The 57,230-nt window shown below is 45.0% G+C and carries 59 protein-coding genes and 4 pseudogenes (2 of these 63 cut by a window edge); 19 read left to right on the top strand and 44 right to left on the bottom strand.

Going from position 1 to position 57,230, the window contains the following annotated elements:
• From A3GW_RS0102040 to A3GW_RS0102025, 4 genes are all read right to left on the bottom strand, one after another.
• Positions 1-1,307, bottom strand: the 5' portion of a protein-coding gene (locus tag A3GW_RS0102040) for a DUF1846 domain-containing protein (RefSeq protein WP_018367659.1). The gene continues 178 nt to the left of window position 1, outside the view; the window shows 1,307 of its 1,485 coding nt (coding positions 1-1,307); it begins with the start codon at positions 1,305-1,307; the stop codon falls past the left edge of the window.
• A gap of 464 nt (positions 1,308-1,771) precedes the next feature.
• Positions 1,772-2,317, bottom strand: a complete 546-nt coding sequence (locus A3GW_RS0102035) for a YceD family protein (protein ID WP_018367658.1) — start codon at positions 2,315-2,317, stop codon at positions 1,772-1,774.
• A gap of 340 nt (positions 2,318-2,657) precedes the next feature.
• Positions 2,658-6,140, bottom strand: coding sequence for an FtsX-like permease family protein (locus tag A3GW_RS0102030; protein WP_018367657.1), 3,483 nt, complete (start codon positions 6,138-6,140; stop codon positions 2,658-2,660).
• 9 nt (positions 6,141-6,149) lie between these two features.
• Positions 6,150-6,851, bottom strand: coding sequence for an ABC transporter ATP-binding protein (locus tag A3GW_RS0102025; RefSeq protein ID WP_018367656.1), 702 nt, complete (start codon positions 6,849-6,851; stop codon positions 6,150-6,152).
• 134 nt (positions 6,852-6,985) lie between these two features.
• Here A3GW_RS0102025 and A3GW_RS0102020 point away from each other — a divergent pair, with 134 nt between their 5' ends.
• Positions 6,986-7,531 carry a TetR/AcrR family transcriptional regulator gene (locus A3GW_RS0102020; RefSeq protein ID WP_018367655.1) on the top strand — a complete coding sequence of 182 codons (546 nt, stop codon included), beginning with the start codon at positions 6,986-6,988 and terminating at the stop codon, positions 7,529-7,531.
• Between the two features lie 72 nt (positions 7,532-7,603).
• Here A3GW_RS0102020 and htpX read toward each other — a convergent pair whose 3' ends face one another.
• Positions 7,604-8,497 carry a zinc metalloprotease HtpX gene (gene htpX, locus A3GW_RS0102015; protein ID WP_018367654.1) on the bottom strand — a complete coding sequence of 298 codons (894 nt, stop codon included), beginning with the start codon at positions 8,495-8,497 and terminating at the stop codon, positions 7,604-7,606.
• Positions 8,498-8,759: 262 nt separating this feature from the next.
• Positions 8,760-9,311, bottom strand: a complete 552-nt coding sequence (locus tag A3GW_RS0102010) for a LemA family protein (protein ID WP_018367653.1) — start codon at positions 9,309-9,311, stop codon at positions 8,760-8,762.
• Positions 9,312-9,412: 101 nt separating this feature from the next.
• Between A3GW_RS0102010 and rsmG the strand changes: the two genes are divergently transcribed.
• From rsmG to A3GW_RS0101985, 5 genes and pseudogenes are all read left to right on the top strand, one after another.
• Positions 9,413-10,126, top strand: coding sequence for a 16S rRNA (guanine(527)-N(7))-methyltransferase RsmG (gene rsmG / locus A3GW_RS0102005; protein WP_018367652.1), 714 nt, complete (start codon positions 9,413-9,415; stop codon positions 10,124-10,126).
• Positions 10,123-11,496, top strand: a complete 1,374-nt coding sequence (locus tag A3GW_RS0102000) for a TrkH family potassium uptake protein (protein ID WP_018367651.1) — start codon at positions 10,123-10,125, stop codon at positions 11,494-11,496. Before rsmG ends, A3GW_RS0102000 begins: the two co-directional genes overlap by 4 nt.
• A gap of 11 nt (positions 11,497-11,507) precedes the next feature.
• Positions 11,508-12,179, top strand: coding sequence for a potassium channel family protein (locus tag A3GW_RS0101995; RefSeq protein WP_018367650.1), 672 nt, complete (start codon positions 11,508-11,510; stop codon positions 12,177-12,179).
• 449 nt (positions 12,180-12,628) lie between these two features.
• Positions 12,629-13,747, top strand: a complete 1,119-nt coding sequence (locus tag A3GW_RS0101990; protein WP_018367649.1) for a 5-methyltetrahydropteroyltriglutamate--homocysteine S-methyltransferase — start codon at positions 12,629-12,631, stop codon at positions 13,745-13,747.
• A gap of 279 nt (positions 13,748-14,026) precedes the next feature.
• Positions 14,027-14,587 (top strand): annotated as a pseudogene (locus A3GW_RS0101985) (IS982 family transposase); the annotation flags it as partial.
• A 54-nt stretch (positions 14,588-14,641) separates the two neighbouring features.
• Here the strand turns inward: A3GW_RS0101985 and A3GW_RS0101980 are convergent.
• Positions 14,642-14,974: a winged helix-turn-helix transcriptional regulator gene (locus A3GW_RS0101980; RefSeq protein WP_018367647.1), complete on the bottom strand. Its 333-nt coding sequence runs from the start codon at positions 14,972-14,974 to the stop codon at positions 14,642-14,644.
• A 232-nt stretch (positions 14,975-15,206) separates the two neighbouring features.
• Between A3GW_RS0101980 and A3GW_RS0101975 the strand changes: the two genes are divergently transcribed.
• The 5 genes and pseudogenes from A3GW_RS0101975 to A3GW_RS11340 form a co-directional block, all read left to right on the top strand.
• Positions 15,207-15,974 carry a nuclear transport factor 2 family protein gene (locus A3GW_RS0101975; RefSeq protein WP_018367646.1) on the top strand — a complete coding sequence of 256 codons (768 nt, stop codon included), beginning with the start codon at positions 15,207-15,209 and terminating at the stop codon, positions 15,972-15,974.
• A 57-nt stretch (positions 15,975-16,031) separates the two neighbouring features.
• Positions 16,032-16,475 carry a pyridoxamine 5'-phosphate oxidase family protein gene (locus A3GW_RS0101970; RefSeq protein ID WP_018367645.1) on the top strand — a complete coding sequence of 148 codons (444 nt, stop codon included), beginning with the start codon at positions 16,032-16,034 and terminating at the stop codon, positions 16,473-16,475.
• A gap of 1 nt (position 16,476) precedes the next feature.
• Positions 16,477-17,307, top strand: coding sequence for an SIR2 family NAD-dependent protein deacylase (locus tag A3GW_RS0101965; RefSeq protein WP_018367644.1), 831 nt, complete (start codon positions 16,477-16,479; stop codon positions 17,305-17,307).
• Positions 17,298-18,041: a protein-ADP-ribose hydrolase gene (locus A3GW_RS0101960; protein WP_018367643.1), complete on the top strand. Its 744-nt coding sequence runs from the start codon at positions 17,298-17,300 to the stop codon at positions 18,039-18,041. Before A3GW_RS0101965 ends, A3GW_RS0101960 begins: the two co-directional genes overlap by 10 nt.
• A 65-nt stretch (positions 18,042-18,106) precedes the next feature.
• Positions 18,107-18,274: pseudogene (locus A3GW_RS11340) on the top strand (IS982 family transposase); the annotation flags it as partial.
• A gap of 222 nt (positions 18,275-18,496) precedes the next feature.
• Here A3GW_RS11340 and tnpA read toward each other — a convergent pair.
• Positions 18,497-19,011: pseudogene (gene tnpA / locus A3GW_RS10640) on the bottom strand (IS200/IS605 family transposase).
• Positions 19,012-19,381: 370 nt separating this feature from the next.
• Between tnpA and A3GW_RS0101950 the strand changes: the two are divergent.
• The 4 genes from A3GW_RS0101950 (at position 19,382) to A3GW_RS11185 (ending at position 21,869) form a co-directional block, all read left to right on the top strand.
• Positions 19,382-19,579, top strand: coding sequence for a helix-turn-helix transcriptional regulator (locus A3GW_RS0101950; RefSeq protein ID WP_018367641.1), 198 nt, complete (start codon positions 19,382-19,384; stop codon positions 19,577-19,579).
• Between the two features lie 172 nt (positions 19,580-19,751).
• Positions 19,752-20,252 (top strand): DUF3278 domain-containing protein, encoded by a 501-nt coding sequence (locus A3GW_RS0101945; protein WP_211205389.1) that lies wholly within the window; start codon positions 19,752-19,754, stop codon positions 20,250-20,252.
• A 256-nt stretch (positions 20,253-20,508) separates the two neighbouring features.
• Positions 20,509-21,051 carry a DUF3278 domain-containing protein gene (locus A3GW_RS0101940; RefSeq protein ID WP_018367639.1) on the top strand — a complete coding sequence of 181 codons (543 nt, stop codon included), beginning with the start codon at positions 20,509-20,511 and terminating at the stop codon, positions 21,049-21,051.
• A gap of 308 nt (positions 21,052-21,359) precedes the next feature.
• Positions 21,360-21,869: a DUF6773 family protein gene (locus A3GW_RS11185; RefSeq protein ID WP_018367638.1), complete on the top strand. Its 510-nt coding sequence runs from the start codon at positions 21,360-21,362 to the stop codon at positions 21,867-21,869.
• Positions 21,870-21,939: 70 nt separating this feature from the next.
• Here the strand turns inward: A3GW_RS11185 and A3GW_RS0101930 are convergent, their stop codons facing one another.
• From A3GW_RS0101930 to tsaB, 9 genes are all read right to left on the bottom strand, one after another.
• Positions 21,940-22,857 (bottom strand): pseudouridine-5'-phosphate glycosidase, encoded by a 918-nt coding sequence (locus A3GW_RS0101930; protein WP_018367637.1) that lies wholly within the window; start codon positions 22,855-22,857, stop codon positions 21,940-21,942.
• A gap of 1 nt (position 22,858) precedes the next feature.
• On the bottom strand, positions 22,859-23,974 hold the full coding sequence (locus tag A3GW_RS0101925) for a carbohydrate kinase (protein ID WP_018367636.1): 1,116 nt from the start codon (positions 23,972-23,974) through the stop codon (positions 22,859-22,861).
• Between the two features lie 275 nt (positions 23,975-24,249).
• Positions 24,250-25,086 (bottom strand): energy-coupling factor transporter transmembrane component T family protein, encoded by an 837-nt coding sequence (locus A3GW_RS0101920; protein ID WP_018367635.1) that lies wholly within the window; start codon positions 25,084-25,086, stop codon positions 24,250-24,252.
• A complete protein-coding gene (locus tag A3GW_RS0101915) occupies positions 25,079-26,746 on the bottom strand; it encodes an ABC transporter ATP-binding protein (protein WP_018367634.1) in 1,668 nt (555 codons plus the stop codon). The genes A3GW_RS0101920 and A3GW_RS0101915 overlap by 8 nt, the downstream gene beginning before the upstream one ends.
• A 64-nt stretch (positions 26,747-26,810) precedes the next feature.
• Positions 26,811-27,131: an AzlD domain-containing protein gene (locus A3GW_RS0101910; RefSeq protein WP_018367633.1), complete on the bottom strand. Its 321-nt coding sequence runs from the start codon at positions 27,129-27,131 to the stop codon at positions 26,811-26,813.
• Positions 27,121-27,813: an AzlC family ABC transporter permease gene (locus A3GW_RS0101905; protein WP_018367632.1), complete on the bottom strand. Its 693-nt coding sequence runs from the start codon at positions 27,811-27,813 to the stop codon at positions 27,121-27,123. The genes A3GW_RS0101910 and A3GW_RS0101905 overlap by 11 nt, the downstream gene beginning before the upstream one ends.
• Positions 27,814-28,242: 429 nt before the next feature.
• Entirely contained in the window at positions 28,243-29,256 is a 1,014-nt protein-coding gene (tsaD, locus tag A3GW_RS0101900; protein WP_018367631.1) for a tRNA (adenosine(37)-N6)-threonylcarbamoyltransferase complex transferase subunit TsaD, read from the bottom strand.
• Between the two features lie 33 nt (positions 29,257-29,289).
• Entirely contained in the window at positions 29,290-29,691 is a 402-nt protein-coding gene (gene rimI, locus A3GW_RS0101895) for a ribosomal protein S18-alanine N-acetyltransferase (RefSeq protein ID WP_018367630.1), read from the bottom strand.
• Position 29,692: 1 nt separating this feature from the next.
• Positions 29,693-30,376 (bottom strand): tRNA (adenosine(37)-N6)-threonylcarbamoyltransferase complex dimerization subunit type 1 TsaB, encoded by a 684-nt coding sequence (gene tsaB / locus A3GW_RS0101890; protein ID WP_018367629.1) that lies wholly within the window; start codon positions 30,374-30,376, stop codon positions 29,693-29,695.
• 277 nt (positions 30,377-30,653) lie between these two features.
• Between tsaB and A3GW_RS0101885 the strand changes: the two genes are divergently transcribed.
• The 3 genes from A3GW_RS0101885 to A3GW_RS0101875 all read left to right on the top strand — a co-directional run bounded on the left by A3GW_RS0101885 (position 30,654) and on the right by A3GW_RS0101875 (position 34,090).
• Positions 30,654-30,884, top strand: coding sequence for a DNA-dependent RNA polymerase subunit epsilon (locus tag A3GW_RS0101885; protein WP_018367628.1), 231 nt, complete (start codon positions 30,654-30,656; stop codon positions 30,882-30,884).
• A 1-nt stretch (position 30,885) separates the two neighbouring features.
• Positions 30,886-32,565: a ribonuclease J1 gene (gene rnjA / locus A3GW_RS0101880; protein ID WP_018367627.1), complete on the top strand. Its 1,680-nt coding sequence runs from the start codon at positions 30,886-30,888 to the stop codon at positions 32,563-32,565.
• Positions 32,566-33,037: 472 nt separating this feature from the next.
• Positions 33,038-34,090, top strand: a complete 1,053-nt coding sequence (locus A3GW_RS0101875; protein ID WP_018367626.1) for a helix-turn-helix domain-containing protein — start codon at positions 33,038-33,040, stop codon at positions 34,088-34,090.
• A 136-nt stretch (positions 34,091-34,226) separates the two neighbouring features.
• On the opposite strand, the gene A3GW_RS12115 is transcribed toward A3GW_RS0101875, so the two are convergent.
• The 27 genes and pseudogenes from A3GW_RS12115 to rlmB all read right to left on the bottom strand — a co-directional run bounded on the left by A3GW_RS12115 (position 34,227) and on the right by rlmB (position 56,916).
• A complete protein-coding gene (locus tag A3GW_RS12115) occupies positions 34,227-34,892 on the bottom strand; it encodes a CHAP domain-containing protein (RefSeq protein WP_018367625.1) in 666 nt (221 codons plus the stop codon).
• A 180-nt stretch (positions 34,893-35,072) separates the two neighbouring features.
• Positions 35,073-35,696: a YtpR family tRNA-binding protein gene (gene ytpR, locus A3GW_RS0101860; protein ID WP_018367624.1), complete on the bottom strand. Its 624-nt coding sequence runs from the start codon at positions 35,694-35,696 to the stop codon at positions 35,073-35,075.
• A 9-nt stretch (positions 35,697-35,705) separates the two neighbouring features.
• Complete coding sequence (locus tag A3GW_RS0101855) at positions 35,706-36,020, bottom strand: thioredoxin family protein (protein WP_018367623.1); 315 nt, start codon at positions 36,018-36,020, stop codon at positions 35,706-35,708.
• A complete protein-coding gene (locus A3GW_RS0101850; RefSeq protein ID WP_018367622.1) occupies positions 36,007-36,312 on the bottom strand; it encodes a DUF4651 domain-containing protein in 306 nt (101 codons plus the stop codon). The genes A3GW_RS0101855 and A3GW_RS0101850 overlap by 14 nt, the downstream gene beginning before the upstream one ends.
• Before the next feature lie 32 nt (positions 36,313-36,344).
• Positions 36,345-37,445, bottom strand: coding sequence for a nucleotidyltransferase (locus A3GW_RS0101845; RefSeq protein WP_018367621.1), 1,101 nt, complete (start codon positions 37,443-37,445; stop codon positions 36,345-36,347).
• Positions 37,446-37,722: 277 nt separating this feature from the next.
• Positions 37,723-38,327 (bottom strand): annotated as a pseudogene (gene fic / locus A3GW_RS10630) (protein adenylyltransferase Fic).
• Between the two features lie 218 nt (positions 38,328-38,545).
• The gene (locus tag A3GW_RS0101835) at positions 38,546-40,405 is read right to left on the bottom strand and encodes a DUF4435 domain-containing protein (protein WP_018367619.1); all 1,860 of its coding nucleotides are present in this window, start codon (positions 40,403-40,405) and stop codon (positions 38,546-38,548) included.
• Positions 40,406-40,533: 128 nt separating this feature from the next.
• A complete protein-coding gene (locus tag A3GW_RS0101830; RefSeq protein WP_018367618.1) occupies positions 40,534-44,898 on the bottom strand; it encodes an Eco57I restriction-modification methylase domain-containing protein in 4,365 nt (1,454 codons plus the stop codon).
• Entirely contained in the window at positions 44,899-45,564 is a 666-nt protein-coding gene (locus tag A3GW_RS0101825; protein ID WP_018367617.1) for a DNA methyltransferase family protein, read from the bottom strand.
• Between the two features lie 199 nt (positions 45,565-45,763).
• Positions 45,764-46,504 carry a class I SAM-dependent DNA methyltransferase gene (locus A3GW_RS0101820; RefSeq protein WP_018367616.1) on the bottom strand — a complete coding sequence of 247 codons (741 nt, stop codon included), beginning with the start codon at positions 46,502-46,504 and terminating at the stop codon, positions 45,764-45,766.
• An 11-nt stretch (positions 46,505-46,515) separates the two neighbouring features.
• Positions 46,516-47,319 (bottom strand): hypothetical protein, encoded by an 804-nt coding sequence (locus A3GW_RS11925; RefSeq protein WP_018367615.1) that lies wholly within the window; start codon positions 47,317-47,319, stop codon positions 46,516-46,518.
• Positions 47,320-47,360: 41 nt separating this feature from the next.
• Complete coding sequence (gene rsfS / locus A3GW_RS0101810) at positions 47,361-47,714, bottom strand: ribosome silencing factor (protein WP_018367614.1); 354 nt, start codon at positions 47,712-47,714, stop codon at positions 47,361-47,363.
• Positions 47,701-48,225 (bottom strand): cysteine hydrolase family protein, encoded by a 525-nt coding sequence (locus tag A3GW_RS0101805; RefSeq protein WP_018367613.1) that lies wholly within the window; start codon positions 48,223-48,225, stop codon positions 47,701-47,703. Before A3GW_RS0101805 ends, rsfS begins: the two co-directional genes overlap by 14 nt.
• On the bottom strand, positions 48,222-48,818 hold the full coding sequence (yqeK, locus tag A3GW_RS0101800) for a bis(5'-nucleosyl)-tetraphosphatase (symmetrical) YqeK (RefSeq protein WP_018367612.1): 597 nt from the start codon (positions 48,816-48,818) through the stop codon (positions 48,222-48,224). The genes A3GW_RS0101805 and yqeK overlap by 4 nt, the downstream gene beginning before the upstream one ends.
• Entirely contained in the window at positions 48,815-49,447 is a 633-nt protein-coding gene (locus A3GW_RS0101795; RefSeq protein ID WP_018367611.1) for a nicotinate-nucleotide adenylyltransferase, read from the bottom strand. The genes yqeK and A3GW_RS0101795 overlap by 4 nt, the downstream gene beginning before the upstream one ends.
• An 11-nt stretch (positions 49,448-49,458) precedes the next feature.
• On the bottom strand, positions 49,459-49,770 hold the full coding sequence (gene yhbY, locus A3GW_RS0101790) for a ribosome assembly RNA-binding protein YhbY (RefSeq protein WP_018367610.1): 312 nt from the start codon (positions 49,768-49,770) through the stop codon (positions 49,459-49,461).
• 38 nt (positions 49,771-49,808) lie between these two features.
• Positions 49,809-50,228, bottom strand: coding sequence for a DUF5301 domain-containing protein (locus tag A3GW_RS0101785; RefSeq protein ID WP_018367609.1), 420 nt, complete (start codon positions 50,226-50,228; stop codon positions 49,809-49,811).
• Positions 50,228-51,337: a ribosome biogenesis GTPase YqeH gene (gene yqeH, locus A3GW_RS0101780; RefSeq protein ID WP_018367608.1), complete on the bottom strand. Its 1,110-nt coding sequence runs from the start codon at positions 51,335-51,337 to the stop codon at positions 50,228-50,230. Before yqeH ends, A3GW_RS0101785 begins: the two co-directional genes overlap by 1 nt.
• Positions 51,334-51,519: a hypothetical protein gene (locus A3GW_RS0101775; protein WP_018367607.1), complete on the bottom strand. Its 186-nt coding sequence runs from the start codon at positions 51,517-51,519 to the stop codon at positions 51,334-51,336. Before A3GW_RS0101775 ends, yqeH begins: the two co-directional genes overlap by 4 nt.
• Positions 51,491-52,057 (bottom strand): YqeG family HAD IIIA-type phosphatase, encoded by a 567-nt coding sequence (locus A3GW_RS10625; protein WP_051070789.1) that lies wholly within the window; start codon positions 52,055-52,057, stop codon positions 51,491-51,493. The genes A3GW_RS0101775 and A3GW_RS10625 overlap by 29 nt, the downstream gene beginning before the upstream one ends.
• A gap of 626 nt (positions 52,058-52,683) precedes the next feature.
• Positions 52,684-52,878, bottom strand: a complete 195-nt coding sequence (locus A3GW_RS0101765) for a helix-turn-helix transcriptional regulator (RefSeq protein WP_018367605.1) — start codon at positions 52,876-52,878, stop codon at positions 52,684-52,686.
• Between the two features lie 7 nt (positions 52,879-52,885).
• Entirely contained in the window at positions 52,886-53,113 is a 228-nt protein-coding gene (locus tag A3GW_RS0101760) for a hypothetical protein (RefSeq protein ID WP_018367604.1), read from the bottom strand.
• Complete coding sequence (locus A3GW_RS0101755) at positions 53,114-53,809, bottom strand: hypothetical protein (protein WP_018367603.1); 696 nt, start codon at positions 53,807-53,809, stop codon at positions 53,114-53,116.
• Between the two features lie 311 nt (positions 53,810-54,120).
• Entirely contained in the window at positions 54,121-54,501 is a 381-nt protein-coding gene (locus tag A3GW_RS0101750) for an HIT family protein (protein WP_018367602.1), read from the bottom strand.
• 19 nt (positions 54,502-54,520) lie between these two features.
• Positions 54,521-55,414 (bottom strand): DUF7916 family protein, encoded by an 894-nt coding sequence (locus tag A3GW_RS0101745; RefSeq protein ID WP_018367601.1) that lies wholly within the window; start codon positions 55,412-55,414, stop codon positions 54,521-54,523.
• A 66-nt stretch (positions 55,415-55,480) separates the two neighbouring features.
• The gene (locus tag A3GW_RS0101740; protein WP_018367600.1) at positions 55,481-56,185 is read right to left on the bottom strand and encodes an ion transporter; all 705 of its coding nucleotides are present in this window, start codon (positions 56,183-56,185) and stop codon (positions 55,481-55,483) included.
• Positions 56,185-56,916, bottom strand: coding sequence for a 23S rRNA (guanosine(2251)-2'-O)-methyltransferase RlmB (gene rlmB / locus A3GW_RS0101735; RefSeq protein ID WP_018367599.1), 732 nt, complete (start codon positions 56,914-56,916; stop codon positions 56,185-56,187). The genes A3GW_RS0101740 and rlmB overlap by 1 nt, the downstream gene beginning before the upstream one ends.
• 94 nt (positions 56,917-57,010) lie before the next feature.
• Here rlmB and A3GW_RS0101730 point away from each other — a divergent pair, with 94 nt between their 5' ends.
• Positions 57,011-57,230, top strand: the 5' end (the start) of a protein-coding gene (locus A3GW_RS0101730; RefSeq protein WP_018367598.1) for a mechanosensitive ion channel family protein. Its footprint extends 596 nt past the window's final position; only the first 220 of its 816 coding nucleotides appear in the window; the start codon lies at positions 57,011-57,013; the stop codon falls past the right edge of the window.

Here is a 57,230-nt window from a genome sequence, read left to right as displayed (position 1 = left end):
ATCGCTAGGGCAATCAATAATTCAGAAGAGTGCAGGCGGGGGTTTCGGTTGCCTAAGTGATTGATTTTTAAGCCTTGGATTGGCGTTACATAATCAGGTTCAATCAGGTGCGTTTGCTTGTCAATACCTGCTAAGGCTTTGATGGCATTTACCAAAACAGCAGCTGTTGGTCCGAACAAATCGGAGGTCTTACCAGTGACCGTCTGACCATTTGGCAATTCAAGCGCTAGGGCAGCATCGCCTGTCAGTTCCGCCTTTTCTCTGGCAACCAGGGTTACCTGGCGGTCTGCTGGCGTGATACCGAGGTCGTTCATCAAGAACTCAATCTTCTTGACAGCTACCTCGCTCACTCGTTCTGCCTTGAAGTCAACCAAGGTCTGGTAATAGCGACGGATAATCTCTTGTTTTGACGCCTCAACAGCAGCATCGTTATCAGTAATGGCAAAACCAACCATATTAACACCCATATCTGTCGGAGAGGCATACGGAGATTTGCCAAGAATCCGCTCTAACATGCGCTTGACCACTGGGAAAATCTCGATGTCACGGTTATAATTGACCGTTGTCTTCCCGTAAGTTTCCAAGTGAAAAGGATCAATCATGTTGACGTCATCAAGGTCAGCTGTTGCAGCTTCATAAGCCAAGTTTACTGGGTGATGAAGAGGCAAGTTCCAAACAGGGAAGGTTTCAAATTTGGCGTATCCTGAGCTAACACCATTGAGTTGGTCATGGTAAAGCTGGGAGATGCAGGTCGCCAATTTTCCTGAACCAGGACCCGGCGCCGTCACAACGATGAGGTTGCGACTGGTCTGAATGTAGTCGTTTTTTCCCATCCCTTCTGCTGACATAATGTGGTCAATGTCTGTCGGATAGCCCTTAATCGGGTAGTGAAGGTAAGATGATATGCCGTGTTTAGTCAGGCTATGGCGGAAAGCATCTGCTGCAGGCTGACCGGCATATTGAGTAATAACGACAGACCCAACAAAGAGGTCAAGGTCATTAAACTTGTCAATCAGACGAAAGACCTCTTGGTCATAAGAAATCCCCAAATCACCGCGTGCCTTGGAATGCTCGATATTGTTTGCATTGATGGCAATAACAATTTCTACCTGCTCACGCAGTTCGTGTAGGAGTTTGATTTTATTATCAGGTTCATAACCAGGCAAGACACGAGCCGCATGGAAGTCTTCCAGCATTTTACCACCAAACTCTAGGTAAAGTTTGCCTTCAAACTGACTGATTCGCTCCAAGATGTGGTCACGTTGCAAACTGAGGTATTTTTCCGAATCAAAAGCCTTGCGTATCATGTTCTTCCTCCTGTGTTATAAAAAAGTGATGGTCATAAAAAAGATATTCTAGCAAATATAAGCTGAGCTTGTCAAGCAAAAACCGATAATAACACCCAATCGGTCATTCGTGAGAACGTGATGCTGCCTTCCCACACCTCCACATGACGCTTACGTTTACAGTCAGTGAAGCGACTGTTAAAGGAGCAAACCGTGAAATAAGAACGTCAGATGACTGCTTAAGGTAACTGAGAAAACGAGTAAAACTCGCTATAGTTGTCAGGGCTATCATCATAAATAGAATCAAATTATCTTACCTATCAGGATTGTCAACCACCTAGGCTCGCACTACTAGTGGCTCATTTGCACTAAAGTGCCTAATGAGCTGTTCAGGGCTACTTTAACTCTCCGCCACTCCACCTTTATAATTGGTAATAATAAAACGGAGAGACTAGGACTGTCGTCCTGCTCTCAGTTTTTTGTCACTAATTTGTGTCATCTTCACTGAAGAGACCAGCTAAACCTGCAAAGGGGCTACTGGCTTCCTTTTCAGCCTGTTTTTGAGCATCGTATTGGCTCTCTGTTAAAACAGACCAGTTTTGCCCACTCGGTAAGTCTTCCTCTTGCTCTTCCTCTGGGGTCAAAACACGACTGGGCAGGTTGAGGAGAATGTTATCGACAACACTTTCTGTCAGGTCAATATGGTCTCCTTCGACAATCAAGACCAAATCGTCATCAACCAATTCCTGCTTTGCTGCGACATCCGAAGCAGCAATAAATACTTCCTGTAAAGCCTGGCTATTGTCCAAGAGAACAGGCTCTAAAGAGCGACTGGATGGCAGGGTCAGCTGATAGGTCATGGTATAGGTCAAGAGATAGAGCCCTTGGTCGTGACTGACTTGCCCCTGAACGGCGACCGGTCCCAAAGCTAAAATCTCTGGCTCTCTGGCTTTAAGCACCTCTTCGAGGTGTAATGTCTGCTGAAAAGTAATGCCGTCTGGCTGCTTTCGAATGTCTGTTAAACGAAACATCATCTTCTCCTTTGTCTTCACTGATTCTATTATAGCAAGATTTCGATGACTTGTCTTGACCAAGTTGAAAAATATAATAAGAGAATGTTGGCGCCTGAGACAAAAGTCCCTGCCTCTCACCTTGTTTTTGAATGGTTAAACAAGACGCAGTGGTTGAGTGGGCTCTAAGGCGCTGATGTTATCAGCTTTTGTAGCCCTACTCAACTTTTGGAGTGAGAGTAAAATAGTCCAGCAGGCTGGTTTAGTCCAAATCTTAAAATTAGGAAGAACAGGGAAAATTCCCGCTTTAGGTGATTAATTTTTGCCCCACTCTCTTTTTCTCGTTTGAAACTGCAATCGGCTACTCAAGAGATTTTAAGGCTTCAAGCATGTCGACCTGGCGCAAACGGCGGTTAATGAGTACACCCAATACAATCAAAATCACAGCGATGTCAAGCACTGGTGTCAAGTAAACACTCAGAGCCACCTGAGGCTGGAACATCAAACTAGGCGAGGCAATCATGTTTAGCAACAAGCGGTGGAGATAAACACCCCCTCCCAGCCCTAACATGATGCCAACGAGTGACAGCACAATGGTTTCACGGTAAATATAAAGGGTGACCTCCTTATGATGGAAACCGAGAACCTTGATGGTGGACAGTTCGCGAATGCGCTCTGCCACATTTATCGTCGTTAAGTTGTATAAAATGACAACTGCTAATAAAATGGAGAGGGCAATCAGTACCAACATAACGGCTGACAAGGAATCTGCCGTCTTTGCCAAAGCCATTTCAAGCGTGGTATTTTGAACGACACTTACGACCGCATGTTGCTTCAAGGCTTCTGCTGCTGTTTCTTTGATATGTTCAGGCGATTGGTCTTTAAGCTGAATCAGGTAACCATTGGGTGGACTGGGTTTAGGTTGGAGTTTTTCGTAATATGCCTCAGATAAGTAGATGTAATGACCAGCATATAGTTCACTGATGCCTGCAACCGTCAGGGTCACAGGACGGTCTTCCAGTGTCACAGTCAGCTGGTCACCAAGGCCAACACCGTATAGGGTTGCCAGCTTTTCAGTCACAATAGCGCCTGTGTCGCTCAAATTTAGCTGCTCTTTCGTCTGTCGTTGCCTGAGTTGAATAAAATCGTTCAGCTGAGGCTGATCTGCCACAAGTAGGGTGATGGTCTGGTCACCTGTTTGCTGAATAGTTTCTGAAGTGCTGAAAAAACGGACGGGGAGTTTCTGAGCAATAGTTGCCGCTTCTAAAAAACTGGTCAACTGGTCTTTATCATCTTGCGATGCTCTGCTATTTTCCACCAGAATCAAGTCATAGGTCAATAGCTCCCCAAACTGGCTCTTAGCCACCCCTGAAATTGAGGACTGGATACCTAAGCCCGCAAAGAGAAGGGCCACCGACCCTGCTACTCCAAAAATGGTCATCAACATCCGTTGCTTGTAGCGAAAAATGTTGCGAGCAGTTACCTTGTGCGTAAAGCTGAGACGTTTCCAGATAAAGGTCCAGCGTTCCAGCCAAATGGAAGAACCAGTAACTGGCGGTTTGGCTTGTAGTAATTGTGCAGGTTTTTCCCGGATTAAATCCCTGTGGGCAACGAGGTAGGTTGGCAAAACCGCTGAGATTAGGGCTAATAGCACAGCAACCAAGCTCCAGCCAGGATAGAAGCTATGACTTATCTGCCCTAAAACCAGTTTTTGGGTCAGAATATTACCAATCATGGAAGAGAGCACCGTATGTCCCAAGATAACCCCGACAAGTGTTCCAGCAAGACTGGCGGTCAAACCATACACGACAAATTTTGCCATGATGGCTCGATTAGTAAATCCTAAGGACTTAAAAATACCGATGGTATGACGTTCCTCATCAACAAAACGCGTCATCGTTGTCAAGGTGACTAGGGCCGCCACCAGATAAAGGACAACAGGAAAGATATTGCCGACAGCTGAAATGGCAGAGGCTCCTGTTTTAAAGGTATCATAGCCATGACCGCCTGGAAAGGTTTGACGCGTGTAAACCCTATAATCAGGCTCAGTCAACTGGTTGAGTTGGTCTGTCGCTTGAGTGAGTTCCTTATCTGCGCTCGCCATCTGTGCTTGGGCGTCAGCTTTCTGACGGTCAAAATCAGATTGAGAGCGCTCAAGCTCTGCTTTGGCCGAGTTGAGGCGGTCTTGCTCTTGTGAGATGACCAAACTTTCCTGATCTAGCCGAGCTTGATTGGCGACATAAGCACTTAAACCTGATTGATAGGTGGCTAAACCTGATTGGTAAGCGGCTAAGCCTGCATCATAATCCGCCTTACCCTGCTGATAGTTGGTTAGACCTTCTTCATAGGCCGCCTTACCTTGTTGATAGCTAGCCAGCTGTAGGTCATAGGCCTCTATGGCTGAGCGGTACTGGCTTTCTGCCGTCTGATAGGCTGACCGCTCCTTCTCATAGATGCTGAGGTTACTCTGATAAGTTGCCTGCCCTTGTTGGAGATTGTTTTCTAATTGGGTCAATCGCTGAGCAGTTTCTGCTAGTTGACTTTCTCGAGCAGCCAGACGAGAGGCGTTTTGAGGATCCTGTCCCTGCACAAGCCACTCCTGTTTGTCTGCCTCAAGACGTGACACCTCTGTTTGCCAAACCTGCTGTTCTAGGGCAAGGTTTGCCGCTAACTCATCCAACTGTTTTTTATCAGCAGCTAGGGACATCTGGCTTTGCTCCAATGCCTTACTTGCTTGTTCCAGCTGAGCCTTCGTCGTGTCAAGCGCTGTTTTACCCATTTGAAGCGCCAAATCTGCCTCTGCCAGTTCACGTGACGTTTTTGTTAAACGCGCTTCTGCTTGTTCAAGCTCCAACTTGCTGTCATCGAGCTGTTTTTTCGATTGAGCCAATTCGGCTTGACTAGTCGCCAGTTGATGTTGAGCCCGTGCAAGCTCGGCTTGACCTTGGTTGAGGAATTCTTGACCTTTTTCTAATTGGTTTTGCCCCTGAGAAAGAGCTCCCCTAGCCTCTGCCAGTTGCTCTTCACCATCTGCGATTTGCTCTTTAGTCTCTGAAAGTTGTTTGCGTCCGCGGTCAATCTCCGACTGTGCATCTGCTCTTAACACCTGCCAGCGTTGATGACCGTTATCAGCGAGGAGAGCTGTCAATTGCTGTTGATGCTCTGCTATTTTCCTATCGTAGGTCTCTGTGAAAAAGGGTTCCCCTCTCAACTCATCATAGGCTAAACGCGCAATCATGTAAACAGAGCTGTCAAAAGCCGCTTCTGTAGTCACCCCGTAAGCCTTTAAGTCGCCTGTTCCTGCCCTTGTCTGACCGAGCACTTCCTTATCCCAAAGTTCTGCGGACTGGACAAAACCAGTCACTGTAAAGGCATCTGTTGTCAGAGGACTGTCAGAAGATGGTGTGAAACGAATGGTATCTCCAATCTGATAAGACGGACTTAACTGCTCTGATAGAGCCACTTCATGAGCTGTTTCAGGCAACCGCCCTGAGCGCACCCGATAGGTAGACAAGGTCTTCGGAGAGGAAAAGAGCCGAACGGCTTCGTCCTGACCTGCGATGGTCACATCGGTTAAGTAGCCAAATTCTACAGTCGCTCCTTTAACTTGCTTTAGCTCTTCTTGGTCTTCTGCCGATAGGCCATAGTCTGCCATCACTGCTAAATCCATCAGATGGGTTTCTGTGATGTAGTCCTGAGCTGTCCTTTGCATATTTGGGGTCGTCACCTTGAGACCAACCAAAGCCAGAGAGCCAATCATCATCAGGCTAAAGATTGAAAAAAATCTCCCTTTTGAACCCAAGAAAGACTGGGACAATTCTTTAAGATAGACTGATTTTTTCATGACAGCACCCTAGTATTCTAGCCTTTCAATGTCCTGAGGTTGGGCGTTGGTGATAACGGATTTGACCGTGGCATCCCGCATATGAATCACACGGTCTGCAATCGGCGCTAAAGCAGCGTTATGGGTCACGATGATGACGGTCGCCCCTTGGTGCCTAGACATGTCCTGTAAGATTTTCAAGACCTGTTTGCCTGTTTGATAATCCAGAGCGCCTGTAGGCTCATCGCAGAGCAACAGTTTTGGTTTTTTAGCCACTGCTCGTGCAATCGATACCCGCTGCTGCTCACCTCCTGAAAGCTGGGCTGGGAAATGATTGAGACGCTGACTAAGCCCAACCTGTTTGAGTACCTCAGTTGGGTCTAAAGAATCCTTAACGATTTCGCAGGCAAGTTCGACATTTTCCTTAGCCGTGAGATTAGCGACCAGATTATAAAATTGAAAGACAAAGCCGACATCGTCACGGCGGTAGTTCGTCAGCTGATGGGCGTTGAACTGTGCGATGTCGACACCATCAATGATCACCTGCCCCTGATCACTAGTATCCATCCCGCCCAAAATGTTTAGCAAGGTCGATTTTCCAGCACCAGAAGACCCAAGGATAATCACCAACTCGCCTTGTTCAATCGCAAAAGTCACCTCGTGATTGGCCACAATGCGACTATCCCCACTGCCATAAGACTTAGAGACCTGTTTGACATCAATATAAGCCATGTTAAATCCTCTCCCTTCCTGATTAGTTCTACAAAATAGACAGATTGTTGATTTTAACTGCCATCTATGATAACATGAAGCGATAGCAATCACAAGAACAAAAAACGACAAACTGTCGATTTAAGGATAGAGCGATGAAACACCGACAAACCGAAACCAAAGCTTACTTGAAAAAAGCCTTGACGCTCCTGCTTCAGGACACTGAGATTGAACACTTGACCATCAGCCAAATCACTAAAAAAGCCGGCATCAACCGCAGCACCTTTTATCTCCATTATCAGGACAAATACGACCTTATCAATCACCTAAAAGATGATACTTGGCAAGAGATTGACATTCTGCTTGAACGGCATAAGCATCAGCCTAGAGCAGGGATTTTAGCGATTTTACAGTTTTTGAAAGGGGATTTTGATTTTATTTCAGCCATGGCTAACAGCCGCTTTTTGAATCTGTCTGAATCAATCAAGGACTTCACTCGCCATCTGCTGAGTGCCGACGAGCAAATTGCAGAAGCCTTAGTCGAGGCTTACCGCATCCCTTATCCCTATGCCCTAACCGTTTATTTATCTTCCATAGAAAGTATCATCAGTCTTTGGATTGAAACAGGTGGTCAAGAGAGTCCCGAGGAAATGACAGAGATTATTTTGACCGTTGCTGATTTGGGCAATCAGATTCGGTGAGCGGTTGAGGAAATGAGTACAAAAATAAAATAGCCCCTTCTGTCAGCCGTTGTGAACAGAAAGGGGCTTATCTTACATCTTTTCTAGCCGTGCAATACGGTCTGCAACGGGGGGATGGGTGTAAAAGAGGGATTTAAAGCCCTCTTTTTTCTTGGGGTCATTGATATATAAAGCTGCGCTGGCTGAATCAACAGGCTGCTGCATTGGGGCAGATTGATCCAGCTTTTGAAGCGCCCTAATCATCCCGTAGGGATTTCGGGTCAACTCAACAGCGCCAGCATCAGCAAGATACTCCCTCTGGCGGGAAATGGCTAGCTGAACAAGGGTGGCCGCCAGCGGTGCGAGAGCGATTGCCAACAAAGAAAAGACTAAAATCAGAACACTAGCTCCGTCGTTATCTCGGTTGTTGCGGCGTGAACGTCCGCCACCATACCACATCATGCGACCACCCAGCGAGGACAGGAGGGTCACTGCCGATGCGAGAGCGACAGCTATGGTCGAGATACGGATGTCATAGTTACGAATATGGCTGACTTCGTGCCCCATGACCGCTTCAAGTTCCTCTCGGTTCATTACTGCGAGAAGACCTGTCGTCGCAGCAACTGCTGCATTCTCGGGGCTTGACCCTGTAGCAAAGGCATTGAGGGCTGGGTCATCAATGATAAAGACACGTGGCATGGGGATTTGAGCGACCATGGCCATGTCTTCGACCACATGATAAAGGTCTGGCGCTTCGGCTGCCGTCACTTCACGCGCCTGATTCATGGACATGACCACATTGGTTGACTGAAAAATCATGATGGCAGCATAGATGAGCCCGATGATAAGGGCAAGCACAGCGCCGAACGCCAGTGAATCCGCCAGCACATAACCTAGCGCAGCTCCGAGAGCTGTCAAGAGGGCGAAAAAAATGAACAATAAAGCGATGGTTCGTCGCTTGTTAGACTTGATTTGTTCAAACAGCATAGGGTTTTCCTCCAGCTTGAAAAAAGAGTGTGTGGGCAACAATCGTTCATTCGTCAGAATCACATCTCCAAGACTACGTCACTCCGACCTTCAAGGCTCAAAAGTCTAAAAGTACTCAGCAGTGGGGACTAATGATCTGTGCATGGGCAACTCTAAAATCGGCAAAATCGATAAAAGTTACTCCAAACCACTACAACTCCCCTGATTAACGATAATAAAATGAAGAAACTAGGAATCTTTTCCCAGCCTCTTCCGTGAAAAATTAGAAGTCAAAATTAACTGTTGGCACAGCTTTTTCTTCTTCAGGAGTTTGTAAAAAGTCAGCTTTCTTGAAGCCAAACAGACCTGCAATGATATTGCTTGGGAAGGTTTCTAATTTGACGTTATAGTTGGAAACGGTGGTGTTATACAACTGACGAGAATAAGAAATCTTGTTCTCGGTGTTGGTCAATTCGTCTTGCAACTTGACAAAGCTGGCATTGGCTTTAAGGTCAGGATAGTTTTCTGCAACAGCAAGGATACCTGCAACTTGACGAGTCAAAGCATCAGAAGCCTGCATGGCTTCAGCTGGGCTGCTAGCCTTAGCAATCTGCGCTCTCAGCTCTGCAATTTTTTCCAAGGTCTGACCTTCGTATTTGGCGTAACCTTTAACTGTCTCAATCAAGTTAGGAATCAGGTCGTTACGACGCTTGAGTTGAACGTCAATCTGGCTCCAAGACTCTTGTGTTTGCACCCGACTCTTGACCAGGCTGTTATACACACCGACCACAAGTAAGGCAATAAGGGCAACAATAGCAATAATAATCCAAAACATAGAGAGTTCCTCCTTTTTTCTACAGAACCATTATACCATACTTTGGCAAAAAAAGGGAGTTTGTGGTAGAATGGAACCACTAAACACGATAAAGGATAACCATGACACCACAAGAATTTTACGACCACTTGGCAGCCGCTGGCTTTGTCCTTAACGACCAGCAAAAAGCGCAATTCAACCGTTACTTTGAGCTCTTGGTTGAATGGAATGAAAAGATTAACCTAACTGCCATCACCGCACGCGACGAGGTCTATCTCAAACACTTCTATGACAGCCTTGCACCAGTCCTTCAGGGACACATCAAAAACCAGCCTCTAACCTTGCTGGATATCGGTGCTGGAGCTGGCTTTCCCAGCCTTCCGATGAAAATCCTCTGCCCAGAGCTTGAGGTCACCATTATCGATTCCCTCAATAAGCGGATTAGCTTTTTGACCTTACTAGCTGAGGAGTTAGGGCTAACTGGTGTCGCTTTTTATCATGGCAGAGCGGAAGACTTTGGTCAGGATAAGACGTTTAGAGGGCAGTTTGACCTTGTTACTGCCAGAGCTGTCGCTCGCCTGCAAGTTTTGGCAGAGCTGACGATCCCCTTTCTCCGTATCAATGGTCAGCTGATTGCCCTCAAGGCAGCAGCGGCTGACAGCGAGTTACTTGACGCTAAAATAGCGCTTCAGACCCTCTTTGCCAAGGTCGACGAGACAAAAGACTACCAGCTGCCAAACGGTGATTCCCGCAACCTGACCATTGTCCGCAAAACCAAAGAAACACCTAACAAATATCCCAGAAAGGCTGGCTTGCCGAATAAGAAACCCCTATGATGCCTGAATTAAGACCCCTAACCATCGCTCAGAAGCTGAGTATCAGTTTTTTAGCGACTATTCTCGTCGGCAGTCTCTTACTGTCTCTCCCCATCTTTCACGTGGCAGGTGCACCGCCAACCAGCTACCTTGACCACCTCTTTCACGCGGTCTCCATGGTTTGCGTGACCGGTCTGTCAGTCTTTCCTGTCGCTGAGGTTTACAACCGCCTAGGGCAGGTTATCTGCTTGATTCTGATTCAGATTGGTGGGCTGGGGTTGGTCAGCCTGATTGCCATCAGTTACTATACCCTCAAGCGCAAGGTCGGTGTCAACGACCAAGAATTGCTCAAGTCTTCGCTCAGTTTTGACCAGCAGACCAGCTTGAAAGAGCATCTCTTTTCCATCTACAAAATCACTCTAACTATCGAAGGGGTGGGAGCCCTCCTTCTTATGGTGGATTTCATTCCCCGCTATGGTTGGGCAGATGGCATTTTTAACAGCATTTTCCTTGCCATCTCTGCCTTTTGTAACGCCGGTTTTGATAACCTAGGAGCCAACAGTCTGGGCGATTTCGTTGTCAATCCCTTGGTCAATCTGGTCATTGCAGGGTTGATTTTATCAGGAGGCTTAGGCTTCATCGTCTGGAAAGATCTGATTCAGGCCTTTAAGCGCTCCGTCTTAAGCAAACCACGCCAGCCCAAACGACTGGGGCGTTGGTTGTCACCACATTCCAAATTGATGCTGATCACCACTGGTATCATCCTACTGGCTGGAACGCTCCTGTCTTGGTTGATTGAGCTGGATAATCCAGCCACCATCGGGCATTACAGCCCACCACAACAACTTTTAGTCAGCTTTTTTCAAACTGTGACCATGCGAACGGCAGGCTTTTCGACCATCAGCTATGTCAAAACTGACTTGGTGACCAATATCCTCTATATCCTGCAAATGCTCATGGGGGGTGCACCTGGTGGGACAGCAGGCGGGCTCAAGCTGAGCGTGGTCGCCATTCTCTTCTTGGTCTTCAAGGCCGAGCTATCTGGCAATAGCCAAATCCTCTTTCAATACCGAAGCATTCCACAAAAGCTGCTCAAGCAAACCTTGACGGTGCTGATTTTCTTCTTTACAGTCTTTTTGGTCGGCTATCTCCTGCTCTTGCAGGTTGAGCCGTCACTTGACCCCTTTGCCCTGCTCTTTGAAGTGGCCAGCGCTCTAGCAACGGTCGGCATCACCATGGACATCACCAGCCAGCTGGGCTTGGGCGGTCGGGTCATCATCATGCTACTCATGTTTATCGGCCGCGTAGGACCAATCACTGTCCTGCTCAGCCTTGTTCAGAAAAAAGAAAAACCCATCCAATATGCAGAAACCAACATTTTGGTGGGCTAGGAAAGGATTTTATGACACGAAAAATTATCGGTGTGCTGGGACTTGGTGTGTTTGGTCGCACAGTGGCGAGGGAGCTAACCCAGTTTGATCAGGACGTTATCGCTGCAGACAATAACGGTCGCCATATTGAGGCGGTCGCTGAGCAGGTCAGCAAGGCAGCCGTCGGTGACATTACCGACTACCATTTCCTGCAAGGGCTTGGTATCGACCACTGCGACGCTGTGGTTATCGCTACAGGAACTAACCTAGAGGCAGCCGTTCTTGCCGTCATCAACTGTAAAAAGCTGGGCGTCAAGAAAATTGTCGCTAAGGCCAAGAGTATGAGCTACGAGGAAGTCCTCTATGCCGTCGGTGCGGATCTGGTTATCTCGCCAGAGCGCGAAGCTGGGGTCAACCTGGTTTCGACACTGCTACGCAACAAAATTCACGACGTTTTTCATTTCGAGGGGGACACCGCCATTGTTGAGTTTGAGATTCCTGATAAATGGATCGGCAAGTCTATCATTCAGCTAGATATTCGCAACACCTACGACATCAACATCATCGGGCTCCGTGAGCAAAAGAACGCTCCCATCAACACGACCCTTGCCCTCAACCAGCCCTTGGCCAAAGGGACATTGTTGGTGGCTATTGCCAATAGCAGAGCTTTCGAGCAATTCGACTATCTGGACGAGTTGAAGTAGTCTCTTCAAAACCACCCTCAGCTGTTCCTCTAGATGATGACAAAAACATTACCCCTTGTTTGACCTCAGCAGTTGAGCAACTAATGATTACTAAGATTTAGTTCTGTCGTGCACAGAGCTAAGTCTTTTTACTTTGTCTTGATGCATTGATGATTGTCGCAAAACATATCAGCTGTGATGACCGGTTCAGTGCGCCTAACAGCTCTGCCAGATGACATGACCAAACCCCGTAATCTCATCAGCCAAGAAAGACTGACTATTAGCACTAAAGATCGGGCTTGGGCAAGGCTGTTGATGTCGATTAGCAAAACAGAATCAAAAACAGCAACTCACATTTTTAGTACTCTAGTTATTACTAAAAACTATAAACACTTATAGTTTTTACCTATTAGTCAGGGAACTTCTTTTGCGTTATAATAATCATAATTAAACAAAAGGAGCGTTTAACCATGGCACACGGTATCTCAAACCATTTACATCACGATGTCACAGGGAGCTTTCTGCGACCTGAGGCACTCAAAACAGCTCGTCAACAGTTCGAAGCAGGTGAAATCAGCGCAAGCGACCTGCGTGCGGTTGAGGATCAGGCGATTCTCGACCTGATTGACCGCCAAATTGCAGCTGGCTTGACCATTTTGACCGATGGTGAGTTTCGCCGCAGCTGGTGGCACCTAGACTTTTTCTGGGGATTTCACAATGTTGAAAAAGTTATCAAGCATGGTGTTGTCGTTAAGGCTGAAGACGAGCTGGTCCGACCTGAAGGGGCTATTCTGACTGGCAAACTCTCCGGGCATCATCACCCGATTATCGCTGATTTTACCTTTTTGAAAGACCATGTCCCAGAAGGCTATCAAATCAAGCAAACGATTCCTGCACCAGCCCAATTCCTGCTTGAATTAGAAGTCTACAACAACCCTGCTATCGCTCTAGAACACTACAAGGGTGACCGTCAGGCACTCTTAGACGATGCGGTGGCAGCCTATCGTCAGGTTATCCATGACCTCTACGAGGCAGGAGCACGGATTATCCAAATCGATGATTGTGCATGGATTTCACTTCTTGGACCATTACCAACAGAGCCTGAGGCTTTTGCTAAGCACCAAGCGCGTAAGGAAGAGCTAGTCGCTCTTAACAACCGCGTTCTGGTCGATTTGCCTGAAGATTTACAAATCAATACCCACCTCTGTCGTGGTAACTACAAGTCAAAAGCCTTTGGTACCGGAGGCTACGAAGGCATCGCTTCACCTCTCTTTGACAAGGAAAATGTCAATGCCTACTACCTCGAATACGATTCTGAGCGAGCAGGGTCTTTTGAACCACTCGAGGCACTATCTGACCACAAGCGTGTGGTGCTGGGTCTCATCACCTCAAAAACAGGGCAGTTAGAAGACCGCGATGCCGTTATCAAGCGCATCCATGAAGCGAGCCAGTACGTGCCACTCGACCGCCTAGCCCTCGGTACTCAGTGCGGGTTCTCCTCAACTGAAGAAGGCAATGTCTTAACCGAGGATCAACAGTGGGCCAAGGTCGAGCTTATCAGCTCCATCGCCAAAGAAGTTTGGGGCTAGACTAGCGATATCAACAAAATAAAAACGGTCAAGGAATTGAAACATTCCCTGACCGTTTAATACTCATTTTGATAACTTAATGATGGAGATAATCTTATTTTTGAGGAGATACGTGTTTAGCGTGAGTAAGCTATCGTTACTCAGCGCTAAACACGTAGGCTTGCAGCCCAAAAAGAAAGTTTAACACTTTCTTTTTTCCTCGCAGTTGGTTCTAACGAACCAATGTTTTGCGAAGTGCGCAAAACGTGCAGTAATATTATGTGAACGAGAGGGTAATACATCCGAAAAGCCATGAATGACAGGATAAATCCCGATGAGAATGTCATCATAGACAGCTTTCCATTGCCACTGTGCCAACCTGTCCGCAATCACAAGGCTTGCATTTTTAAAGGATTAGCCGATATTGGCTACAATGCCTCCAAACGGCTATGGTTTTATGACTTTAAGATCCATATGTTAGTGACCTTGTCGGGCTATATTCTAAACTACGTGGTCACACCTGCTTCTGTTCATGATATCAAAACTGTTCATGACGTGATAGCAGGATGCCAACAATCTGTTATTCTCGCTGACTTAGGCTATTTAAGCCAGGAGCTTGAGGCAGATCTGGTTGAAAAAGGCTATAATCTATGGACACCTTTACGCCAAAATATGGTGGGAGCTAAGCAATATAATCATTGGAAAGTGATGGCGATGAGACGAAGTATTGAAACACGATTTTCTGAGTTGGTTCGATTATTTGATATTGAACACACATTGGCAAGGGGACTAACGGGATTACAGTTAAGACTGGAACAAGTCGTACTTGCCTACAATTTACGTTGTTTTGAAATTAACTAGCACCACAGGTAATTGATATTCATCATTATCATGAAATATCAATCGCCTTTTTATTTATGCTTTACCGTGTTTTTTCTTATAATCTAATCCCCAGTCCCACATTGAATCAATAATAGGCTTTAAACTCATACCCGTTTCGGTTAATGAATATTCTACACGAGGCGGAACTTCTGCATAAACTTTACGATTCACTAATCCTTGTGATTCCATATCTCGTAGTTGTGCAGTTAGTACTTTTTGGCTGACACTTCCGATTGAATTTTTCAATTCGCCAAATCGCATGGTCCCATTTAATAAATCACGTAAAATAAGAATTTTCCATTTATCTCCAATTAAAGACAATGTTGTTTCTACAGGGCAAACAGGTAACTCTTTTTTTATAGACATCACATCTCCTTAGTATCTTTTTGAAACTTTGATACTATTATAGCCTATTTGATTAAATCAAGCAAATTTTTTAAAAAATTTTAGCCTTTAAAAAGCCTGATAATACTACAAAAGATACTTTTAGGTAACTACATTCCGAAAAAGTGCCTACTTCCCAAAAGGAACTAATGATGTTAGACTTATACGTGTAGGGCAATCGCCGACAAAAATTTTAATTAGGGGAGATATTACTATGTCAACAAATATACAAAACGCAAAAAATCTTATCAACACATTCGTAACGGGAGATGTTGATGTCGCTCGTGAATTATTAGATGAAAACTATATTCAACACAATCAAGATTATCCAACAGGAGCTGCTGGTTTTATTGCTGCAGTTGAATCTTTAGCACAAGCACCTGTGAAAACAAGTGCAAAAATTGTTCGTGCTTTTGAAGATGGCGATAAAGTATTTCTACACACTATTTACAATTTTGCTGGGGCAGGAGAAGTAGTAGCTTTTGATATTCTTCGTTTTAACGACCAAGGAAAATTCGTAGAACACTGGGATAATTTAGATGGATTAACTCCTGCAAATCCAAGCGGACGTACACAAACAGATGGTGCTTTAACTACTACAACAGCTGATAAAGAAGAAACGCGAGCATTAGTTACAAACTTCGTAAAAGATGTTCTTCACGGAGAAAATTTAGAAAAATTAACAAGTTATTTTGACGGAGATAACTATATTCAACACAACTCAGGAATTGCAGATGGTGTGTCTGGATTAGGTGAGGCTCTAGCAGCTTTAGCTCAAGCAGGATTATCAATGACTTATACTAAAACATATCAAGTTTTGGCTCAAGATGATTTTGCCCTTGTCGTATCAGAAGGAGAGTTTGCTGGTCGTCACGTTGCTTTCTATGATTTGTTCCGTGTAGAGAATGGATTTATCGCAGAACACTGGGATATCATACAAGATATAAAAGAAGAAAGTGCAAATACTAACGGAAAATTCTAACATATAAGGTAGGGTAAGTCTATTACTCTGCCTTTTAGGTCTTGGAAGGAGAAAATAATGAATACGTCAGATTATCTTAAACTTTTAGTAGATGAAATCCACTCTGTTGTGGTCGCAAGTGTTGATTCAGAAGGTCATCCAACAACCCGTGTAATTGATATGATGTATCAAGATGACGAAAATGTATATTTTTTAACAGCTAATACCAAAGCATTTTATAAACAACTGAAAGAAAATCCTTATATATCTTTAACAGGTATGACTCAAGGTAAATCTACTATGGAAAGAAAAATGATTTCTTTAAGTGGAAAAGTTGAGTGTATTGGTAGAGAGAAGTTGAACATATTATTGGATCATAATCCTTATATGTACGATATTTATCCAACAGAAGATGGTAGGAAAGTTTTAGAAGTTTTCTGCTTCGCTTATGCACGTGGAGAGTTTTATGATTTAACTGTTTTACCACCACGAATAGATAGTTTTGAAATTAAAGGAGAATAATTTGAACAATTCTAAATTAGCCTTAGAAGCAATAAAAAATGCCGACATCATTCTTATAGGCGCTGGGGCGGGGCTTTCATCTGCTGCTGGTTTGACATATTCAGGACAGCGTTTTGAAAAATACTTTTCCAAATTTATAGAAAAATATAATATAGAAGATATGTATTCTGCTGGTTTTTATCCATATCCAACTGAAGAAGCTGAGTGGGCATATTGGACTAAAATGATTTATCATAACGCTTATGAAGTAGGTGCGACACCTCTATATAAACAATTATTTGAACTTGTTAAAGAAAAGGACTATTTTGTTATTACAACAAATGTAGATGGTCAGTTTATCAAAGCAGGATTTGATAAGGAGCGTTATTTTGAAGTACAAGGAAATTTTGAACACTTCCAATGTTCTGTGCCGTGTCAACAGGTTGTTTATAACAATAAAGAACAAATTTTAAACATGATGAATACTATAGATGATAAACTAGAAATACCAGTAGAACTTATCCCAACTTGTCCAAACTGTGGTGCAAAGGTAACGCGTCATTTACGTATTGATAATGCTTTTGTACAAGATGATACGTGGTATCAACAGCAAAAAAGATATGGTGAGTTTATAGAAAGACTAGAGAGTAAGAAAGTAGCACTTTTAGAATTAGGTGTCGGATTTAACACACCAACTATTATTCGCTATCCATTTGAACGATTGACTTATCACCTACCACAAACAACACTTATAAGATTTAATCAAGATGATATAAGAGGTATTGATGAAAATAAGAGCAAGACGATTACTATCTCTCAAGATATGAAGGAGGTATTTGATGCATGGCTTTAGTAGACGAACTAATTGAAGAACTAGCTCCAAATTTAGAAATTCCTAACCACATTAATAAAAAACAAGTCTTTAGAGGACTTATGGCTATACAAGAATCTACCAATCTAAATCAAGAATTTTTTGATAAACAGGATAGATATTTGCAAGAAGAATTACATTCAAAAGGGATAACTAGACTAGAAAACCTTACTCCTTTAAACCATAATATATACCTATGGCAAGGGGATATTACAACATTAGAAGTAGATGCGGTCGTTAATGCTGCCAACAGTCAGATGCTGGGTTGCTTTGTTCCTAACCACGCCTGTATCGATAATGCTATCCACTCACAAGCTGGTTTGCAACTTAGACATGAGTGCAAGCAATTAATGGCCAAACAAGGTCATCTTGAACCAACGGGTAAGGCTAAAATAACTGATGCATATAACTTGCCAAGTAAATATGTACTACATACAGTAGGACCAATTATTCATGATGTTCCTAGTTCTTTACAAGAAGAACAGTTAGCATCTTGCTATCGATCTTGCTTAGAATTAGCTGTAGAACGCAACTTAAATAGTCTGGCATTTTGTTGTATATCTACAGGAGAATTTAGATTTCCGAACTTACTCGCAGCTCAAATAGCAGTAAAAACGGTTCAAGATTTTTGTAAAAACTATCCAAATTTAAAAGTTGTTTTCAACGTTTTTAAAGATAGAGATTTAGAAATCTACATGAATCTCTTGACCGTGTAAAATAATACAATGAAAACCCGTGGTGCTAGTTATTTTTCACTATACCAAAAAGCTCATTTGGTTTAAACTGTTGGAAAGTGATGGCGATGAGACGAAGTATTGAAACACGATTTTCTGAGTTGGTTCGATTATTTGATATTGAACACACATTGGCAAGGAGATTAACTGGATTACAGTCAAGACTGGAACAAGTCGTACTTGCCTACAATTTACGTTATTTTGAAATTAACTAGCACCACGGGTAAAGTTTATTATTTTTTACTGAGAGAGCTTGAATATTTGATGTAAATTTTTAATGATATTATCTACCCAAAATCATGACCACCCGTCAAACGGGTGGTTTGAACAAGGGCTATAAGCCCACATGACCAGCCAGCGCCTATGTTGCTCTCTTTCACGTTGCTCAAGCCTCACTGCTCTTGACTCGTCACAAACCTCTCAAAGAGGTGTTGGTATTACTTGCCACTATCCCTAAAGGGATCTTCATATTCTTTCACACTCATTTTATCAAGTGCTATGTCATGTTAATTCGCCTTCTTATTTCTAAGCTCATGAAAAAATCATCCACTGGATAATTTCTTTGCTCCTGTATATATTTTTTAATCGTGGCTTCGTTAAGTCCTACTGTGCTTACATAATATCCCTCTGCCCAGAAATGACGATTGCCAAATTTATATTTCAAATTGGCGTGTTTATCAAACATCATAAGAGCACTCTTGCCTTTTAAATAGCCCATAAAACTTGATACACTTAACCTTGGAGGAATACTGACTAACATGTGAACATGGTCTGGCATNAGATGNCCTTCNATNATTTCNACACCTTTNTANCNACANAANCGNNGNAATATCTCTCCNAGACTACTTCGATATTGATTATANATNATTTTTCGTNTATACTTAGGGGNGAANACANTGTGNTANTTACANNACCACTTTGTNTGTGATAAACNATGTGCNTTTTGNGCCATATTTTTCTCCTTTCGCTNTACAATAGGCTTGAACACCTTTATTGTATCGCGTTTGGAGTTTTTTTGGTATAACCTTCGATGCGCACCCGCATAGCGGGTGGTTTATTGGTCACGCACCTTCGGAGCGTGACGGACTTAAAGTCACATAAATCTTAAAAAATGTGTCATTTATAGTTGACACATTTTTTCTTATCTGTTATACTGAGTATGTAATATATATATGACTTGGGTAGATGTGCCCTAAATTTTTTAGTGAGTGATGTCATCTATATAAGACACTGAGGGTGACCTCAAAAAATTTTACGCCACTGTGTCACATATAAAAGACATCAGCTCCGCTATTTCCCAAAAAACACTGAAAGGAGTTCTGATGAACCGTGTCAAAGACTTTCGTACTCAGGCTGGACTATCGCAATTAGCGCTGGCCAAGAGCATCGGTGTCGCTAGGCAGACCATCAACCTGATTGAAAACGACAAGTACAATCCCTCGCTGGACCTCTGCATCAAACTGGCAGAGGTGCTAGAAACTGACCTCAATACCCTTTTTTGGGAGACGAGACATGTTTAAGGGGAGCAGAATGATACAACTGTTTGCTGGCAATGGTTATCCATGGCGTTAGTGAGCTAGTAGTTGGCTCATCTGCTCACTGTTGAACATGTCCTGACAACACTGGTGTCCGCTATCTTTGCGGCAGCTATCCTCCCAAAACAATCAAAAACAACTCAAGGAGACTAAAATGATGAACCTCAATAAAGATAACCTCTACATTTTCTTTCTACGGCGTTTCTACGACATCACCAGTGACTTGGACGAGTACACCATCAGCGAGATTAACAAATTCGGTAACAACATGTACATGCTCATGTATGGTCTCGTCTTCCTGATTGGCTTGGCTTATTTTTTCAACTTGCCAGGCGCTATCGAGGTGATTATCCTTATCTTGCTCTTTTTACCACCCCATCTTCAGAAGAAGATGGCAAGGCGACTAGGACTGGATAAGATCGAGATCGACAAACAAGGGTTGAAACAGGCTAAGCTGAAAATGCTCAGGCGGACGCTCCTCCAAACGACGTTCACAGCAATAGGGTTGGGCTGGTTGTTCTTGTTCGCCAATGCCACTCATGACTATAGACCGGATTTCCTAAGCAGCATCGCTCTGCCAGTTTGGGCAACAGTGGTCGTCAGTCGCTTGGCTTACCTTGCCTTTAAAAATAACCGTAAAATTACCATCATCGACTAATCCCAACCGTTAGAGGAGACTTATCATGACAAACAAATACTATCGGACATTACTTTCAGGAGTGGTTTTTCACCTTGTCCTAACCAGTATTCACAGTTTAGTGGATCAGGTTAGCTGCTAAACAGCTCGGCTATTTCCCAAAAAAACTCATCAGAACAACCACTCCAATAACCAAGGGCTCTTGGAATGCCCTCAGTAAGTCCTTATACACCAACCGTTTCTTTTTGACCAGAAAACATAGAAAGGATTTTACCTCATGCAACAAGATAAAAAATGGACTAATGCCCTACTCAAATGGGTCTATGGCATCGACTTCCTAGACGAATACCGCTACCAGCAAGTTGCCCTCATCGGTAACACCTGTTTTATCATCTACTTTTTCGGGAGTTTCGCCTCCATTATCCTTTCCATCGGACTGATGAAGATCAAGATGGACTGGGCGATGGACTTCCTGATTTTTAGCCACTTGGGTCTCCTTTTAGTGACTACCACCTACCTGACCTATCAGTGCCGTAAACGTGGCTTACTGGTTGTTGACAGCTTGCCAGAAGACTATGAGACCGAAAAAGTCAAGCGCCTCAAACGCAACCGTAGAAATAGCTTCTTTTACTTTGTCTTCTACCATGCCACGACTACCTTTATGAAACACGGATTTGCCCTAAACACTCTGATGGCAGAGCTTCTTTCCCCGCCAAAAATCATCAACTCCTTGGTTATGACCTTAATCTTTCATTACATCATGAAGCACCAAACCCTAAAAAATATCCGTATCCTGACGGAAGACGAATACAAGGACTAAACAACAGCAGTCATCTCATGTGTCAATCATGCCCTCTATATGGCGAGGTTGACAGCGTTCAGTTGACAACGTTCAAATGAATGGAGAATCGCTACGATGGGAGTGGGACAGAACTCGGCAACTCAAAATAAAGACCGTTGTCCCACCCTCGCAAGGTCCAGTAGGATAGTCCAAGCTTTTTAAAGCGAAGGAATATCCACTAGACTACTGCGACTTGACCATCTACCGAACTTTATATAAGAGAGCTGACTTTTGTCTCAGCCTCCTACTACTCAAGAAAAACAAGCTACTAACAAAGGAGACTTATCATGACAACAACGACTCTATGGAGCAAGATTATCCGCTGGTTTTACGGCATCGAGGAATTGGACGAATACCGTGAAGCCATGGTCAACCGTATCGGTAATCAGCTATTTATGGTGCATTTTATGATTAATCTGCTGAGTACAGCTCTGGCTTTTTACCTGATGAAGACCCCTAGCGTCGCCTTGGACTTGCTCATGTGGACAAACTTTATCTGGTTTTATGTGGCGACGGGCTACATGATGTTTAAGAGCAATCAACTGGGCATACGAACCCACGAGGTCGATGAACAAGACTATGAGACGGTTAAAGCCAAAAAGCTCCGTCAACTCAAGCGTGCGTCCTTGCTGGTAACACCACTCTACCACCTCTTCTCGAGCTATAGCCCATCAAAAGACTTGTTGACGGAAGTCTTGGACTGGCGACGCTTGCTAGCTACTGCTATTTGGGTCTTGGTCACCTATCTCGGTTTCCGTTTTTTCCTGCTAAAGGGTATCAAAATTGATAAAGAATAGGGTTAAAAATAACTTAAATCAGATTAAACGGCAGGTCACTGATCATGACCTGCCGTTTTTGTTCATTCATTTAGTTCTCAAGTTTAGCGTAATCTGCCGCAATCTGGGCACCAATTTTAGCATTGTTGTAGACCAGTTGGATGTTGGTCTTGAGGCTATCACCACCCGTCAACTCGACAATTTTCGCTAGAAGGAACGGTGTGCTGTCCTTGCCACGCACACCTTTTTCATCCGCTTCTGCCACTGCTTGGGCGATAATGGCATCGATTTTTTCATGCGGGATTTCATGCTCTGCAGGGATTGGATTAGTGACAAGGATACCTGCTTTGAGACCTAAAGCATCGGAATAGTGCATCATGCTGGCAATTTCTTCCGTGCTTTCCACACGGGTATTGAGCTTATACTCAGATGTCCTAGTATAGAAGGCAGGCAAATAGTCAGTCTGGTAGCCAACCACTGGTACACCCTTGGTTTCCAGGTATTCCAAGGTACGAGGCAGGTCAAGGATTGCCTTAGCTCCCGCACAGACCACCGTCACAGGGGTTTGTCCCAATTCGTCCAAGTCCGCTGAGATGTCCATGGTTTCTTCGACCCCACGGTGGACTCCCCCGATACCACCTGTCACAAAGACCTTGATGCCCGCCAAGTGTGCTCCGATCATGGTCGTCGCAACAGTCGTTGCTCCTAACAATTTTTTAGCAAAGACCTCTGGCAGGTCACGACGTGACACCTTAGCGACTGGTTTTTCCTTGGCCAAGCGCTCTAGGTCTTCTTCTTCCAAACCAATTTTGAACTGACCATCCATGATGGCGATGGTAGCAGGGACCGCTCCGTGGTCACGGATAATTTGCTCCACGTTTTTCGCCATCTCCACGTTCTGCGGATAAGGCATCCCGTGAGAAATGATAGTGGACTCAAGCGCCACGACTGGTTTTTTAGCGTCCAAAGCTGCTTGGACTTCCTTGCTGATAGAGAGTAAACGTTTCATCTTAGATTGCTCCTTTTTCCTTGAGTTGTTGATAGTTTTGTTCCAATAGCTGAGCGGACAGGTCGACTCGGACAGTCGCATCTGTCTGGATCGTATGATACGCATTGGTCAGACCGTAGGCGATCGCTTCTATAGCCGATTTCCCCTCCAAGAGACCGTGAATCAGGCCTGCTGAGAAAGAGTCCCCAGCTCCTGTCACATCAACGACTTTTTCGACCCTTGGCGGCTGGATATACTGTCGCTCCCCGGACTGATTGGCGTAGTAAGATGCCTGACTACCTCGGGTCATCAAGACATTCTCAAGACCCCTGCTCAGCCATTTTTCAGCCAAAGCCGTAACATCCTCCTCGGATGCCACCTGACAGCCAAAATAGGCCTCACTCTCGTCCTGGTTGACCACCAGCCAGGTCACCCCAGTCAAATCTTGGGGGAGATGGGTCATCTTGGGACTGCTGACAGGAATGACGACCAGCTCCTGCTCTTGTTGCCTAGCTAGTTCAATGGTTGCTGTCACCGTCTCAAGCGGCAGATTAAGGTCTACCACCAAGAGCCGGGCCTGTGCCAACCAACTGCGGTGACGATACAGCCAGTCTGGTGTCATCTGGTCACAAATGGCCATATCAGCTAGCCCTAACTGCATGTCACCCTGACTATCTAGGATCGCTGTGTAAGACGAGGTCGTCTGCCCTTCCAGCTGGGTGACCTGCTGGAGATTGACATAGCTTTCGGTCTGCGTCCGAATCCAATCGTAATCATGGTCTCGACCCGCCACAGAGAGCAAGCTGACGGCTCGCCCCAGTCGCCCCAAATTTTCAGCGATGTTTCGGGCAACCCCACCAACACTCATGCTGGCCATCACAGGATTACTGGTCTTGGGCTGCCAGTTATCACCAAGAACATACTTGCGATCCATGTTCATGCCACCGATGCAGATGACCTCTGTAGCGTGGTTGAGCACATAAGCTCGTCCAAGCAGGTATTTCTTGGTCATTAAGTTGGAAATTAAACCAGCCACCGTTGAACGATTGAGGCCTAGATGATCTGCAATTTCCTGCTGTGAGAGAAAAGGATCTTGTTCCAGAAGAGCGAGTATGCGTTGCTCATTTGTCGTTAGCATAGCACCTCCTTTTGGACTTTTGTTTATTTTTAGGATTTTTGTCCTAAAATTATTGTACTCCAAAAAGAAAACGGTGTCAAGAAAAAACCTGCTAAATGGTCCAATATGCTCCAAAGAAAAAAACTTGCAACGAAGGTGAGGTTGCAAGTCTTTTAGAAAAATTTTTGAAAATGCAATTATTAGGGGATAGTGTCCTCCAATGCGGAACATCTGACACTATCAGAGAAAATGCGGTATTCTCATGCCCTGCTAATTTTGAATCGTCTGACCCAGGCTTAGCCGATAAAAGGATTGTAGAACCGACCACCATTGACCCAAAAGAGAACAAGGGTCACCAAAACGACAGCAACAGCTAGCCCAATCACCGTATAGTCACCAGAGTTAAGCGTTTGTGACTTATACCAGGTCCTGTTTTTTTGTTGACCAAAACGGCGCAACTCCATAGCGGTCGAAACCGTATCAATCCGTTCCAACGAACTAAAAATCAGTGGCACAAGAATTTGAACATTACTCTTGATACGCTTGACTAAAGGCGCTTTTTTGGACAGTTCCAGCCCCCTAGCTTCCTGCGAGAGCTTAATCATCTGGAATTCTTCTTGAATATCAGGAATATAGCGGAGCGTTAAGCTGACAGCATAAGCGATTTTATAAGACACTCCAGCTTGATGGAGACTGGCCGCAAACTGGCTGGGATGAGTGGTCATCAGAAACAAAATAGCCAGAGGCACCGTGCAAAAATATTTTAGCAAGAGGTTAAGGAGGTAAAAGAGTTGCTCGGCGGTCAGGTTAAATCGCCCCCAACCCTCCAGCAGAACGGTCTGACTATTATAAATCTCTACCCCATAGGCTGGCGCAAACAAGTAGACCATGATTAAGTTAAGAAGAGCAAAAACAATCACAATGGTCAAGACAAATGAAATTTCCCGTAATTTAATCCCTGCTAACCGAAAAAGCAACAAAGACCCAACGGCAATAAAAGCAATCAAACGGGTATCATAGGTTGTCATGGCAGCAACTGATACCAAAACAAAAAAGATGAGTTTAGCTACACCAGACAGGCTGTAGAGAAAGCCTGACCCTTCCTTATAACCAATCAATGTTTGTTTAGCCATGTTGACCTCCTTGTAGCATCTTATAATAGGCTGTCACTGCTTCTGGCGTGGCTTTCATTAGTCTTGCTAACTCAAACAAGGACGTTTGCTTGAGATTGGCTGCCACCAAAATATCTGGCTGATTGAGGATAGCCTGAGGGCTGTCATCAGCCAAAACTTGACCATCACTGATCACCACACAGCGGTCGGCATACTCTAGCATGAGCTGCATATCATGGGTAATCATCACAATGGTATGACCCAGTGCATTGAGCTCATCTAAGAACATCATCATCTCACGATAGGTCCGCTGATCCTGACCGGCAGTCGGCTCGTCAAGCAAGATAATCTCGGGATTGAGCACCAAGATAGAAGCGATGGTCACACGTTTCTTTTGCCCATAAGACAAGGCTGAAATCGGCCAATGGCGAAAAGGGTACAAGCCACAAACCGTCAAGGCCTTATCAACTCGGCTAGCGATGGTTTCCTCATCAACGCCACGCAGACGAAGCCCTAAAGCCACCTCATCACTAATTTGGGTCTGGCTAATCATCTGATTGGGGTTCTGCAAAACATAACCAATCCGCTCAGAGCGCTCCTTAACAGTATCTGTGGAGATGTCCTGCCCCAGATAACGGATTGTCCCATTCGCTGTCACAAACTGACAGAGGCTCTTTGCCAAAGTAGACTTACCGGCTCCATTTTTTCCGACGATTGCCAAACGCTCCCCCCGTCGCAGGGTCAGGTTAAGCCCTCGTAAAATAGGACGCTCTGGTTGGTAAGCAAAGGTCCAATCAGATAACTCTAACAAGGCTTCCGTCTCCTTAGGACGAATAGCAGAGCTCCCCTCAGGCAAAACTAAGTCTGGCAAGCTCAGCTCATCAAGCTGACTAAGATTGTCTAAACCTGTTAAATCAATACCCAGACCACGCAAAACACTGATATAAAGTGGTTCACGAATACCATATTGCCCCAGCAACTCAGAAGCCAATAGCTCATCAGGATGACCGTTGAAGACCAACTCCCCGTCATGGAGCAAAACAATCCTGTCCACCGGCCTGTGCAGAACATCTTCTAACCTATGCTCAATGATAAGCGTGGTTGCCCCAGTCTCTTGGTGCAGTCGATCAATCAGCTCGATGGTCTCCTGACCAGACCGAGGGTCAAGATTAGCTAATGGCTCATCAAAAAGCAAAATAGGGCTCTCATCAATTAAGACACCACCCAGGCTAACACGTTGCTTCTGCCCGCCTGATAAGTCCTGAGGGCGGTGTTCCAATAATTCCCTCAATGCCAACTGGTCAGCCCAATAATGGACACGACTGACCATCTGATCTTTGGGGCAAGCATCATTTTCCAAGGCAAAGGCCAGATCTTCACCGACAGATAGACCGATAAACTGACCATCAGTGTCTTGTAACACCGTGCTGATCAGCTGAGAACGGTCGTAAATTGACAGTTGACTAATCTCCTGTCCTCTCACCAGCAATCGCCCTGTTTGTTTTCCCTTGTGGATATTGGGGATAATGCCATTTAAGCATTGCCCCAAGGTTGATTTTCCAGAACCAGATGCCCCGATAATCAGCACCTTTTCCCCTTCTTCAATGGTCAGGTCTATTTTTTTCAGGGTAGGTTCTGATTGGGCATCATATTGGAAGGAAAAATTCTCAAACCTTATCACCTTGCATCTCCCTAAACTTTAGCATTTATTAGGAACATTATACCACAAAATACCTTTAATTCCCTCAAAGCAGTCTCAAACCAGCCACACACCCCACTCCGACAAGGACCGTCAGGATAATGTTATTAGTCTTTTTAAAAGTCACATAGGTTGGTACTAAAGCCAGTGCTTCAATCAGCTTTAAGCTCGGCAATTGCCCAACACCAACCTGAAACACGCTGGACAGGATGAGCGCAAACATGATGCTGACAGGAAGATAAGATAGAAAGGCAACAACTTTCTCGGGTAGTTTGGCAAATTTCACTAAAAAATATGGAAAGATTTTAGGTAGCCAATTGGCTAAGCTGGCGAGCAAGATTAGCACGACTGTTGATTTAGTCCACATCTGTTAACACCCCCACGAGACAACCCATCAAAGTCGCTAGTAAAACAGCTACCGACCCTTGCACCAAGACTGAAGAGAGCAAGTAAGTCCCTCCGACGCTAATTAACATCACACCTATCCTAGAAGTTGCCACTCGCTTGCTCAGGACATCCAGCTGACTGGCAAAAATGGCAAGAAACATCACCATCAAGGCATAGTCAATCCCCAAACGCTCAGGATTTGATAACAAGCCCCCTAACATAGCACCTAGCACACTAAAAACAAACCAAGAAAGGTAGCCAGCACCATTATTGCCAAACATCCATGACGGTTCAACCTGCTCAACCTCAAGCTGATGAGTCAGCAAGACACCGTAGCTTTCATCAGTCATCATGCTAGCAGCTAATAACTGTTGAGGCAAACGATAGCTTTCAAACACCTTGGTCGTATGAAGATTCAGCAGGAGATTGCGCAGATTGAGTAAGCCTATCGTCAAGGTCGCACTCACAGGGTCGGTCTGGGCAGCAACCATACCACACAGGGCAAATTGAGCCGAACCAGAATACACTATCAAACTCATCAGAGCCGTCTCTGCGAGAGACAGACCTGATTGGGTCGCCAAAATCCCACAAGCTAAGCCAATGCTAGCATAGCCAAGAACGGTTCCTGTTGCAGCAGCCATGCCACGTCTAAATTCAGACATTTATTGTTATCCTTTCAACCAGTTTCACTTATTTTCAACTGTCCTATCATAGCACAAAACCCACCTACCACAAAGGCAGACGGGTCAAAGTTATCAGATAAGAATGATTAAAAGAAAGTCAGCAGTAAGAGTTAGCTTGAACAATCATTTTCAGGTCAAAACGACAGTTCTCTGCTGACCCGGAAAAGGCTAGGTTGCTTTGTCTGGTTGATTAGCGTTTATGCACTCAATACACTTTGCCTGTCAGAATAGCTATAGCAAGTTAATTCATCGTCTTCTTAAAGCAACCTAGTCTCTAATCTGCTCTTCAATACACCAAACTGACCAGCTATCAATTCTGTTCTGGCAACGGTCAGAGCCAACCATATCGTCCACTATGCGTTTAGAAACAGTTATTAGCTGGTTACTAGCCAAGCAGGAAAACGCCTTTTAGTCCTCAATGCCCTTAAAGACCAAACTAGGTTTGGCATTAAGCGATAGGTCCGCAAGATTGCCCTTCTCGTATTCAACAACCGCAGCAAGGGCAATCATGCCGGCATTATCGCCACAAAGGCGCAGAGGTGGCACAATTACCTCAACATCGGTGATGTCCACCTCAAGACGCTCACGTAAGCCCTGATTCGCTGCGACACCGCCTGCGACAACCAGCTGCTTGACAGGGTACTGGGCGAGGGCTTTCTTAGTTTTTGCAATCAGCACATCTAACACTGCCGCCTGAAAGGACGCACAAAGGTCTTCTAGAACTAAGTCCTCGCCTTTTTGCTGGGCATTGTGGTGGAGGTTGATAAAGGCTGACTTGAGCCCTGAAAAGGAGAAATCCAGATGGTCTTCCTTAATCATGGCACGTGGGAGATTGTAGGTATCCTGTCCTTGATGGGCGAGCTGGTCAATCTCACGACCAGCTGGATAGGTCAAGCCCATGACCCGACCGACCTTGTCGTAGGCCTCTCCCACCGCATCATCTCGCGTCTCAGCAATGATGCGGTAATCACCTGCCTCAGGTACATAGACCAACTCCGTATGCCCACCTGATACTAAAAGCGCCATAAGAGGATAAGTTAAATCGCTTTGCTCTTTTGCCGCCATCAGATGCCCTGCCATGTGGTTGACAGGGATAAGCGGAAGTCCGTGCGCCCAGGCAAAAGCCTTAGCAGCTGCCATACCCACCAAAAGGGCACCAACAAGTCCAGGCCCCTCAGTCACCGCCACAGCCGTCAGGTCGCTAGCAACCAAGCCAGCCTCGCTCAGAGCATCGGCAATACAGGTCGTGATGACTTCCACATGGTGGCGGCTGGCCACCTCAGGCACCACTCCACCAAAGCGCTTGTGGCTCTCCACCTGACTAGCGATAATGTTGGTTAAGAGCTCCTTATCATTTTTGACAATAGCCACACTGGTCTCATCACAAGAGCTTTCGATGGCTAGGATGTATCTATCTGTCATCTGATTTCTTTCTATTTGGAAAATAGCTGAGCGTCACTGTTGACGCGTCATGATGATGGCGTCTTCAGTCGGCTGATGGTAGTAGTTCTTTCGCCGACCCACAGCAGAAAAGCCATGCTTGAGATAGAGGGCTTGGGCAGCCTGATTGCTGCTTCTCACTTCTAGGAAAATCGGCTGGCGCTCCTTAGCCAAAGCTTGCATGAGCTGGTCAGCCAAGCCCCTGCCTTGGTAGGCTCTTTTTACAGCGATATTGGTGATTTCAAGCTCGCCAACTAAGAGTTGAACCGCCAAGAACCCAACTAATTCTTGCCCTTCATAACGATAAAAATACTGGCTTTCTGGTTTATCTAGGTCCGCACTAATCTGTTCTAACGTCCACGGCGACTGCCCATAAACATCTGTTAAAATGTCATAAATCGCTTGTGCTGTCGTCATCTTAGACCCTCTGAATGTAGGTCTTGCTGTCGCCTGCTTCATGGTTCTTCAACCAATTTTCCTCGGCTTCAACCCGTTTGAGGTAGGTCGGTACAAAGGCATGGGGATCAACAGGAACAGCGGTTATAGCTGCGCACCCGATACGATAAGCAGACGGCAAGGTTGGCAAGATATGAGCGTCTGGATAGCGCTCCTCAATCTGCTGACGGAAATTGGTCACCTCACCGACAAAGGTCAGGTCTTGCTGGTCAGATAGACAATCAAGTAAATCGCTAAAGGCACAGTTGGTATCTGGCGCAATTGCTCTGCCATTCTCATAAAAACCAGCATAAACCGTGTTGCGGCGAGCGTCGATCAGAGGGATAATCACCCCTTGAGCCTCAGGCGTTAGGGCGTAGAGGCTGGAGATGCCGACCAAGTCAATAGCAAGGGTATAGGCTAAAGTCTTGGCTGTTGCTACCGCCATCCGTAATCCTGTATAGGAGCCTGGTCCCTGAGCGACAGCGATGCGGTCAAGGTCTTGAGGGGTCAGCCCTGCTTGTGCCATGAGAAAATCGATGCTGGGCATGAGGCTGATGCTGTGGTTTTTCTTGATGTTGAGGGTCAAATCCGCCAACAAACGGTCGTCCTCTAGGAGGGCGATGCTTAAAGCTTGGTTGGAGCTATCAAAGGCTAAAATCTTCATGCTTGTCCTTTTTATCTGATTAATATCTGGTTTTTGTCAGGGCATTATGCGTCAACCTGCAAAGTCTCGGCTTGCTTATACCTCCTATTTTATGCTATAATTAAAATAATTGCAACGCATCACGGTCAAATTTAATACCTATATCTTTAACGCTTATGACTGAGTGGTTAAACAGGTGCTGATTACTCTGAAATTTAATTAGCCAAGCACCCCACGATTGGGGATTGTTTTGGTGATGTTGACAGACTGACTGAGAAGCCATACAGAAAGGATTATCATGATTTACAAAGTATTTTACCAAGAAACAAAAGACCGCAGCCCACGTCGAGAAACAACCAAGACCATCTATATCGAGGTGGATGCCAAAACAGAACTAGAAGGGCGCATCAAGGTTCGTCAACTCGTTGAGGAAAATACCGCTTATAACATCGAACTCATTCAGCACTTATCAGATAAGCATTTAGCCCATGAAAAAGAGTCTGGCGTTTTTGAATTAACGGAGTTCTAAGATGGTAAAAGTGAACTTAAAACCACACGAAGTTGGGGTCTTTGCCATCGGAGGTCTTGGCGAAATCGGTAAGAACACCTACGGCATTGAGTACCAAAATGAAATCATCATCGTTGATGCTGGGATTAAATTTCCAGAAGATGATTTGCTAGGGATTGACTATGTTATCCCTGATTATTCCTACATCGTTGACAACATCGACCGCGTTAAAGCCTTGGTCATCACCCACGGACACGAAGACCACATCGGTGGCATTCCCTTCCTGCTTAAACAGGCCAATATCCCCGTTTATGCTGGGCCATTGGCTCTAGCCCTGATTCGTGGCAAACTGGAAGAACACGGTCTGCTCCGTCAGGCCAAACTACATGAGATTAACCACAACAGCGAACTGGTCTTCAAACACTTGAAGGTGACTTTTTTCCGCACCACTCACTCTATTCCAGAGCCTTTGGGAATTGTCATCCATACCCCTCAAGGTAAGGTGGTCTGCACGGGAGACTTCAAGTTTGACTTTACCCCTGTTGGAGAGCCTGCTGACCTCCACCGCATGGCAGCGCTAGGTGAAGATGGGGTGCTGTTGCTTCTATCTGACTCGACCAACGCGACAGTGCCAACATTCACAGAATCCGAGCAAGTTGTTGGAAAATCAATTCTCAATATCATCGAGAATATCCAAGGACGGATTATCTTTGCCTCCTTTGCTTCCAACATCTTCCGTTTGCAACAAGCTGCAGAAGCGGCGGTTAAGACCGGTCGGAAGATCGTTGTCTTTGGGCGTTCCATGGAAAAAGCCATTGTCAACGGTATCGAGCTCGGCTACATCAAGGTGCCGAAGGGCACCATCATCGAGCCAAACGAGATTAAAAACTACCACGCCAGTGAAATCCTCATCATGTGTACAGGAAGTCAAGGTGAGTCGATGGCGGCGCTATCTCGGATTGCTAACGGCATGCACCGTCATGTGGTGCTACAACCTGGCGATACAGTGATGTTCTCATCAAGTCCAATTCCTGGAAATACCACCAGCGTTAACAAGTTGATTAACACCATCCAGGAAGCTGGGGTTGAGGTCATTCACGGCAAGATTAACAACATCCACACTTCTGGACATGGTGGTCAACAAGAACAAAAACTGATGATTCGTCTCATGAAGCCAAAATTCTTCATGCCGGTCCATGGGGAATACCGCATGCAAAAAGTTCATGCTGGTTTGGCAGTGGACTGCGGTGTGCCAAAGGAAAACACGTTTATTATGGAAAACGGTGATGTCCTCGCCGTAACTAAGGACTCAGCGCGACTGGCTGGCAAGTTTAATGCCCAAGATGTCTACGTTGACGGTAATCGTATTGGTGAAATTGGTGCTGCTGTCCTGCGTGACCGCCGTGACCTGTCAGAAGATGGGGTCGTGCTTGCAGTAGCAACTGTTGATTTCAAGACCAAGATGGTTTTAGCGGGACCAGATATTCTCAGCCGTGGCTTCATTTACATGCGCGAGTCTGGTGATTTGATTCGTGAAAGTCAGCGCCTACTCTTTAACACCATTCGCGTTGCCTTAAAGAACAAGGATGCTAATATCCAGTCTGTCAACGGTGCAATTATCAATGCGCTCAAGCCTTTCCTCTACGAGAAAACCGAGCGTGAGCCCATTATTATCCCTATGGTTTTAACACCTGATAACTAAAATAAACTAGGACTTCAAACGGAAAATCTCAGCCGTTAGATGGAACAATGCTAACGATTGAGGTGCCGCTTGTAAGTCCTTTTCTCTTTGCCTTCGGACCTTCTCATGGTTAATGAAAAAGCACTCAGGAAAGTCCAGTGCCGTCAACTACCATAGTTATTTTTAACACCATCTTGCTGACTGTCAAATAACGTCATGACAAAAGATAAGCTGAATGATTTAGTCAACCTGCCACTGAGATAAGCCTTGTAAATTTTATCACCACCAGAGAAGCAACTCGCCTCAAAAGGTTTAAGCTGTCAACGCCAAAACAGTAAATGAGTTAGATCCTATCAAGATTCTTAGACTTCCGGTGGCATCTGACTGATATTCAACTATTTTTACAGTTTATCCAACAAATGTTCTCTTGTTATTTGATACTTCTAGCGTATAATAAGGTAAGAGCTCTTAATATCACACTACGGAGGTTCCTATGCAAACCATTGGTAAAAAAATTAAACAACTACGGCTCAAAGCAGGACTCAGTCAGATTCAACTGGCTGAACAATTAGGGTTATCTAATCAAGCAGTATCCAAATGGGAGACTGATTTTTCTCAACCAGATATCAGTCTCTTACCTGAACTGGCTACTCTTTTCGGCGTTAGTATTGATGAGCTGTTTGATTACACAGCGGAAAACTACTATGAAAAAATCCAAAACAGCCTAGAATACGGCATCTCCCTATCCAACAAAGACTTCCAACAATTTGAGAGCTTTTTACTGAATCAGCTCACGATGACACCAGACAAGTACGACGCCAACTCAACACTGGGCTGGCTCTATCTGAGCCATGCAGAGCAGCTGCGCAAGAAAGCTAGTTTCTATTGTAAAAAAGCTCTTGAGCTGCGCCCTAACAGCAAGAGAGATATTAGCATCATCAACGCTGCTTCTGGTGGCGTTATCTATGACTGGGATGTCCGAAATCGCCAGGAACTCATCGATTATTACCAGAAAACCTTGCTGGTCGCCCCTGAAAACCAACGCCTCTACTTTTACCTTTTAGATAACCTCATCGATGATGGTCGTCTAACAGAGGCTCGTCAGATCTTGACAGCATCAGAAATCAATAACCCAGATCCGTTAAATGCTTTTTACAAGATTTTCATAGAAGAAAAAGCTAGAGGTTTCAAAATGGTTAAAACAGACTATCTGACCTTAACTCAGCAGTTTTCCAAAGACTGGCGAGTCCTCTTTGCTGTCGCTAATGCCTTCTCTCAAAATGCCTATTACAAAGAAGCCATTCCCATTTGGGAGGCGGCCTTTGAGGCGCAGGTTAAACCGCGCTACACCGACTTTTACGAATCTATCGCCCAATGTCACATCAGACTGGGTGACCATGAGGCTGCTATTAAAGCCTACAAACACGTTCTCAAAATTTTAAGAGAGGATTGGAACTATCGTTTCGGTAGCCACATTGACCGCATCAACGAAAAAATCTTACAACTGACCTCCTTAAGCCAATCAGTCGGCAACTCTTCTAACTAAATAGCCAACCTAATCATCAAGAATTTCCAAGTAGGCACCATCAAAAGGCTTGGAAATATCTGGCTCGAACGAGCTTTCCAAGCCTTTTATCGTCAAAACCCTCCTAGAACAAGATGTCTAGGAGGGTCATGTTTAGTTATAGTTGTGGGGAAATCGGATAAATGTAACTCACAACCCCTTCAGAAGTTTGAGTTGGGTCAAAGAAACCACGATAGTTGGCAATATTGGGATTACCACCAATATTAGCTTCCAAGACCTGAATACTAAATTCGCTCTGTACATCAGTCACATAAGCCACGTGACCATAGCCACCATAAGGATCGGTCCATACAGCAATCGCACCTTCGACAGGTACGGTACCTATCGTAAAGCCATCTGCCGCTGCACTCGCCGCCCAGTCTCCGCCGTTGCCCCAATAAGTATATGCCCACGGTGCCAATTCCTTGACACCCCAGGTACACTGTCCAACGGGGTAGAAGTTGCCAGAAGTCAGGTTGGCTTGTGCATTTGCAATCGCCAGCTCGCTACGGCTCCGATAAGGATTAGCCGCCTCTGCCGCTGCTTTTGCTTCGGCTTCGGCTTTTTCCTGCGCAGCTTTTGCCTCAGCGGCAGCCTTGGCTTCAGCCTCAGCTTTCTCATGTGCTGCTTTTAGTTCTCGCTGGCGAGCCTTCAAGGCCGTCACCAGCTCTTGCTCTGTTTGGTCAAGGCTATTGGCCTGAACAGTTGATAATAGTAATAATTGTCCAGCCATCAAAGCCCCTAATAAGGCCATCTGGAACAATGATTTTCTTAATTTTAACATTATCTGAATTCCTTTCTATCATTAAACTGCCTGTCTAGCATACGATAGATTTGTAACAATCACATCACAAAGGCATGACATTTATGACAGAAAGATTAGAACTGATGGACTAAAGCTGTATTTTAAGGTTAAACGGCTTTCATTTAAGGAAAAACTCTCCTGAAAACAGGAGAGTCCTTACTAAAGTTGCCAGTGTTTATCTGGTGAAAATGCTTGACCAACGGGAGTATCAGCTGCTAATTCAATGATTCCTCGTTTTTGAGGAGCATTCGGCAGAGCCAGCTCCCGTGGGGAACACATCATGCCATAACTGTCAACACCGCGCAACTGCCCTGGAAAAATCAACAGACCACTCGGCATCATGGCACCTGGCAAGGCAACAATTGTTTTCAATCCTAACGCGACATTTGGAGCTCCTGCAACAATCTGAACCGTCTCATCAGCTGATACTTTGACTTGGCAAATGTTCAGGTGGTCACTATCTGGATGAGCAGTCAACTCAACAATCTCACCCACGACAAATTTGGGCTGGTCATCAGCCACAAGCTCCTCATCAAAACCAAGTTCAGTCAAGCGCTGATTGAGTGTCTGCAACTCCTCTGCTGATAGAAAAACCTGACCATTCCCCTCAATTGGAAACAGTTCTGACACTTGGAAAATGTTCCAAGCCACCGTTTGACCATCAGCTTTGCGGACAATGCGGGCAACAGTCTCTCGCTTGTCAACTTCAACAGCTTGCTTCTGGTCGTCAGCAACAATGACCATGAGCACATCACCCACATGTTTGTTATAGATAAAAATCATGTTTTCTCCTTAGATCGTTTGTAAAAATTGGCTAATCTCTTGCTTTGTTTTTCGGAGGCGGTTAACGAGGCGACCGATTTCTTGACCACCTTGGGTGACAACAAGGCTTGGGATACCGAACACATCCCATTGCTTAGCCAAGTCCATAAACTGATCACGGTCAACCTGCAAAAAGGTCAGTTGTGGAAAATCCGCCACCAACTCATCTAAGACAGGATAGATAAATTGACAATCCCCACACCAGTCTGCGGTAAACAAAAACACAACTTTCTGGTCACTGTTGACCAACTGACTGATCTCATTTATTGAACTAGCTTTCTTCATCATTTCTCTCCATATCATGCTCTTTGTAATCAATGTCACCCTTGTGGTAGCGAAAATCAAATACCACACCATCATCAAAAACGACACCACCAAAGGCTTGACCAGCTCTGCTATTGACCTCCGTCAAATAAACCACCTCAATCTCTCCCATCGGTGCGAAAAAGGCGCGAATCTCCGCTAACAGTTCGCTATCTTTTTGTTGCTCTTTGACCTGCTTTTTGTGACCAATAAGAGCAAGAATGCCTAGGGCGCTAACAAACCCTGTCACTAGGGCAAATTTTTTCTTTTTCATGACCTTATTATACTCCAATCTCTCAGAAAATACTAGTCTACGTTAGCCGATCGAATGACTTTTCGCCCCCAGTTTTGCTCTGCTAGGTCTGGGTGTCCCAGTTGGTAAATCCGATCTGCTTGCTGGGTGAGGGCGTCCCATGGCTCTTTGCCAATGCGTGTGACAAGCGCTACCTGACCTTTGATGCTGGACAGGTGGGCTTGTCCAGTGGGGCTAAAGCCCAAGACCCGCACCGCAGACGGCAGCTCCGCTTCTGTCGCATTGACCAGGATATAGGTCAGCACCCGCCGCACCCGTGCCTTGGTGTAGCGCTTGGTCGCAACACGTGCGATGAGCTCGTCAATGGTCTGGCTATCGCCAATAGCAGAGCAGATACGGCTAGCCAGCTCTGCATTGACCTGATAGATTGCTGTCAGGTTTGGGTGGGTCAGGATCTGATAGCGGAGCAGGGGGAAATAAGCTTCCCAGGAGACCTGCGGTGAGGAGAGCAGGAGATCAGCCGCTGGGCTGACCATGCGGACAAAGTCGCCATCTGCGATGTGCTTGCGGATGGCTGTCGCTGACGCATACTGCTCTGCCATTTCCTCCGAGTGAAAGCCAGCCCCCTGCCGAGCGATAGGGCAAAGGGCAATCCCTGTCCCAGCTGCCGCCTTGGCATAGGCCAGCGCCAAAATGTGGTTGGGCGTGTCACCCGTGAAGGTCAGCCCCGTAAAGGTCTGCCACATGGTCTGCGCCTTTTCAGGGTAAGACAGGTGGTCGGGCAGGCGCGTGAGAAACGTCTCCATCTCCTCTGCCTGCTTGGCGTAGGTGTCCGCAATCAGCTGGTAGTCCATGACCGCCTCTGTCCCAAAGGCCAGCTGGTTAATCCCCAGCTGCCGCAGGATGTCCACTGCGCCTTTGGCAAAGTAGTCCGCCGACTGGACAGACACCAGAAAGGGCAACTCCACCACGATGTCCGCCCCATGCTCTAGCGCCATCTGCGCCCGCGTCCACTTATCCACGATAGCAGGCTCCCCCCGCTGCATAAAATTGCCACTCATGGCAACGATTTTCAAACCTTCCACTTGGTCAAGCAAGTACTTGTGTCCATTGTGAAAGGGATTAAACTCTGCGATAATGCCTGTTGTGGTCATGGGGGTCCTTTCTGTCGTACGATAATCGACTTAGCACTATCTTAAGTTAAAACACTCAAGAGTCATGTACTCAAATTCTGTTCCTTCTCATTATAACACATTCAGAAAAGGTAAACCGTAGCTTTATGAGTGCATCCTCTGCTATACAGACCAGACCGTAACTGAGCTTCTATTAATTCGTTAGGCTTTCCCAAGTTTTTAGTGGAGTGGAAAAGGATTGGGCAGACTGTCTTTTTATTAGCTGTTTCTAAAAAACTTATTTTTTTCGGCAGAATAGCTATAATTCATCCGCTTTATAGGTAAAATAACCTTCGTAATGATAGCTGGCGTCCAGCCCTTTCATATAAATCTGCCAGTTGTCTACAGCTGTTGTCAAGGCATGCTGGATAAGGTGTTTAATTTCAATGCTTCGGATGGGGCTACGTTCCATGGCAAGAAGATAATCTTCTTTATCAATTTTTGACCAGTCAATAACTTTTCCCAACTGATGTTTTAGAAGGTGGTCAAGCCAAAGTCTCCCTGCTCTGCCATTGCCCTCACGAAAGGGATGAGCGACGTTCATCTCAACATACTTGTCGATAATAGCGTCAAAGGTCGTTTGGGGCATGGTGTCGATATGCTCAAGAGCAGCTCGAAGGTACATGGTCGGAGCAAAACGGAAATTCCCCTTGGCGAGGTTGACCGTCCGAATGCTTCCTGCAAAAGGATAAATGTCCTCAAAAAGGTGGGGGTGAATAAAGGCGAGGGTACTAAACATGCCTGGAGGCTTGTCTCTAAGCAAATTTTGTTCAAAGAGCTCCAATGCCTTTTTTTACTGATTTTTTCCTCTTCCCTTGCCAAGTCGCTGGAAGTGGTTAAGCCTAACTTGTTTTCTAATACCATAATGATTGTTCATTCCTTTCGTTTCACTCAAGGCACAGCATTGAATGAAAATTGTCATGCTTGTTTTCGACTATAATTAACGTAGGAAGTCCCATCACCGACAAACAGGGAATCACTAGCTACTTCTTTACCTTTGCGAATGAGCTTCTTCAGCTGCAAGACGGGGTGGAAAGAGGGACGATAAGTGGTAGGGGATTTTTCATCAAAAAATAATTTATCTAAGGCAACGCAATTAAATCTCTCAAATAATCTTGTAAGTCTGGCGAATTTTTTATTTTCAACAAAGCTCTTTTAGCATATTCATTTTCAAATTTACTCATCACGCCATTTACAATCTCACCTTTTAAATTACAAATACTAATTAATTTATCATAATCATCATTATCAATCAGATTCTCTATCTCAGAAACTCTTTCATCAAAAATTTGTTCCATCTTTTGAAGGTTGGAAGAAATTGTAGTATGAGCGTCTGAGATATCCAATCTATTGGTAAGATTCGATACTCTGAAGAACTCTCCCTCAATAACATACTTGACATAAGCCCCCGCCTGTCGCTCTTTCTTATTAGATATAGACTTCCTCACTTCATTCTTCACATCTTCAAAAGTTGCTCCTTTAACAGCTTCCGAAAGTACTTTCTCAACAATAGGTTCCTTCATCAATAACATTTCAACTTCATTTACAGGTAAATGATACACACCAATTTCCTTATAATTATCTAGTATATCTTGTGAGTAAAAATCTCTATCAATAAGTCCTACGACACTAGAGCCAACAGTACCAAGTTTTTTAACAGCTTTGACTGCTTCTATAACATCCCTATGACCTTTAATAGGTTTTATTAAATATCTATCCGAATATAGAATGTTGAACAGTTGATAATCTAGGCTATTAGTTTCCCCTTCACAAAATAAGATTGGTTTTCGGCTACCAACTAATTCAATCAGTAACTTATTATCTATTCCGATACCATTAGTATCTAGTGATGTAAGTTCAAATTCACCTATATTTTTGTATTTTTGGCACCACATAATACGAGATTCCAAGCGTGATGTAATAAAATCACTATTGTGAGAGATAAAAATAAACTTACAATCTTTTCTTGTTTCAAGAATTAAATCCCACAGTTTATTGCAAATAGCCATATTCATATGAGTTTCAGGTTCATCGATGACAAAGATAGTCTTCTCTTTAGCAAGAACTGCGCAAATAATATAAAATAAGGCACTCTTCTCTCCATCGCTCAATGAATTGATATGATAAGAAACCTCTTTTCTAGGATTTAATTGTCCAGAAAATGAATCTGTCTTAAAAACAATGTCATCAAATATCTTCGAGTAAATTTGATTAACTTCATCTAATTTAGATATTTGAGTGCCCTCTCCATCAGACTTGCTACTCTGGTGCTCTCTCACAATAAAATCAATTATCTTAGAAAATAGTTCATAGGTATCACCTTCAGCACCTACATAAGAGAATACCCCTTGAACTTTTAGATTTTGAGAAACGAATAAGTCTTGAACTTGATCAATATTAGATAACCTAGTTGATGAACTTCCTGTCATATATAAATACTTTTGTGCTGGGATACAGAATAAATTATGCAATTTATCCCGTTTTAAATCATTAACCAATGTTGATTTTCCTACACCATTTTTACCAACTAAAATGATGGATTGTTCATCACCAATCAACTCATTTAAAAGAGGGATATTCTGATAGAAACTTATAATGGCTATAACCTTAGCATAGCGTGATTTTGCATTACTAATGATTTGAATAAATGTTTCAATCTCTTCAACTGAATCTGGAAAGCCTGAGTATTCAAAGTCTGCAATCAAGTACTCTAACTCTAGATTTATATTACTTCCATCCGTAAAAAATGAATTTAATTGGTCAGTCTTTCTAATAATATGGCTAAGATTACTAGCTTCCACCTGTTTTATTACATCATTTACGTATTTTGTAAATTCTCTTTTCATCAATTCTAAACTAGACGATGGCTCAGAGGGATATAAACTAATATCATTAATCTGATCACGAGTTTTAAGCATACAATTCATCAGTCGTTCTAACATTTATTTCCTCCATTATAATTCTCTATTTTCAGCCTTCCCCCACCGTCCACTTAGGCGACCCGTCACCTAAGTAGACGGTGGGGTATCTCCTAGTCCATAGCTTTAACATTCTCTTCAAATAAAGCCATTCAATCCATTCGTCTGACACTAGCTTTTAACTCAGTGATTATCCATTCTGGAACTTCAAAGTAAGCATAGAGTTGTCTCTCAATTTCTTCAACTGATTGTGACCAGTCTATGAGAGAGTAATCTGTAAAATCAAACCAAGGAACATTGCTCCAGACCTCTTTAGATTGGTTATGTTGAGTAACTTTCAATGTTCCTAGCATTGCCCGAGCAACATCAGTTTTAATAAACTTCAGACAATTTTTAGCATGCTCCTCTGTCTCAAAAGTACCAAATGAGATAAATGTTTGTGTGTGACCCACGAGTGGGGTACCCACGAGTGGGGTACCCACGAGTGGGGTCGATAGAACTTCGCCTATCGACCCGCTTCCATTGGAAGCAGGCAAGAACACTTTGTACTTATTCAAATTTGGGTGTTCTTCAATCAAGTTAGCATCAAGCCATTTTGTCACTCGTTCATTATTCAAGCGACCGTAGATACCAATTTGATCATCAGATAGTTTGCTATCAGAAAAAATTTCAGGTAACTTTTCAAAAATATTAGATCCTATTGATTTCTCTTCTGAACTTGAAACCCTTCCTTTTAATTTTGGATAACGAATATATAGTTGATCACTAAACTTATAGCTACTTTTTCCATATAAATATTCATTAAACGAGCGAGATACTTTGGATCTTACCAACTGTAATAAGACATTTAGCCACTCAATCGGTGTAAACGTTCCAATAGAGCCAAATTTTTCTTCCACATTCCTATATGTGACTGCTACACCACCTTTAATATCTGTATTTGGAAATACCTCATTAGATTTATGGGTAAAATAAATGACTTTGAGATGTTCATCAGCTAACATCTTCTCGTTCCACTTTTTCGGTGTCTGACCAGCGTTAAAGAGAAAACGTGCTGGTGTAATCAAGGCAACTCTATCCGCCAACTGGTATGACAAATCCATAAACTGATGATAAATTGGCTCATCACGAGCTACATCCCCAATTCCTTCATTTTGATATGGCGGGTTACCAATCACAACATCAAATTTCACGTCTTTGAAGACCTCCTTTATCTTGTCCTGACCGCTTGAGAGGTCGGTTTTGAGAATCTGGCTGAGCCCATCGATATAAGCAACATTGACAGGCAGATGGCGGTAGCCAGCTAGCGTCCGCTCAGTGATGGTCTTGGCCATCGGGGTTTTAGCGACAGCATAAATCTGCTCCTGCAAAATCTCGCCATAAACCGCCAACTCGTCAAAATGACTATCCCTATTAGCCTCCACAGACTTATAGAAGAGACTCATGGCCGCATGCAGCGGATAAAGCCCTGTTTTGGCGTTGATATCAAGGAAGGTCTTGCCTTTTTGGTAAATAGCAGAGCTATCCTCACGCTCTACCCAGTGCAGGGCTGATTTACCATCTATGGTCATGCTGGTAAAGCTATCATCAAAAAAGTTAAGCCCTCCGATGGTCTTAGTCACTTGCAGATTGACCACTCGCCAAGGGGTTAAGACTGTTTCCTTATCAGGGTTCTTAAAGGTGCTAAAGAGCTCTGCAATTTTCTCAGCCCGCTCGATGATTCCTAGTCGGTCAAAGGACTTGGCACGGCGACGGATAATGCGCCCTGCTTCGATAAAGACCTCAGGATCGTAGAAGCGGACAATCTTGCGGAACATCCCTTTAGTAAAGCCCTTTGGCATAAACTCCTGCCAGGAAGCGTCATCTACTGCACTGATGAAACGATCGATACTGATGCCCTCATCAAGGTCAACCGCCATCCCGTAGATCATCATGGGAATACGGATAGAAACCCCGCGCAGGATAGAAATCATGGCCTTGCGCTGATTTTTAGCTTCCTTGAGCTTGGCAAGTAGCTCCTCTTCTTCTTTAGTTCGCTGCTTTTTCGGTTTCTTCTGGGCTACTTCCGCCTGTTCATGCTCTTCCTCGCTCATGCCATTGTCATTGATGATGATTTTGGTCTGGCGTTCTTTATTGGTCGTGCCAACGATAGCCTTGACATCGTTAAACAGACTGGCATCGTCTGCTGTCAGGGTTAAGAGCTGATCATTGTAGAGGCTATCGTCCTCAAAGCCTGACCTTACTGCTTTTTCCGCATAGACTTTCTTGAGCTGGGTCAGTAGGCGGTCGACATTGTAAGTCTTCATGCCATTACCACCATTACTTAGAATGGGCATAAAATTAAGAAGTTTCGTCATGGCACTTGTTTGTGCCTTGCTGTTCTTCTTACCAGCCCCAGAGTTAATCTGAGCTGACTCTGCCATAACAGTCAAGGCACGATCAGGCGCAAAGTCAAAGACATAGCAGACTTCTTTTTTGCCTAATGTTTCATGAGAAAATGGCGTCTGCGCACGAAAGGCCGCTTGCAGATAGTTCATTGGGCTTGTCGTATTGTTCAAAAAGACCACGCCCGTCCACTCTGGAACATTGACCCCAGTGGTCAGCTTGCGCACCGTTAGGGTGATGGTCTTGGTCAGACTTGGATCGTCTCCAATCGCCCGCTGTACCTTTTCAAGGTCATCAGCCGTTGCCTCACCGCTATTGTCACCATCTTTCACCACATTGACGATGGTGTAATCTTTTCCAAAGACAGGGTGGGCGAGAAGCGCTTGCTCAAAGGCTGCCGCTTCCTTGACCCCAGGCAAGAGCCAGAGGGTGTGACGCAGCGTTTCACGATAACTAGCCGTGGAGAAAGGGTAGTCTGTTTTAGGGTTTTCCTGACTAATCTGGTCTAAAAAGGCTTGAACCTCCTGCTTGTAGACCAGCTCCTCTTTATCATCAACCTTGAAAAACTCACGGAAGTTAAAGGACTTGCTCTCGTCAGCAAACTGCTCTTTGTTTGCCATCTCAAAAGTGTACATCTCAACCCGTGGCAATTCCCCGTAAGGGTTCGGCTTATCAGGATATTTTAGCTCCCAGCGGAGTTTCGCCTCCTGCTCCATGGTATAATCCCAAGTATAAACCTGCTCCTCGTCGTACTGATCCAGCAGGTTAAAAGGAGTGCCTGAGAGCTCAAGGATTTTCGTCTTTTCCTTAACAAGAGCAGCCATAACCGTCTGATTGAGCTCGGTCTGGGTTCCCTCATGCGCCTCATCGATGATAATCAAATCCCAGTCCACATCAGCATAGTCCGCCAGATTGACCTCACCGCCGCCATAGCGGAGCAACTGAATCGAGGCAAAATAGATAAAAGGTGTCTCTCCCATTTTTAGGACTTCGAGCTTTTCCCCACGATCTTTGGCACCATAACGGTAGCCTGCTTCTGCCATCTTCATCTTGCCAAAGTCATCAAACCAAGAATTTTTGACCACAGGACGATGGGTCATGAGCAGTACCTTTTTAAACCCCATATCCTTAATGAGTTGGAGACTTGCCAGGGTCTTACCAAAACGCATCTTGGCATTCCAGAGCATCCTGTCTTTCTTTTTGAAAACAGCCTTGGTCTGGTTGACAGCGTCTTGCTGATTAGGGCGTAGAGAAAAGACTGCTTCATCAGCAGTTGCTGGGAGATTCAGAGCATAGCGCCCCTCCTTGACCGCTTTAATGGCTGCTTTAGCAGTTTCAAGGTCAACTTCAAACCATTCATTTCCTTGGAGTTTTTCGGCTTGTTTAATGCCTGAACGCTTCAAGACCTCATGCACATCATGGTCATGGAACCATTTTTTCTGAGCTTTTTGCCAAGCTAGCTCTACCCAACCCAACTGATAGGTCAGTCCTGCGGTTGTCATGTACTGTTTAATCCGCTTTGGGGCAACCTGACGTAGAAAGTCACTGTTAGCAGTCCAATCAGCTTCCATGTCATCTTCAGCAATCGTTCCTTCACCGATTTTTTGCGTTCCATCGTAAGCCGAAAAACCACCGTTGCTATTATCCACCGTTTGGATATAGATGAACTTGCGTTCGGCTGTTTGATAGCGTTGCTGAGCTTGAGGGATAAAAAAGTCCTTGATGAACAGCTGGTCATCCACATAGGTTTTCATGAACCAAACCAGCAGAAAATGAATACTTGCTAGAGACTTTTCGGCATTCTCCTTTGTGGCTTGTTCTGAATTGAGGACATGAACCGCATCGTTCCCTCGCCCTTTCAAGCGACGAAAAGCCATCATGACCTCACCTGATGGGTCTTCAATCTGCTCATCAATCAATTTTAAGGTATTATGAAAGGTCAATCGTTCCGCATCAAGATAGCACCGATCGGCGACTAATTTCGCTAGGTGTTCAGCCAGTTTTCTGGTATTAAAGAGAACATTTTCATAATGTTGGTATGTAAAGCTCTCCTCCGCAATATTGGCTGTAGCCACTAATTCCCCCAAGTCTTCATCAAGTTTCAAAAAATCAAAATTACTGGTTAACATCATCTAACCTCTCAATTGATACACTTTCTGTATTGGTAAAATGGTTTCTTGCGTTTGGTCATCATCGTCAAACTCAAACAAGCTCAACTGTCCCTCAACGACAGTGTCCTCTATTACTTTTTCTCCCAGCATATCGGCAAAAATAACCTGTTGACAACTCACCTTACTAGGATTGCCTTTGACCGCTTGCCACTCCCAAAAAACAATGAGCTCATTGGTATCAGGATGTCGTTTGGTCAAGGTGTTCCCTCGAACAATATTGCGATGAATGAGAAAATGTGCCGAGCGATAGAGATCGGTCTTGCTACCCAATCGTTCACCAAACTGGGTCTCATACCAGTCTAAATAATAGATAAAGAGCCGATCACGTGCCACTTCTAGATTATCCGCTAAAAACTCAATACCGTAGATACTAGCGAGGGCAAAAAGAGATTTCGTCTTCCAATTCTTCTTATCGTATTGTTGCGTCAAAGCCTGTAATTTTCTCTCCAAAATCGCCAACAAAAAATTCCCATCACCAGCAGCAGGTTCTAAAAAAGTCGCATGAATCTGCTCACAAGCCACTTTTATTTCTGGAATATCCAGCATCATCTCTACCATCCATCTGGGAGTAAAGACTTCTCCGTGTTGCTGAACACGCTGTTTTGACTTAATCAGTTGCTCGGTCACACTAAGCCCCTTTCATCAGTATACTAGCTCTATTATACCACAAAAAGCCCTTGGTTTAGGGCTTTTTCACGATTTGTAAAGCAAACTTCGGAAGAATACAAGGATCATAAGAATAATAGTTTGCCATTAGCGGAAGGATAGAAAATAAAGCAACACACTCAATGCTAAAAATACTGAGCTCTCTGTGGTTAGTTACGCCTTACTTCCTCGCCACAAAAAACCATCGTTTGCTGGTTGCTGTGGGGACGTTGTCTTCAAAATCAGCATAGACCTTGACGTCTTTAAAGCCTGCTTGCTCCAGCAGAATATCGTAGGTCAGGAGTTCGTAGGTGCGTTCTTCATGAATCTCATCGTAGCGGGTAAAGCGCCCATCCTCGTCCTTGATGAAAAAGGTCAGCTCATGGACCACTGAGTGCGGCGCCTCATCTTCATAGGTGTCCCAAACCATGGCAAAATCCTCTGCATTTTCATGATGGGAATAGCCCGGAAAAACCTCATCGGTCTGATAGGTCGAGTGAACATCAAAGATAAAGGTGCCACCGTCATTGAGGTGCTCATAAACCTGAGCAAACGTATCACCCATCTCCACCTCGTCCGCCAGATAGCAGAGGCTGTCCGAGTAGCAGGTCACTAAGTCAAATAGCCCCACATCGCTCAAGACCAGCATATTGCCTGCCACAAAGTCAATGGTGACTTTGGCAGAGGAAGCCCGTCGTTTCGCGACCGCAAGCATCTCCTCACTCAAGTCCAAGCCCGTCACCTCAAAGCCCGCTTTTGCGAACCGCACCGACTGGATGCCCGTCCCACAGGCTAGCTCCAACAGTTTAGCTCCTTTTGGTTTTTTAGGAAAATGGCGGAGCGAAAAGTCCGTCCAGAGATCATAGAGCGAATCGTCCATAATAGCATCGTAGACCGATGCGAATGTCTCGTAATTTTTCATTACTTTCCTTACTAATTATTTACAATTATCTGAGTTCCTTCATAAGAAAATTCAACATTAAAATAATCAAAACTCTCCTTATAAATGTACGGTGGTACAGCAACTGATTTCGGAAATACTTTAAATTCACTAAGCAAAGTCAGCTGCCTACTACTTTTTCTAAACATATCCTTATATTTTATAGAAAATTCAATTCTAATAGTATAGTTATCTTGTTTTTCCTTCAAAAAAATATACTCTGGAAATCTAATGACTATATCCACAACATCATTAACTAGAATCTCATCTAAAGATTGTTTTTGACTGACAGCAATATATAAATGTGAGTGTTCATCCCAACTAACTTCTTTCAGTAAAATATCTTCAAGAATCACATTAACAGCCTCTCCACGTCCCTTATTCTTAACTAAGAAGTGAAAGTTGCTCTCTTTCTCCATCTGTTTGCTAAATTGGATCTGTTTCTGTTCCTGAAGAGGGTCATCCAGATAAGATATAAATGGAAATTTTATAGCAATTTCTCTCCTAGCTATAAAATCGTTGTACTGAGCTAACACTGATTCCAACTTTAAAATCGGCTTATATTTTATGATATCACTTTGTTGAGATTGTTCAAATTGAAAATCTAAAGTTTTGTTAAGCCCCCACAATGTTACAAGAGATCCTAATATAGAGCCATAAAACGATAATAAATCTCCCGCATTCCACTCAGCTACAAGTAATTCAATAGATCTAAATTTAAAAATTAAATTAATTAAAAAAGGAATAACAATAAATGTTATGATTGTACACGTTATCAAAAAATATTTTTTATTCAAGTCAATTCCTCAAAAACCTTGCCATAAGCAAGGTTTATCTCTTATGCCAAATACCCTGCCACATCGACCATTGGGGCTTCATGCCAGAGTTTTTCGAGGTTGTAGTGGGCGCGGTCATCATCGCTAAAGATGTGGACGATGACGTCATTGAGGTCTAGGAGCACCCAGCCCCCTTTGCTGTCACCTTCGATGTGGCTGGCATCGTGTCCAGCTTCCTTCACCTTTTCACGGATATTATCCGCTAGGGCTTCCAGCTGGCGAGAATTGGTCGCTGTCATGATGACAAAATACTCCGTCATGCTGGTCAAGCCAGCCAGGTCCAGCACCACAATATCCTCTGCCCGCTTTTCATCAGCGGCTTTGACAACTAATTCTACTAATTCAAGTTCTTTCATTGTTTCCTCTTAAAATGTTTTCTAGTGTATCCACCTGGGCAAAACTCCAGGACCAGATGGTTTCATACTGGTCAATCAGCTCTTTTGCTGGAAGGTCTGCCGTGTAAGGGGTGGTGGTTCCATCTTTGATGACCGCCAAGCTGTATCCCAATTCAAAGGCTACTTTGATGGTCGTATCAATACAGAAATTGGTCGACATGCCCATGAGAATCAATCGCTCAATCCCTTGCTCATCAAGATAGGCTTTCAAGTCCGTACCCTTGAAGGCAGAACTGTACCGCTTGTCAACAATCTTCTCGTCAGCCAAAGGAGCTACTGCTGGATGAATTTCCCAGCCAGGACTGCCTGTGGCAAATTCCTCGTCATTTTGACGGACATAGACAGTCTCTATCCCTGCTTGACGAGCTTTAGTGATGCTATCTTGCCAGAGGGCTAAGCGCTCCTCAATGGCAAAAGGTTTTTCCTCAACGAGAAGGTTTTGCATATCAATGGCTAAAAGGGCTGTTTTCATTTGTTCTCCTTCAAAAAATGAACATAGGCATTATAGGTTTCCAGGGTTTGGGGATGGATGGGAATGCCCTTCTTGGCTAGGTGGGCAATGGTTTGAGCAGTTTCAAAGGCCACTGCCTTGTCCAAATCTTCTGTTGCCAGTTGGCGAGCAGTCTCCACACCTGGGAAGTCTCTGCCTGGTTCGATATAGTCAGCGACGTAGATAACCTTGTCAAGGAGTGTCATGTCACTTGCCCCGACGGTGTGACGGGCGATGGCGGTCAAAATCTCCTCGTCTGTCAGTCCAAACTGCTCTGTGATCAGATAGCGTCCAACCAAACCGTGCCAGACGTTGTTGCCCCAAGTTTTGAGGGCTGGGTCCAGCTGGTAACGGTCAATGAGGTCAAGAAAAACGCTATCTGGTTGCTCCTTGGCATAATCGTGCAGGAGTGCCGCAAGACTAGCCTTAATAGGGTCGCAATCGTAGCGATCGGCGAGCTCCAAAGCAGCCTTCTCCACGCCTACGACATGGCGGAAACGCTTCTCGCTCATCTGCTCTGCTATGACCCTTAAAAGCGCCTCTCGAGAGAAGGAAATGTAGGCGTCGTAGATCATCTATAAAGCCCCTCTTCCTCGATATAATCCAGCACCTCGTGGGGGAGAAGGTAGTTTGGGGTTCGACCCTTTTTGATGAAGTCACGCACCATACTGGAGGAGATGTCCATGAGAGGAACATCGACCCAAATGACAGGATAGGACGTTCCTGCCTTGTAGCGAGGACGCTGAACGCCGACAAACTGAACGAGATTGACCAGCTCGTCGATGCGATGCCACTTGGGCAGGTACTCGACCATGTCGCCACCAATGATAAAGTAATAATCGGTTTCAGGGTTTTTCTCGGTTAAGAGTTTCATGGTGTCGTAGGTATAGGAAATGCCCTGACGCTCAAGCTCAATGGTCTCAATACCCAGCCCCTCAACGCCAGCAATGGCGCGCTTGAGCATCTCTAGCCGATGGGTTTCATCAATGGTCTCTTTTTTATCCACATGGGGCGGCTGGTACTCAGGCATGAGATAGACCGCATCAAGACCCAGCTGCTGGCGAACCTGATCCGCCACGACCAGATGGGCGTTGTGAACAGGGTTAAAATTGCCACCCAAAATCCCAACCTGACGGCGGTTGGTCGTTTTTTCTGTTGTTTCTAACTCGACCTTGGTAAAAGGGGTTAAGAGTTCAATCGGCATAGGCCTTCCTCCTAAATCTCTCGTACTTTTATAGATAATTTGCGGTTTTCTTTCTTAGCAGATGGCTTAAACAAAATCAAAATCCGACCGATTTTCTGAACGGTATCCAAACCGATTTCGTCTTCGAGGATTTCTGCCACCTCGTGGATGTTTTCGTCCGTGTTTTGCAAGAGAGTGACCTTGATCAGCTCACGAGCGTCCAAAGCCCGACGGATAGAGCTCTTGATTTCATCAGTCAAACCGTTCTTACCAATCTGTACAATCGGCTTGAGGCTATGGGCTTGGCTATTGAGAAAAGCCCGCTGTTTTGAGGTTAATGTCATGATTTCTTCTTTCTTTTTTAGGAAAATGGCAGAGCAGTCTAGTTGACCGTCTCGAGCCACTTGTCGATAGGTATGTTGAGTTTGTAGATGCCGGTATAAGGTCGTTCTAAATAGGTCGTCCTCCCCTCTGGATAGAGATATGCGATGGCAGAATTCTGCCCGGGCTTGAATATCATTTCAACTCTGTCATAACGTTCAGCATAAGGGACGTCATTGACCGATTTTTGACGGGTCTTGTGAGACTGAGAAAGGGTCTCAAGAAAAGACGCGATTGTCTCCTCGTCTTCTATCCGAAGGGGCGCATCTGGTGTCACTAAAAACGCTGTGTCTTTTTCTGTCGAAAATGTGATGGCGCTGATTTCTCCTGATCCTGGTAAGCTAGGTGCTGACCCAGGCCCCTGCCAATAGACAAGCCCAGCCAGCAACAAGCCAAGTAGCACTATCACAACTTTCTTCATCAGATAATCGCCTTTCTCTTGAGGACGGCGACACCTTCTGGTGCCCAAGCGGAGACCTTACCAGCACTGCCAACCCGAATCCAGCCCAACCCTGAAAAGACGATGTCACTCTTTTCAGTGATGGTAAAGTCATGCTTGACCAGCTTTGGAAACTCAGCCGCTTCCTTGCTAGCAGGCGGGGTCAAGAGACCGCCGACATGTTTGTCATAGAAGGCATCTGCCCCGGCTAGCTTGGTACGGTGGAGCTGCAGGTTGTTGTCCAAATAAGCTGTAAAGCCCTGCTTTGCCCCAGAAAGATAGTCAAACCGAGCCAGACCGCCGAGAAAAAGGGTCTGTCCAGGATTGAGCTGGTAGGTTTTGGGCTTGATTTCCTTTTTAGGAGTGACCAGCTTGAGGGCCTTGTCGGATAGGTAATGCGCCATCTGATGGCGATGGATAATGCCCGGTGTGTCATAGATATAGCTGCCATCGTCCAAGGGAATCTCAATCTTGTCCAAGGTAGTCCCAGGGAAGCGAGAGGTCGTGATCACGTCCTTGTCGCCTGTGATTTCCTGAATGATGGCATTGATCAGGGTGGACTTACCGACATTGGTCACTCCGACCACATAGACATTCCTGCCCTTGCGGTAATGGTCAATCTTTGCGATCAGCTCTTTAATGGCGTACTTATTCTGAGCGGAGGTCAGGATGACATCAACAGGACGAATGCCCTCTTCATGCGCTCGCTCGGTCAGCCACTGGGTCACCTTGCCATCCTTGACAGACTTGGGCAGGATATCTTTTTTATTGCCGACCAAGAGGACATCATTGCCTGACACAAAGCGCGGAAGCCCTGGGATAATGGAGCCGTTGAAGTCAAAGATATCCACCACATTGACCACCAAGTCGTCGCTGTCGCCAACCTCGTGGAGCAGTCTCAAAAACTCATCATCAGAAATCGAGACATCGGTGATGTCGTTGTAATGGCGGAGCCTGAAACAACGCTGACAGTAGAGCTCTCCTGTTTCTAAGCCCTTATCGAGTGCTGACTGAGGCGTAAAGCCCAAACCAGCCTTATCGGTTGTCTGAATGGCAACGCCACAGCCGATACAGTGTAAGGTGTCGTTCATTTCTTTTTACTTTCTAAGTGATGTGTGTAAAGCCGTCTGCCCAGATTTGCCAGCAAGGTGCCGAGAAAAATCACACTGAGATAGGGCAAAAAAGTATAGGACAGACGAAAGAGGCCAAAAATCACACCAAAACTGATGAGAAAAGCCACTAGACTAATCAGTAATTTCACGAGAAACGTCATGAGCTACCTCCGATAATTGCCGTCGATAGGTGAGCTGACCGTAGGTGTCTTCAATTTTCCGCAAGACCCGACGCTCTCTGAAGCGGTTGAACTTAGTGTTCCAGGCATCGGACGTCACCAAAGGACGCACCAAAATGGAACGAATGCCTGCCCGATGAGCTGCTCGAATGTCGGTCATCAGCTGATCACCGACCATAACCACCTCATCTCGATCAAAGCCATAACGGGCAATCGCCTTGTTAATACCGTAAGCAAAAGGTTTCATGGCACGGCTAACAAAATCAACGCCGAACCGCTCCACCGCACGCTCAACCCGCGACTGCTTGTTGTTGGACACGACCACCACAGGCAGACCAGCCTCTGTCATCTCATCCAACCAGCCCCGCAATTCCGGCGTCCCATCAGGATTATTCCAGGCAATCAGGGTATTGTCCAAATCCACCAAAACAGCCTTAATCCCTTGCGCACGCAAGGCAGCAGGTCGCAAATCATAAACCGCTTCGACCACAAAGGTCGGTATATAGTCTTCTATACTCACGTCTTTCTCCAAAAAATTGATGTCCTTTTCATTATAGCACATTTTTGGGAAAATAGCAGAGCTGAACTGGTGATTAGCCTACAGGAGGAGGACGAAAAGAGAGACTGAGAACAACAGTTCTAGTCTCACTCTTTTATTATTGTTAACGACGTCTGACGCAGGAATTTTGAGCAACTCTTATCGGCTTTACCGACTGCCCATGCACAAGGTCGTCAGGTACTATCGTCCGATGCCCTACTACTGAGTGCGTCAAGGCGTTTAAATTGCGGAAACCGGACGTCGTCACTCTACTCCCGCCTCCGCTGATGTTATGAGCCCAACACCCCGAATCCTAACGATTGAGGTAATCAATATTTCCCAAAGGTCCAAGTTCAACAGGTACTCCCCTGACTGTTGCTCGTTTTCTCGTCTCAAGGCTCGCCCTAGACAGTTGACAAATCAAGGGATATCGACTGCCACCGAACAACCGATTGTAGTCCTCCCTTACCAAAACTCTTTAGCCATAATGCGAATGTTTACGAATAATGCACTCGATCAGTAAAATGCTGCTATCATTTCTTGGTAAAAATCTGATGGCTAAACGAACACAGATGGTCAACAGACATTTCTGCCTGCATTTCCTATACTCATCCTTCCCAAAACAGGTCATCCAAGGTCCTATCTAAAACCTTGCAAATCGCGATACAGAGGTTGATGGTTGGGTTATAGTCTCCTTTTTCGATGGCAGAAATAGTCTGGCGCGAGACACCCACCAGCTCTGCTAAGGCTTGCTGGGAGAGGTCTTTCCCTGCTCGGGCAGCCTTTAGACGAAGATTTTTCATCTCTCACCTACTTTCCTTGCTTGAACCAACTGCTCAAAATCTGGGTAAGCAAGGCAACCCCTAAAACCACTAGGACAGCTCCCCAGTTCAAAGGCTTTTGAGACGTTGACCACATAAGGTTAGCCATCAGATAAAGCCATAAGAAAGCAGCTCCCTGCTTAGGGGACAGGCTCTTAGACTGATTTAGCTTAACTAGAAAGACCACATACACCAACTCCAGAAGTAACATCACCATCTACTCACCCTCCTCTTTCTTGTCCTGATAACGGCGATAGAGGATGCTAGCCCCCATGCTAAAGAGACAAAGCCCTAAAACGAAGAGCGAACCTGACCCCCCTCTGATAAAGAAGGTGCTTAACATCTCCTGCTCTGCTATTGTCCCTAAAAGAGAGGATAGGGTGATGAGCAGCCCAAAAAGCGTGGCAACCCAGCCCATCAGCTGACCCTGTCTGCCGAAACGGTCATCAACGAAGGGGGAGACGCCCTTGAGATTGGCCAAGGTCATGGTCAATCCCACGCCGCCATAGAGCCCTAGCGCCACCATGAAGTCAAGTGAGATGACATCAGACCAAAACCGACCGACGAAGATGGACAGAACAAACACCGCCATGGCATACCAAAAACCAACAGCATAGCTCCTAAGTAGGAAACTCTGCTGCCGTTCGTCATAGACAGGTCTAGTGTTGAGTCGGCGCAAGCGAGCATCAGACAAATCGCCTGTATCAATCTTATGCTGGAGCAGTTTAGCCGTCCTGAGCCCCATGATTAGTCCCAGCAAAAAAAGTGTTGTCAAAACGACTACCGCCCATGCTAGCTTGATGAGAAAGTTATCCTCAGCTGTCAACGCAACCAGTAAGGCTAGCCCATCTACGGCGCTGGTCAGAGCAATGGCTAACCACTGGTTTTTAACAAGGTCTTGTTTGGAAAACATCGCAACCCTCCTGTATGTTTAAGTTACCTTCAGTCTACTCCTTTAGATGAATTTTGTCAAGTATATTTTACAAAAAGATTTTTATTATTAACTTTTTACTTGTTTTATGACTAAAAAAAGGAGGCCGGGACAAAAGCCCTAACCTCTCAAGTGATGTTTAATTTTCAAGCAAGGCACAGTGGTTGAGTGGACTAACGACTCATCGAATTCTGACGAATGACCGCTTTTTGTCCCACACTCCAATTGATTATGCCTAAAGGTCATAATAGGAATGCGGAGACACTGTCTTGTCCTCTGCTTATCCTGTCAACTTAGAGAGCTTTCAAAAATGTCTCCAACTCCCACTGACAGGTTTCAAGGTCAATCTTATCCCAAAAACCATCTCCAGTGCGTCGCGGAATCAGATGAACATGAAAATGCGTTCCTTCGTCCATCAGCCCCTTGTCGTTGCTTGCCAGAGTTACCCCATCAATCGATAGATGGGCTTCCAGCAGAGAAATTAACCTAGCTTCTAAGTCAACCAACTCATGACGCTCTGATAAAGAGAGGTCTGCCATGCTCAAGACATGACGCTTGCTGATCAATAGCAAATGACCTGTTTGAATAGGATCAATATCAAAAACAAGCTTGAACTGATCACTTTCTAAAAGAATTTGCTCTGGGGTGATGAGGTCACAAAAGATACAGGTCATCTAATCTCCTTTGCTTGATTTAACGGCGGACAGATTGTCCCATGCGGAAATAGGTATGCCGCTTGCCTCGAACAGCAATGCTTAATGCCATGATGTTCTCTGGGTCAGGCATGCGTCCATAACCCCCATCACCAATGTGGTGAATATCTGTGCCGACACGCTTATTGCTGAGACCAAAGTCTCTGATGGTTTGGAGGTCTGCACTTTCCTGACTAGTACCGATAGTCGACATGACTAAGGCACCTTGGGCTTTGAGGTCAGCAACGATATCAGCAAGCCCCTCCTCACGTACGCCAGGTACGGTCCCTACAGCTGGTACGAGAACCCCATCAGCACCAAGTGCAATAAAGTCTCTGAGGGCTTCAGGGTTGACCACCGGTTCTCCCAGCCCTGCCCCATGCATTTTCCCTGCGAAAATGAGGCCACCAAAATGTTCTTTAGCCAAAACGATAGCTTCTTTGATGGCAGCCAGAGACACTCCAGTTGATGGGTTCCCTGTCAGCATGATGAAATCAACACCCAGCTCACGAGCTGCTCTGAGGCTCTGCTCATTGACCTGACGACCGAGGGAAATGTGTACCTGCTCATCAAGGACGGTTTGGGTCTTGTCGACAGGTTCTAAGTTGATGCCAATGGGACGACCTGTCAGGCGCTTGATTTCAGCGATAGGATTGTCACAAGTGTAAAAGCCGACGATGCTCTTGTCAAACACGTCAAACTCATTAAGCACCAAGAGGTCACAACCAAACGTCGCCATCATCTCTGCGTTAGTAACCCCTTCAATCAGGGGAGCAGCTGTCACCACAGTCTCCCCCAAAATCGTCCGACCTTCACTGGTCAAAATAGCCTGTTTGAGTTCATCTTTGGTGATGTTCTCGATGTCGCTCGCATAGCAAGAAATTAAACGTTTCATTAGATTCTCCTTGTATATGATAGGTCTATTATACACTAAAAAACAGCGATTGAAAACGCTGTTTTTTTATTTTTCACGTGCTGTTATTTCCTCCAAATATCCCGCTGTGATAATCCCTGCAGGCAAGGCAACCACACCAATGCCAATAATAGAGCTGAAGATGGTCAGTAATTTGCCCCAATCTGTCTGTGGAACAAGATCACCATAGCCAATAGTAGTCAACGTCACTGTTGCCCAATAAAGAGCATCTAAAAATTGATGAAACTGATGCGGTTCAAGATTAAACATGACCAGAGCGGAAATAAAGATATAAGCTAAAGCAAAGACAGCCACCAACAACAATGACTCACTTTGCTTTCTAAGGACCGTTACAATAAGTTGAATATTTTTAGAATAACGAAAAATTTTGAAGACCCTGAGTGATCGAATGAGACGAAAGACCTTGAGCAGGCGGAAACTGTTGTTAACCAAGGGCAAGGCAGCCAAAAAGCTAATGGCATCAATAAGGGCTAGAAAGGTTAGGGGGTAAAGCCAAAAAGACAAGGAGCCTTTTTTGAGGTAGAAATCAGCGGTCGCTAGCCTGAGTAAGTAGTCAAAGGCAAAAATAATGGCAACAATTTGCTCGATACCTGTCATGATGGGGCTTGTTCCCTTGCTCATCAGGGGCAACAAACTAAGCAAAATGACCCCAATCATCATGCCATCATAACATTTTGCCCAGATGCTTGCCCGTCCCTCAACAGAAATAATGCTATAGATTGTCTGTCTCATTAACTCAACCGATTCCGATAGACTTCGTACATGAGTACGGCTGCCGCGACACTAGCATTGAGGCTTTGGACATGCCCACTCATGGGAATAGTCACCATCTCATCGACCTGTTTTTTAATATTGGCTGAAATGCCTTTGCCTTCATTTCCGATGATAAGGGCAACCTTGCCTGCGGTGTTCCATTTGGTAGATGGTGTCCCGTCCATGTCTGTCCCAAAAATCCAGAAACCTGCAGCTTTGAGCTTATCCAAGGTCTGGCTGAGGTTGGTCACGCGAGCAATAGGGACATGCTCAACCGCTCCTGTCGAGGTTTTAGCGACAACAGGCGTCACACCAACTGCACGGTGTTTAGGGATGATAATCCCTGTCACATTTGTAGCGTCAGCTGTTCGCAGGATTGAGCCAAAGTTATGTGGGTCATTGAGCCCATCAAGAATGAGGATAAGGGGATTATCTGCTTGCTCAGCCATGTCCAAAATGACCGACAAGTCTGTATACGCAAACTCCGACACGCGCAGGACAAAACCCTGATGCACCGCTCCGTCCGCCATCTCTGACAGAGTCTTTTTCGGTGTCCACGAAATAGAGACCTTTTTCTCCGCCGCAAGTGCCTTGACCTTGTCAACATTCTTGCCCCGCAGGTCATCCTGAATATAGAGCTTGTTGCCAGTGTTAGCTTGTAAACTTTCCATCACGGCATGTACGCCGTAAACGATATCTGTGTGTTGCATACCCTTATTTTAGCATAAAACAGGCGATTAAAAAAGAGTCTGAGACAAATTCCCAACAAGTGACAACTCAGCCTTTTTTTGCTAGACTAGGGCTATGAAAACTCTGATTAACGATGCGCTGACCCTTGACTGGGACCAACTCTTGACCTCACTCGGTGCAAAAACTGCCTACACTCTTCTGATTCTCCTGCTCTCTTGGCTCGCTAGGCGCCTCGCCCATTTTCTGGTCAAATGGCTGAGCTCTAAAACCCCACCATTCACTGCCCAAGACCTTGCTCGTCAGCAAACCTTGGTCAAGCTCTTTTTGAGCCTGT

The sequence above is a fragment of the Streptococcus entericus DSM 14446 genome, from assembly GCF_000380025.1.
GTDB classification, from domain to species: domain Bacteria; phylum Bacillota; class Bacilli; order Lactobacillales; family Streptococcaceae; genus Streptococcus; species Streptococcus entericus.
The sequence above is the reverse complement of the archived record's forward strand: the minus strand, read 5'-3'. Positions and strand labels throughout refer to the sequence as shown.

Coding starts and splice junctions, on each gene's coding strand:
- tsaB (WP_018367629.1), bottom strand. CDS start 30,376: ATGAAGATTTTAGCCTTTGATAGCTCCAACCAAGCTTTAAGCATCGCC.
- rimI (WP_018367630.1), bottom strand. CDS start 29,691: ATGACGACAGCACAAGCGATTTATGACATTTTAACAGATGTTTATGGG.
- htpX (WP_018367654.1), bottom strand. CDS start 8,497: ATGCTGTTTGAACAAATCAAGTCTAACAAGCGACGAACCATCGCTTTA.
- A3GW_RS12115 (WP_018367625.1), bottom strand. CDS start 34,892: ATGTTAAAATTAAGAAAATCATTGTTCCAGATGGCCTTATTAGGGGCT.
- A3GW_RS0101995 (WP_018367650.1), top strand. CDS start 11,508: ATGACACGAAAAATTATCGGTGTGCTGGGACTTGGTGTGTTTGGTCGC.
- yhbY (WP_018367610.1), bottom strand. CDS start 49,770: ATGACATTAACCTCAAAACAGCGGGCTTTTCTCAATAGCCAAGCCCAT.
- A3GW_RS0101885 (WP_018367628.1), top strand. CDS start 30,654: ATGATTTACAAAGTATTTTACCAAGAAACAAAAGACCGCAGCCCACGT.
- A3GW_RS0101830 (WP_018367618.1), bottom strand. CDS start 44,898: ATGATGTTAACCAGTAATTTTGATTTTTTGAAACTTGATGAAGACTTG.
- A3GW_RS0101795 (WP_018367611.1), bottom strand. CDS start 49,447: ATGCCGATTGAACTCTTAACCCCTTTTACCAAGGTCGAGTTAGAAACA.
- A3GW_RS0101960 (WP_018367643.1), top strand. CDS start 17,298: ATGGCTTTAGTAGACGAACTAATTGAAGAACTAGCTCCAAATTTAGAA.
- A3GW_RS0101745 (WP_018367601.1), bottom strand. CDS start 55,414: ATGAAACGTTTAATTTCTTGCTATGCGAGCGACATCGAGAACATCACC.
- A3GW_RS0101905 (WP_018367632.1), bottom strand. CDS start 27,813: ATGTCTGAATTTAGACGTGGCATGGCTGCTGCAACAGGAACCGTTCTT.
- A3GW_RS0101950 (WP_018367641.1), top strand. CDS start 19,382: ATGAACCGTGTCAAAGACTTTCGTACTCAGGCTGGACTATCGCAATTA.
- A3GW_RS11185 (WP_018367638.1), top strand. CDS start 21,360: ATGACAACAACGACTCTATGGAGCAAGATTATCCGCTGGTTTTACGGC.
- A3GW_RS0101750 (WP_018367602.1), bottom strand. CDS start 54,501: ATGACCTGTATCTTTTGTGACCTCATCACCCCAGAGCAAATTCTTTTA.
- A3GW_RS0101980 (WP_018367647.1), bottom strand. CDS start 14,974: ATGTCTATAAAAAAAGAGTTACCTGTTTGCCCTGTAGAAACAACATTG.
- A3GW_RS0101855 (WP_018367623.1), bottom strand. CDS start 36,020: ATGAAGAAAGCTAGTTCAATAAATGAGATCAGTCAGTTGGTCAACAGT.
- A3GW_RS0101820 (WP_018367616.1), bottom strand. CDS start 46,504: ATGAAAAATTACGAGACATTCGCATCGGTCTACGATGCTATTATGGAC.
- A3GW_RS0101910 (WP_018367633.1), bottom strand. CDS start 27,131: ATGTGGACTAAATCAACAGTCGTGCTAATCTTGCTCGCCAGCTTAGCC.
- A3GW_RS0101760 (WP_018367604.1), bottom strand. CDS start 53,113: ATGGTGATGTTACTTCTGGAGTTGGTGTATGTGGTCTTTCTAGTTAAG.
- A3GW_RS0101740 (WP_018367600.1), bottom strand. CDS start 56,185: ATGAGACAGACAATCTATAGCATTATTTCTGTTGAGGGACGGGCAAGC.
- A3GW_RS0101775 (WP_018367607.1), bottom strand. CDS start 51,519: ATGACGTTTCTCGTGAAATTACTGATTAGTCTAGTGGCTTTTCTCATC.
- A3GW_RS0102035 (WP_018367658.1), bottom strand. CDS start 2,317: ATGTTTCGTTTAACAGACATTCGAAAGCAGCCAGACGGCATTACTTTT.
- A3GW_RS0101785 (WP_018367609.1), bottom strand. CDS start 50,228: ATGAAGAAAGTTGTGATAGTGCTACTTGGCTTGTTGCTGGCTGGGCTT.
- yqeK (WP_018367612.1), bottom strand. CDS start 48,818: ATGATCTACGACGCCTACATTTCCTTCTCTCGAGAGGCGCTTTTAAGG.
- A3GW_RS0101835 (WP_018367619.1), bottom strand. CDS start 40,405: ATGTTAGAACGACTGATGAATTGTATGCTTAAAACTCGTGATCAGATT.
- A3GW_RS0101765 (WP_018367605.1), bottom strand. CDS start 52,878: ATGAAAAATCTTCGTCTAAAGGCTGCCCGAGCAGGGAAAGACCTCTCC.
- A3GW_RS0101805 (WP_018367613.1), bottom strand. CDS start 48,225: ATGAAAACAGCCCTTTTAGCCATTGATATGCAAAACCTTCTCGTTGAG.
- A3GW_RS0102030 (WP_018367657.1), bottom strand. CDS start 6,140: ATGAAAAAATCAGTCTATCTTAAAGAATTGTCCCAGTCTTTCTTGGGT.
- rlmB (WP_018367599.1), bottom strand. CDS start 56,916: ATGCAACACACAGATATCGTTTACGGCGTACATGCCGTGATGGAAAGT.
- A3GW_RS0102000 (WP_018367651.1), top strand. CDS start 10,123: ATGATGCCTGAATTAAGACCCCTAACCATCGCTCAGAAGCTGAGTATC.
- A3GW_RS0102020 (WP_018367655.1), top strand. CDS start 6,986: ATGAAACACCGACAAACCGAAACCAAAGCTTACTTGAAAAAAGCCTTG.
- rsfS (WP_018367614.1), bottom strand. CDS start 47,714: ATGAAAGAACTTGAATTAGTAGAATTAGTTGTCAAAGCCGCTGATGAA.
- A3GW_RS0101940 (WP_018367639.1), top strand. CDS start 20,509: ATGCAACAAGATAAAAAATGGACTAATGCCCTACTCAAATGGGTCTAT.
- A3GW_RS0101975 (WP_018367646.1), top strand. CDS start 15,207: ATGTCAACAAATATACAAAACGCAAAAAATCTTATCAACACATTCGTA.
- A3GW_RS0101930 (WP_018367637.1), bottom strand. CDS start 22,857: ATGAAACGTTTACTCTCTATCAGCAAGGAAGTCCAAGCAGCTTTGGAC.
- A3GW_RS0101875 (WP_018367626.1), top strand. CDS start 33,038: ATGCAAACCATTGGTAAAAAAATTAAACAACTACGGCTCAAAGCAGGA.
- rsmG (WP_018367652.1), top strand. CDS start 9,413: ATGACACCACAAGAATTTTACGACCACTTGGCAGCCGCTGGCTTTGTC.
- A3GW_RS0101845 (WP_018367621.1), bottom strand. CDS start 37,445: ATGACCACAACAGGCATTATCGCAGAGTTTAATCCCTTTCACAATGGA.
- A3GW_RS0101970 (WP_018367645.1), top strand. CDS start 16,032: ATGAATACGTCAGATTATCTTAAACTTTTAGTAGATGAAATCCACTCT.
- A3GW_RS0102025 (WP_018367656.1), bottom strand. CDS start 6,851: ATGGCTTATATTGATGTCAAACAGGTCTCTAAGTCTTATGGCAGTGGG.
- A3GW_RS0101925 (WP_018367636.1), bottom strand. CDS start 23,974: ATGCTAACGACAAATGAGCAACGCATACTCGCTCTTCTGGAACAAGAT.
- rnjA (WP_018367627.1), top strand. CDS start 30,886: ATGGTAAAAGTGAACTTAAAACCACACGAAGTTGGGGTCTTTGCCATC.
- A3GW_RS0101920 (WP_018367635.1), bottom strand. CDS start 25,086: ATGGCTAAACAAACATTGATTGGTTATAAGGAAGGGTCAGGCTTTCTC.
- tsaD (WP_018367631.1), bottom strand. CDS start 29,256: ATGACAGATAGATACATCCTAGCCATCGAAAGCTCTTGTGATGAGACC.
- A3GW_RS0101990 (WP_018367649.1), top strand. CDS start 12,629: ATGGCACACGGTATCTCAAACCATTTACATCACGATGTCACAGGGAGC.
- A3GW_RS0101755 (WP_018367603.1), bottom strand. CDS start 53,809: ATGTTTTCCAAACAAGACCTTGTTAAAAACCAGTGGTTAGCCATTGCT.
- A3GW_RS0102010 (WP_018367653.1), bottom strand. CDS start 9,311: ATGTTTTGGATTATTATTGCTATTGTTGCCCTTATTGCCTTACTTGTG.
- ytpR (WP_018367624.1), bottom strand. CDS start 35,696: ATGATTTTTATCTATAACAAACATGTGGGTGATGTGCTCATGGTCATT.
- A3GW_RS0101850 (WP_018367622.1), bottom strand. CDS start 36,312: ATGAAAAAGAAAAAATTTGCCCTAGTGACAGGGTTTGTTAGCGCCCTA.
- yqeH (WP_018367608.1), bottom strand. CDS start 51,337: ATGAACGACACCTTACACTGTATCGGCTGTGGCGTTGCCATTCAGACA.
- A3GW_RS0101945 (WP_211205389.1), top strand. CDS start 19,752: ATGAACCTCAATAAAGATAACCTCTACATTTTCTTTCTACGGCGTTTC.